This window comes from Neisseria sp. P0021.S005, from assembly GCF_051956955.1.
Genome location: NZ_JBQCWY010000003.1, coordinates 1 through 45,221, shown reverse-complemented (window position 1 = coordinate 45,221; position 45,221 = coordinate 1). Strand labels below are relative to the sequence as shown.

At 49.8% G+C, this 45,221-nt stretch carries 38 protein-coding genes and 1 pseudogene; 29 read left to right on the top strand and 10 right to left on the bottom strand.

Annotated features, from left to right (window positions below; translation table 11 throughout):
• Positions 1–192 precede the first annotated feature (192 nt).
• Complete coding sequence (locus tag ACTHUE_RS00860) at positions 193–2,475, bottom strand: TonB-dependent receptor (RefSeq protein WP_070695658.1); 2,283 nt, start codon at positions 2,473–2,475, stop codon at positions 193–195.
• Between the two features lie 233 nt (positions 2,476–2,708).
• Between ACTHUE_RS00860 and ACTHUE_RS00855 the strand changes: the two genes are divergently transcribed.
• From ACTHUE_RS00855 to ACTHUE_RS00800, 12 genes are all read left to right on the top strand, one after another.
• The gene (locus ACTHUE_RS00855; protein WP_070695659.1) at positions 2,709–4,475 is read left to right on the top strand and encodes an ABC transporter ATP-binding protein/permease; all 1,767 of its coding nucleotides are present in this window, start codon (positions 2,709–2,711) and stop codon (positions 4,473–4,475) included.
• 146 nt (positions 4,476–4,621) lie between these two features.
• Positions 4,622–5,347 carry a glycosyltransferase family 2 protein gene (locus ACTHUE_RS00850; protein ID WP_049322164.1) on the top strand — a complete coding sequence of 242 codons (726 nt, stop codon included), beginning with the start codon at positions 4,622–4,624 and terminating at the stop codon, positions 5,345–5,347.
• Between the two features lie 4 nt (positions 5,348–5,351).
• On the top strand, positions 5,352–6,281 hold the full coding sequence (locus ACTHUE_RS00845; RefSeq protein WP_070695660.1) for an LpxL/LpxP family acyltransferase: 930 nt from the start codon (positions 5,352–5,354) through the stop codon (positions 6,279–6,281).
• Positions 6,282–6,307: 26 nt separating this feature from the next.
• Positions 6,308–6,745: an acyl-CoA thioesterase gene (locus ACTHUE_RS00840; protein ID WP_070625666.1), complete on the top strand. Its 438-nt coding sequence runs from the start codon at positions 6,308–6,310 to the stop codon at positions 6,743–6,745.
• Between the two features lie 103 nt (positions 6,746–6,848).
• Positions 6,849–8,228 (top strand): MATE family efflux transporter, encoded by a 1,380-nt coding sequence (locus tag ACTHUE_RS00835; protein WP_049336801.1) that lies wholly within the window; start codon positions 6,849–6,851, stop codon positions 8,226–8,228.
• A 63-nt stretch (positions 8,229–8,291) separates the two neighbouring features.
• The gene (locus tag ACTHUE_RS00830; protein WP_004519963.1) at positions 8,292–9,065 is read left to right on the top strand and encodes an LEM-3-like GIY-YIG domain-containing protein; all 774 of its coding nucleotides are present in this window, start codon (positions 8,292–8,294) and stop codon (positions 9,063–9,065) included.
• A 46-nt stretch (positions 9,066–9,111) separates the two neighbouring features.
• The gene (gene murB / locus ACTHUE_RS00825) at positions 9,112–10,152 is read left to right on the top strand and encodes a UDP-N-acetylmuramate dehydrogenase (protein ID WP_004519964.1); all 1,041 of its coding nucleotides are present in this window, start codon (positions 9,112–9,114) and stop codon (positions 10,150–10,152) included.
• An 18-nt stretch (positions 10,153–10,170) separates the two neighbouring features.
• Complete coding sequence (locus tag ACTHUE_RS00820) at positions 10,171–10,812, top strand: TetR/AcrR family transcriptional regulator (protein ID WP_004519965.1); 642 nt, start codon at positions 10,171–10,173, stop codon at positions 10,810–10,812.
• An 89-nt stretch (positions 10,813–10,901) separates the two neighbouring features.
• A complete protein-coding gene (locus ACTHUE_RS00815; RefSeq protein WP_004519966.1) occupies positions 10,902–11,675 on the top strand; it encodes a hypothetical protein in 774 nt (257 codons plus the stop codon).
• Between the two features lie 50 nt (positions 11,676–11,725).
• Positions 11,726–12,298, top strand: coding sequence for a ubiquinone biosynthesis accessory factor UbiJ (locus tag ACTHUE_RS00810; protein WP_004519967.1), 573 nt, complete (start codon positions 11,726–11,728; stop codon positions 12,296–12,298).
• Positions 12,299–12,325: 27 nt separating this feature from the next.
• Positions 12,326–13,216 carry an NAD(+) kinase gene (locus tag ACTHUE_RS00805; protein WP_036491160.1) on the top strand — a complete coding sequence of 297 codons (891 nt, stop codon included), beginning with the start codon at positions 12,326–12,328 and terminating at the stop codon, positions 13,214–13,216.
• A gap of 26 nt (positions 13,217–13,242) precedes the next feature.
• The gene (locus ACTHUE_RS00800) at positions 13,243–13,548 is read left to right on the top strand and encodes a hypothetical protein (protein WP_003746349.1); all 306 of its coding nucleotides are present in this window, start codon (positions 13,243–13,245) and stop codon (positions 13,546–13,548) included.
• 98 nt (positions 13,549–13,646) lie between these two features.
• On the opposite strand, the gene ACTHUE_RS00795 is transcribed toward ACTHUE_RS00800, so the two are convergent.
• From ACTHUE_RS00795 to ACTHUE_RS00780, 4 genes are all read right to left on the bottom strand, one after another.
• The gene (locus ACTHUE_RS00795; RefSeq protein WP_004519969.1) at positions 13,647–14,780 is read right to left on the bottom strand and encodes an AAA family ATPase; all 1,134 of its coding nucleotides are present in this window, start codon (positions 14,778–14,780) and stop codon (positions 13,647–13,649) included.
• A 32-nt stretch (positions 14,781–14,812) separates the two neighbouring features.
• Positions 14,813–15,616: an RNA ligase family protein gene (locus ACTHUE_RS00790; protein ID WP_004519970.1), complete on the bottom strand. Its 804-nt coding sequence runs from the start codon at positions 15,614–15,616 to the stop codon at positions 14,813–14,815.
• Positions 15,617–15,675: 59 nt separating this feature from the next.
• Positions 15,676–16,977 carry a hemolysin family protein gene (locus ACTHUE_RS00785; protein WP_049336803.1) on the bottom strand — a complete coding sequence of 434 codons (1,302 nt, stop codon included), beginning with the start codon at positions 16,975–16,977 and terminating at the stop codon, positions 15,676–15,678.
• Between the two features lie 143 nt (positions 16,978–17,120).
• Positions 17,121–18,428, bottom strand: a complete 1,308-nt coding sequence (locus ACTHUE_RS00780; protein ID WP_049336804.1) for a replication-associated recombination protein A — start codon at positions 18,426–18,428, stop codon at positions 17,121–17,123.
• 151 nt (positions 18,429–18,579) lie between these two features.
• Between ACTHUE_RS00780 and ACTHUE_RS00775 the strand changes: the two genes are divergently transcribed.
• The 13 genes and pseudogenes from ACTHUE_RS00775 to ACTHUE_RS00715 all read left to right on the top strand — a co-directional run bounded on the left by ACTHUE_RS00775 (position 18,580) and on the right by ACTHUE_RS00715 (position 33,522).
• On the top strand, positions 18,580–18,954 hold the full coding sequence (locus tag ACTHUE_RS00775; protein ID WP_004519975.1) for a hypothetical protein: 375 nt from the start codon (positions 18,580–18,582) through the stop codon (positions 18,952–18,954).
• Positions 18,955–19,040: 86 nt separating this feature from the next.
• Positions 19,041–20,450, top strand: a complete 1,410-nt coding sequence (thrC, locus tag ACTHUE_RS00770; protein WP_004519976.1) for a threonine synthase — start codon at positions 19,041–19,043, stop codon at positions 20,448–20,450.
• Between the two features lie 228 nt (positions 20,451–20,678).
• Positions 20,679–22,445, top strand: a complete 1,767-nt coding sequence (msbA, locus tag ACTHUE_RS00765; protein ID WP_004519977.1) for a lipid A export permease/ATP-binding protein MsbA — start codon at positions 20,679–20,681, stop codon at positions 22,443–22,445.
• Positions 22,446–22,530: 85 nt separating this feature from the next.
• Entirely contained in the window at positions 22,531–23,307 is a 777-nt protein-coding gene (locus tag ACTHUE_RS00760; RefSeq protein WP_003746329.1) for a ferredoxin--NADP reductase, read from the top strand.
• 72 nt (positions 23,308–23,379) lie between these two features.
• Positions 23,380–24,018: pseudogene (locus ACTHUE_RS00755) on the top strand (uroporphyrinogen-III synthase); the annotation flags it as partial.
• A gap of 213 nt (positions 24,019–24,231) precedes the next feature.
• Positions 24,232–25,503 carry a uroporphyrinogen-III C-methyltransferase gene (locus ACTHUE_RS00750; protein WP_224783372.1) on the top strand — a complete coding sequence of 424 codons (1,272 nt, stop codon included), beginning with the start codon at positions 24,232–24,234 and terminating at the stop codon, positions 25,501–25,503.
• The gene (locus tag ACTHUE_RS00745; protein ID WP_070695663.1) at positions 25,500–26,723 is read left to right on the top strand and encodes a heme biosynthesis protein HemY; all 1,224 of its coding nucleotides are present in this window, start codon (positions 25,500–25,502) and stop codon (positions 26,721–26,723) included. Before ACTHUE_RS00750 ends, ACTHUE_RS00745 begins: the two co-directional genes overlap by 4 nt.
• Positions 26,724–26,858: 135 nt before the next feature.
• On the top strand, positions 26,859–27,920 hold the full coding sequence (gene hemE / locus ACTHUE_RS00740; protein WP_070504695.1) for a uroporphyrinogen decarboxylase: 1,062 nt from the start codon (positions 26,859–26,861) through the stop codon (positions 27,918–27,920).
• Positions 27,921–28,064: 144 nt separating this feature from the next.
• Positions 28,065–29,558, top strand: a complete 1,494-nt coding sequence (cls, locus tag ACTHUE_RS00735) for a cardiolipin synthase (protein WP_070504698.1) — start codon at positions 28,065–28,067, stop codon at positions 29,556–29,558.
• 311 nt (positions 29,559–29,869) lie between these two features.
• Entirely contained in the window at positions 29,870–31,966 is a 2,097-nt protein-coding gene (locus ACTHUE_RS00730; RefSeq protein ID WP_049344199.1) for a TonB-dependent receptor plug domain-containing protein, read from the top strand.
• 445 nt (positions 31,967–32,411) lie between these two features.
• Positions 32,412–32,606 (top strand): YgaP family membrane protein, encoded by a 195-nt coding sequence (locus ACTHUE_RS00725; RefSeq protein WP_003746314.1) that lies wholly within the window; start codon positions 32,412–32,414, stop codon positions 32,604–32,606.
• A gap of 12 nt (positions 32,607–32,618) precedes the next feature.
• Positions 32,619–33,140, top strand: a complete 522-nt coding sequence (locus ACTHUE_RS00720) for a rhodanese-like domain-containing protein (protein ID WP_440361124.1) — start codon at positions 32,619–32,621, stop codon at positions 33,138–33,140.
• 79 nt (positions 33,141–33,219) lie between these two features.
• Entirely contained in the window at positions 33,220–33,522 is a 303-nt protein-coding gene (locus ACTHUE_RS00715; RefSeq protein WP_049336810.1) for an ArsR/SmtB family transcription factor, read from the top strand.
• A 208-nt stretch (positions 33,523–33,730) separates the two neighbouring features.
• Here ACTHUE_RS00715 and ACTHUE_RS00710 read toward each other — a convergent pair whose 3' ends face one another.
• The 3 genes from ACTHUE_RS00710 to ACTHUE_RS00700 all read right to left on the bottom strand — a co-directional run bounded on the left by ACTHUE_RS00710 (position 33,731) and on the right by ACTHUE_RS00700 (position 38,693).
• A complete protein-coding gene (locus ACTHUE_RS00710; RefSeq protein ID WP_049336811.1) occupies positions 33,731–34,195 on the bottom strand; it encodes a hypothetical protein in 465 nt (154 codons plus the stop codon).
• A gap of 269 nt (positions 34,196–34,464) precedes the next feature.
• Positions 34,465–37,869, bottom strand: a complete 3,405-nt coding sequence (mfd, locus tag ACTHUE_RS00705; RefSeq protein ID WP_049336826.1) for a transcription-repair coupling factor — start codon at positions 37,867–37,869, stop codon at positions 34,465–34,467.
• Between the two features lie 131 nt (positions 37,870–38,000).
• Positions 38,001–38,693 carry a VIT1/CCC1 transporter family protein gene (locus ACTHUE_RS00700; protein ID WP_004519991.1) on the bottom strand — a complete coding sequence of 231 codons (693 nt, stop codon included), beginning with the start codon at positions 38,691–38,693 and terminating at the stop codon, positions 38,001–38,003.
• Between the two features lie 297 nt (positions 38,694–38,990).
• Here ACTHUE_RS00700 and ACTHUE_RS00695 point away from each other — a divergent pair, with 297 nt between their 5' ends.
• From ACTHUE_RS00695 to ACTHUE_RS00680, 4 genes are all read left to right on the top strand, one after another.
• Positions 38,991–39,137 (top strand): hypothetical protein, encoded by a 147-nt coding sequence (locus ACTHUE_RS00695; protein WP_049336812.1) that lies wholly within the window; start codon positions 38,991–38,993, stop codon positions 39,135–39,137.
• A 191-nt stretch (positions 39,138–39,328) separates the two neighbouring features.
• A complete protein-coding gene (locus ACTHUE_RS00690) occupies positions 39,329–39,529 on the top strand; it encodes a hypothetical protein (RefSeq protein WP_004519993.1) in 201 nt (66 codons plus the stop codon).
• Positions 39,530–39,618: 89 nt separating this feature from the next.
• Positions 39,619–41,016, top strand: coding sequence for an aspartate ammonia-lyase (gene aspA / locus ACTHUE_RS00685; protein WP_049336813.1), 1,398 nt, complete (start codon positions 39,619–39,621; stop codon positions 41,014–41,016).
• Positions 41,017–41,261: 245 nt separating this feature from the next.
• Positions 41,262–41,924, top strand: a complete 663-nt coding sequence (locus ACTHUE_RS00680; protein WP_070588404.1) for an NAD(P)H-dependent oxidoreductase — start codon at positions 41,262–41,264, stop codon at positions 41,922–41,924.
• 177 nt (positions 41,925–42,101) lie between these two features.
• On the opposite strand, the gene ACTHUE_RS00675 is transcribed toward ACTHUE_RS00680, so the two are convergent.
• Together ACTHUE_RS00675 and ACTHUE_RS00670 are read right to left on the bottom strand one after the other, a co-directional pair.
• Positions 42,102–44,447, bottom strand: coding sequence for a FepA family TonB-dependent siderophore receptor (locus tag ACTHUE_RS00675; protein WP_049336815.1), 2,346 nt, complete (start codon positions 44,445–44,447; stop codon positions 42,102–42,104).
• A gap of 232 nt (positions 44,448–44,679) precedes the next feature.
• Positions 44,680–44,898: a YdcH family protein gene (locus tag ACTHUE_RS00670; RefSeq protein WP_003746288.1), complete on the bottom strand. Its 219-nt coding sequence runs from the start codon at positions 44,896–44,898 to the stop codon at positions 44,680–44,682.
• Between the last annotated feature and the right edge of the window lie 323 nt (positions 44,899–45,221).

Sequence of the window (45,221 nt, the reverse complement as noted above, 5' to 3'; positions counted from 1 at the left end):
CTCGAATGATGTATTGTGAAAATGGAATATTAACCTTGTTTCGCGTGAAATCCATAAAAAACATGTAAGATTTTTCAAGCAAAAAACATAAGGCAATCAAATCAGGCCGTCTGAAAAGGGATAAAAAACAAATTTTTGCTTTTTATCATTCCTTTTCAGACGGCCTGCTATTACGGTCAAACCGAAATCAGATTAGAAATCCAATTCCGCTTTCAGCCAGTAAGTACGCGGCATACCGACGACGGCGAAGCTGCGGTCGTATTGGCCGCGCTGTACTTGCCAGTAGTTTTTGTTAAACAGGTTTTCTACCGAGCTGCTGACGGTCAAAGTATTTTTGCCCAGTTTGGTTTTGTAGCGCGCGCCTACGTCAACCAAGGTATAGGACGGGAAGGCGTATTGTTTTTGCGTGTCTTGGTAAGACTTACCAAAATACGAAACATTGCTGCTCAAGGTCAAGCCTTTGGTAAACGGGGTATCCCATTCCAAACCTGCTTTGGCAATTACGCGCGGATTGGCAACTTGTACGCCGTTAACCAGCATATCACGTGAATTTGGGTAGTCTTTCACGGTCGATTGCAGATACATCAGGCCCAAAGTCGGACGCAAAGTATTGTTGAGCAAGTTCGCGTAGGTATTGAACTCAATACCGCGGCTGCGTTCCATGCCTTGTTTGTCGCCTGCCGCGCCGCCCAAAGCTTTATACGCGGCAAAGTCTGTTTTGCCGGTGGTAGAACCGCGCCAGTAGCCCGGACGTTTGATTTGGAACGCGTTTAACGTGGTCACGAAATTGCCCCAGTTTTTACGCACACCCACTTCAAACTGACGGCTGACACGCGGTTTAGACATGGTGGTATTACCGTCATCGTCGGTTTTGATATCCGCAGGCTCCAAGTCTTCCATGTAGTTGCCGTAAACGACCAAATCAGGTTGCGGCACCCACGCGGCCATAAACATAGGACTGAAGCGTTTGGCATCGCCGCTTTGGCCTGCTTTTTTATCGGTATATTCAACCGCTTGGAAACGACCGCCCAAAGTCAGACGGTATTTGTTGTCGGCAAAGCCCAGTGTATCAGACAAGGCTAAGCTGTTGACTTTGATATTGGCATCAAGATTGGCAGAGCTTTCCCAATCGGTTGCATAGTCCGGTTGGAAAGAATCAAGTTGCTCAGCAATATCGCCGCTTGCAGAAATTTTCGCGCTGCTGCTGCCTGCTGACAAACCGCGCGTAGTGGCGCGTTGACGGATAACACGGTCAAAAGCCGTACTCCAGTTATGCGTAACCGGACCGGTTTCAAATTCGCCTCGCGCAGACAGGTTCATGCTTAAAGTGCGGAAGTATTGGTCGGTCAGACGGGCCGTACCGGTGTTGTAGTCATAGTTGCGGGCCGTTACTTTGCCGCTGGCGTTTGTGTTTTGCGCATCGGTACAAGTACTGGTGGCATTCAAACATACAGTAGGGGAAATCAGCGTACCGTAATAACGCGCTTTGTTGTAGCCGATACCGCCTGTAATCTGTGCATTGTCGAACGCATCCCATTCAAACGTCAGCATATTGGTTTGGCCGACGGTGTTTTGCCAGTTCCAAGAAGGCAGCAGGTTGGTTTTACCGTCAGGTGCATCAAACAGACGGCCTTGCAGGTTTTGAATGTCCTGCATACGCGCGCGGCCGCCGTTGGTTTTGCGTTTCGCGTAGATGGAGTCGAACGCCACGCGCACTTTTTCGCCGCGGTAGTCGGCATTTAAAGCAAATTCTTTGTTGTCTTCGCTGTAACCGTGGCGCGGGGTGTCGCCGTGGCGCAGTTTGCCGTTGGCGCGTACGCCGAATTCTTTGTTTTCGCCGAAGCGTTGGCCCAAGTCGAACGTACCTTGGGCGCGGTTGTTGCTGAACCAGCCCAAACCGATTTTGCGGTTGCCTTCGTCGGCGGCTTTTTTGGTTTCGATATTGACGGAACCGGATACCGCGCCTTCAGGGTCCATGCCGTTTACGGCGGTGGACGCGCCTTTAATCAGTTGTGCGGAGCCGGCTTGCACGCTGGCCGTACCTTGTGTGCCATACATACCGGCCAAGCCGTTGACGCTGAATTGGCGCGAGTCAAGCTGATAACCGCGGAAATACAGGCCGGTCAAGGTATTACTTTCGCCGCCAAACTGCCAAACGGAAGCGTCTTTTTTCGCTACGGCATCTACCAAAGTACGCGCTTCGGTATTATTGAGGGCTTTTTCGTCGTAATTGACCACGGTAATCGGTGCGGTAAAGGCATTGGCTTTACCCAATACACCCAAATTCACACGGTCGCGCATATCGCCGTCACTGGCAATAGAATACGAGCGTGCGGCCTTCACGCGTTTGGCGTTGGCGTGGACTTTGACTTCCTGCACTTCTGCATGGGCTTCGGGAGCAGGAGTGGCTTCATCGGCGGCGTAGGCGAATGCGCTTGCAACCACAAGCGGCATTAAGGCTAATTTGCTTTTCATAAATTCCTTCTGAGTTGAAATATTAATAATTCTTATATCGGGTAAAAAATTACAAAGTAATTTAGCTTTGTGATTATATTTGATAAGATTCCTACTTTCCACAAAAACAAATAAGAACTGTTTGTAAATACAAAAATACAACAGTTTGAAAAACTATTTTCATAGTGATCATAATTTAATAAATTTGCCGTCCTTTTCAGACGGCCTTTACGACCCTTTTAGAGAATACACCCATGCAAAAATGGCAAACCGAGCTTTATTCCTCACCGTCTTGGTTGGTGCAGACCTTGTTGATGGTCGCCGCAGCTTCGGCGGTGATTCTGTTTTTTGCACGCAACACACGCTTCGGGCGCGAGTTTAGCTATATCCTGCGCCTTTGCCTGACGCCGAAAAGTGCAGTTAAAGTATTGCTGCTGATTACGGCGATGATTACGTTGCTGTTAACCGAAGTGCGGCTGAATGTGTTGAGTACATTTATGTCCAAAGGGCTTTACGACTCGATGCAGGATTTGAACGCCTCCGCGTTTTGGATGTTTGCAGCGATGAATGCGGGCGTGGTGCTGATACGGGCGTTTAACAACGTCGTCAACGACTTTCTCGATCAAGGCTTGGCGATTAAATGGTCGGAGCGGCTCAATGAAGTTTTGACTTCGCGCTGGCTTGCCGACAAAAACTACTACCGCCTGCAAATGCGCCGCCATGCGCCGGACAATATCGACCAGCGTATCCAACAGGACGCGCAGGAATTCATCGCTTCGACCATCGAATTTGTGCGCGGCATGGTCAATTCGGTCGTTACCTCGCTGGAATTTGCCGTTGTTTTGTGGGGTTTGGCGGGCATCCTGACCGTGTTCGGCTTCGATATTCCGCACGGCATCGTTTGGTTTGTCTATATGTTTGTAATTTTGGCGACCTTTATCGCCATGTGGATAGGCAACCCTTTGATTCGTTTTAATTATGAAAACGAAAAACTCAACGGCGACTACCGTTATTCCCTTGTCCGCGTGCGCGACCATGCCGAAAGCGTCGCGTTTTACAACGGCGAAAAACACGAACACGACCAGCTTGCCGACCGCTTCAAAGCCATCATCCGCAACCGTTGGCGCATCGCGCGGCAAAGCGTCTGCTTAAGCGGCTTTAACGATATGTTCACCAACGGTATCAAGCTCTTCCCCATTATTTTGCAAGCCCCGCGCCTGTTTGCCGGACAAATCAAAATCGGCGACATCCAGCAAACCGTCCAAGCCTTCGCACGACTGCAAAACGCGCTGTCTTTCTTCCGGATGTTCTACAACAAATTCACCGCCTACCGCGCCCGATTGGAACGTCTATACGGCTTTTTGCTGAGCACGGAAGAACAACACACTGCACAACAACCCGAGCTTACTGAAGTTTCAGATGGCCTGATCTTGGAAAACGTCGCCCTATACCGCCACAACGGCGAAGTTTTATTAGACGGCATCAACATCAACCTCAAAAGCGGCAATTCCCTGTTGATACGCGGCCCGAGCGGTTGCGGTAAAACTTCATTGCTGCGCGCGCTGGCTGGGCTTTGGCCTTTCGGCAGCAGTGGTAAAGTCAGCCATCCACCGCATCAAGACATCCTCTTCCTGCCGCAACGCCCGTACACGGCGCAAGGCAGCCTGCGCGACGCGATTTGTTACCCCGACATCGACAAACAGCATCCTGAGTTAGCCGAAGCCATGAATACCTGCCGCCTAGGTTATCTCATTGATAAATTGGACAAAACCGACGACTGGCAACACAAACTCTCCCCCGGCGAACTGCAACGCGTCGCCTTCGTCCGCGCCCTGCTCTCCAAGCCCAAAATCATCCTGCTCGACGAAGCCACCGCCGCTTTGGACGAACCGACCGAAGCCATGCTCTACCGTGCTTTAAAACAAAAACTGCCCGACAGCATCATCATCAGCATCGGACACCGCAGCACGCTCAACGAGTTCCATGATTTATGCCTCGATGTCAGTCATGTACAATGCTGAATTAATGGCATATAAAAGGCCGTCTGAAACAGTGAAAAACGAAATCAAACGATTTTGTCAGTGCCGTTTCAGACGGCCTTTTCAAACGCTATGGCATGTTTATTTGTTATACTCTGCATTGTGTTAACGTCGCCTAAAGAATATTGATGAAAACCCTGGCCCTCATTCCACATTACAACCACCCGACCACCATCAGCCACGTTGCCGAAACCATGCGCAGCTTCGGTTTAAACGTTTTAATTGTGGACGACGGTTCACGCGAAGAATGCAAACCTGTATTGCAGGCTTTGGTTTCAGACGGCATCGATGTCCTTTACCGCCCCATTAACGGCGGCAAAGGCGCAGCGGTCAAAACCGGTTTGGAATACGCCGAAGAGCATGGTTATACCCACGTCTTGCAGGTTGATGCAGACGGCCAACACTGCTTAAACGATACACCCAAACTCCTTGCTGCTGCGGAACAAAATCCCGAAGCCGTTGTCTGCGGTTGGCCGCAATACGGCGACGACGCGCCCAAAGCACGGCTTTACGGACGCAAAATTACCGACTTTTGGAATATGCTGCACACTTGGTCATGCGACATCAAAGACGGCATGTGCGGCTTCCGCCTCTATCCGCTTGCACCCGCGCTATCCGTCGTCCGCGAAGAAACCGTAGGCGACCGTATGGACTTCGACACGGAAATCCTTATCCGCCTGTACTGGCGCGACGTCAAACCGGTTTGGGTTAAAACACCCGTCCAATACGCCGCCGACGGCGTGTCCCACTTCGATGCCTTTGCCGACAATGTCCGCATCAGCAAAATGCACACACGGCTGTTTTTCGGTATGTTGAAACACCGATTGGGCAAAGTTTTTGGAAAGGCCGTCTGAAACCATGACCGACCATAAACAAACCCATTGGGCGGCCCAACCCGAACGCGGCAGCCGCCTGTTTCTCGCCCTGACTACATTGATGGTGCGCCATCTGCCGGCCTTTTTAATGAGGCCGTGCATTTGGTTTGTGGTGCTGTATTTTTATGCAACCGCGCCCAAACCGCGCCGTCATGTCTTACGCTATCAAACCCGTCTTCAGACGGCCTTTCCCCATACCGTCCTGCCGAAACACAGCGTATTCAAACAATTCGTTGCATTTGGCGAAGCAGTTTGCGACCGTTTTGCCGTGTGGCAACGCAAAATCCGTTATGAAGATTTGGTAATTGAAGATCCGGACGACATCTATTCGCAAGTCAAGCGCAACGAACGCGGCCAGATTTTTGCCTGCTCACACTTGGGCAATACCGAAGTTTGCCGTGCGCTGGTGTCGCACCATAAAAATTTCAGACTCAACGTATTGGTGCACAGCAAACACGCGCAGGCATTTAACGAGGCATTGCAAAAAGCCGGCGCAGATCATATCCGTCTGATTCAGGTGACAGATTTGGACACCACCCTGATGATGGAATTAAACCACCGTATCGAAAACGGCGAATGGATTGCCATCGCGGCCGATCGCGTGCCTGTACGCGGCGAGAAAACCGCCGACATTAATTTCTTAGGCCACACTGCCCCTATGCCGCAAGGCGCATGGCTGTTGGCTTCGCTTTTAAAAACGCAGGTAAACACGCTGTTTTGCGTCAAACAAAACGGCCGCTATCATTTGAAACTGCGCCGCTTTACCGATACTTCCAGCTGGAAACGCGGCAACCGCGAGGCTGCCGTCAAAGACGCGATGCAGGGTTTTGCCGACATTCTGGCGCAAGAATGTGCGCAAAATCCGCTACAATGGTTCAATTTTTATGATTTTTGGGGCGAAGACGCCGTCTGAAACCATCACACTTACTCTTTTAAACCATGAAAAAACACATCTACTGCCAACACAGCTTTAAAACCGAAGTTCCTTTTTTTGACGTAGATGCCATGCACATCGTGTGGCACGGCAACTATGTCAAATACCTTGAAACCGCACGTTGCGCTTTTTTGTCTTCCATCGGTTATGACTACAATGAAATGGGGCGACAGGGGTACAGCTGGCCGATTGTGCAGATGAACCTCAAATACATCCGTCCTGCCCGTTTCGGCCAAAAAATCCGCGTTGATATGGATATCGTTGAAATCGAAAGCTGCCTGCGTATCGATTACACCATTTACGATGCTGAAACCAACGAAAAACTGACCCGCGCTTCGACTACCCAAGCCGCAGTATCGCTTTCAGACGGCCTGATGCAGTTTCAAACGCCGGACAGCTGGTTGGAAGCAGTAAAAAGACATCCGACTTTTAAGGCCGTCTGAAAAATTTAGCGATTAAACAACATATTGCCTGCTTATCAACTTTACCCTTTATAATTTTACGTTTCTGTTTTCAGACGGCCTTTATCCTCAAATCGCACACATTATGCTACTGAACCTCAACCGCTTTGCCTTTCCTGTTTTCTTAAAAGAAACCCGCCTGCTTACTGCCCTCGCCCTGCCTATGCTGTTGGCGCAAGTGGCGCAAGTGGGTATTGGTTTTGTCGATACGGTAATGGCTGGTGGCGCAGGTAAGGAAGATTTGGCCGCGGTGGCTTTGGGCAGCAGCGCATTTTCCACGATTTACATTACCTTTATGGGCGTGATGGCGGCGTTGAACCCGATGATTGCCCAGTTGTACGGCGCAGGTAAAACCGAAGAAGTCGGCAAAACAGGAATGCAAGGCATTTGGTTTGGCTTGTGTTTGGGCGTATTCGGCATGTTGTTGATGTGGGCGATGATTACGCCTTTCCGTCATTGGCTGACATTGAACAATTATGTCGAAGACACGATGGCGCAATATATGTTCTTTACCAGCTTGGCTATGCCGGCCGCCATGATACACCGCGCTCTGCACGCCTATGCCTCAAGCTTGAACCGTCCGCGCGTAATTATGTTGGTCAGCTTCGCGGCATTTGCGTTGAATGTACCGCTGAACTATGTGTTCGTTTACGGCAAATTCGGTATGCCTGCTTTGGGCGGCGCAGGTTGCGGCGTGGCAACGGCAGCGGTATTTTGGTTCAGCGCATTGGCTTTGTGGCTTTATATCACCAAAGAAAAATTCTTCCGTCCGTTTGGCTTGACGGCAAAAATCGGCAAACCCGATTTGGCGGCCTTTAAACAGATTTGGAAAATCGGCGCACCCATCGGCTTGTCTTATTTTCTAGAAGCCAGCGCGTTTTCGTTTATCGTCTTTTTGGTGGCGCCATTCGGCGAAGATTATGTCGCCGCGCAACAAGTCGTCATCAGCCTGTCGGGTATTTTGTATATGGTTCCGCAAAGTGTCGGCTCGGCAAGCACGGTACGCGTTGGCTTTTCGCTCGGGCGGCGCGATTTTTTGCGGGCGCGTTATATTTCAGGCGTTTCGCTGGTGTTGGGCTGGCTACTTGCCACCTGCACCGCGCTGCTCTTGGTTGTCTTTCGCTTTCAGTTGGCAGGTATGTACACCAACGATGCGGCAGTATTAGGCATTGCCGCAACCGTTTTATTTTTCGCTTCCCTATTCCAACTGGCAGATGCCACCCAATGTATCGCTTCATATGCGCTGCGCGGCTATAAAGTGACCAAAATGCCGATGTTCATCCATGCCGTGGCTTTCTGGGGCTGCGGCCTGTTGCCCGGCTACCTGCTTGCCTATCATGCCGATATGGGCATTTACGGCTTCTGGACCGCGCTGACCGTTTCGCTGACGATTGCCGCCATTGCATTGGTATGGTGCTTGGAGCTTTGCAGTAAAGAGATGGTCAAATCACATAAGGCCGTCTGAAATTTCTTTCAGACGACCTCCATTGATATTTCATTTACGGCTTATTCACTCTTAAGGAAAAAAATGTTTTCAACTTCCATTATAGAAAAACTTGCTTACTATATTTATTGCTTGATTGACCCTAGAGATGGCAATATTTTCTATGTAGGTAAAGGCGTGGGCAATCGCGTTTTCCATCATGCCCTAGGTTCATTACAAGAAACAGAAACGCCAAGTGATAAAATTGCTTTGATTAGGGAAATACATAAAAGCGGAAACCAGCCCGTGTATTACATTCTGCGGCACAACATCCAAACAGACAAACAGGCTTTTGAATATGAAGCAATGGCAATAGACCTACTCTCCCTAGTCAAGCCGAGCCAGCAGCCGCTGACTAATATTCAAGGCGGCACGCATTCTTCTGAAGTAGGATTGATGAGCTTGTCCGAATTAAAACGAAAATATGATGCGCAAGAATTGAAAACTGATAAACCTATTGTTTTAATTACGATTAATAACGAATACGAGAAACTGAAAAAAGACATCAGATCAGGGAATATTCCTGAAGCCGATAGGCATAAGGAAATTTATGAGCGCACACGGAAATATTGGAAAATCGGAAGTAGGCGTGAAAAAGCAAAATATGCAGTTGCAGTCTATCGCGGCTGGACATTGGCAGTATATGAAATTGAAAGATGGATTTCTGCCGACGATATTATTCAAGGTCGTTGGATGTTTGAAGGCAAGCCGTTACCAAAAGAGTCCAATATTTATCAAGAAATCGTGGACAAGCTGACCTATTCTTCCCAAGAAAACTATAAAGCGCCCCAAAACCCCATTACCTATCGTAATTGTTAAATAGTAAGTTTTCAGACGACCTGAATCCACAAAATCACAAATCATCATGCAACCCATCCAATACCAAACCGACCTCACCCCCTACAACACTTTCGGCCTTCGCGCCCAAGCCCAAGCCTTTATCGCACTCAAACACGCCGACGAGTTGCGCGACATCGTCCGGCTGCCCGAGTTCAACCGAAATACTGTTTTATGGCTCGGCGGCGGCAGCAATATCCTTTTGATGGAGGACTATGCCGGTCTGGTTGTGCATATGGAAAACAAGGGAATACGCGAAATTGAGCGTTCAGACGGCCTGGTTTATATCGAGGCTCAGGCTGGGGAAATTTGGCATGATTTTGTTTTGCACACGGTTGGGCTGGGTTTAAGCGGGCTGGAAAACCTCAGTCTGATTCCGGGCACGGTCGGCGCGTCTCCGGTACAAAATATCGGTGCATATGGTGTTGAAGCGAAAGATGTTATCCATAGCGTACGCTGCTTTGATTTGGATACGGAAACCTTTGTCGAGCTTTCCAATGCCGACTGTGACTTTGCCTATCGTGAAAGCCTATTCAAACAGGAAGGCAAAGGCCGTTATGTGATTGTTTCGGTTGTATTCGCGTTAAAAGAGCATTTTGTGCCGAACTTGGGCTATGGCGATTTGGCGGCAGCGGTTGCCGAACTAAGCCAAGACCGCGAGGCAACGGCTAAAGATGTTTCCGATGCAGTGTGTGCAATCCGCAACAGTAAACTGCCTAATCCTAACGTGCTTGGTAATGTCGGAAGTTTCTTTAAAAACCCTGTTGTCAGCGCTGAAAAAGCTGCCGATTTGTTGCAACAATACCCCAATATGCCACGCTATCCGCAGCCTGACGGTTCGGTCAAACTCGCGGCCGGCTGGCTGATTGACCAATGCCGTCTGAAAGGCCATCAGATCGGCGGGGCGGCTGTGCATGACAGACAGGCTTTGGTTTTGGTGAATAAAAACAATGCGTCCGCTCAAGATGTCCACCAGCTGGCACAATATGTTTGTAATACAGTATTTACTCAATTTCAGGTAGAATTACACGCAGAACCCAACTGGCTGCCGACTTCATACAGCCTATAAAACAAAGGAGTGTATTCCATGCCGCGCATTGCTAAAGTCAACACTTACACACGAATCATCAATGCCAGCCTCGCCTTGTTCAACGAAGAAGGCGAGCGCAATATTAGCACCAACCATATTGCCGCCCACTTAGGCATCAGCCCGGGCAACCTCTACTACCATTTCCGCAACAAAGACGAAATTATTGTCCAATTGTTCAAGCGTTACAGCGAAGCCCTGCTTGTCTACCTTAACGAAGCCGTATTGCCGTCTAATGTGGAAGACTCCATCAACTACATGGCCGGTATTTATGATGTGATGTGGGAATACCGTTTCCTTTTCAGCGATGTGAATACCCTGCTTGCCCGCAGTGCCGAATTATTGGGCGAGCACAATACCTTTACCCAAGCCAAAGTGTCCCCGCTGTTGGTCAACCTGCTGACCCAGCTCAACGGTCTGAACATCATCAGCGCAGACCAAACCGCCATGAACGACCTTGCCGTCAATATGTGGATGGTGACGAAATACTGGTTCGACTTCGACAGCTCCCTGCGCGGTCGAGCCAAGTTGACCGAGGATTCCAAAGTACGGGGCATCAGCCGCACACTCAGCCTGTTACGCCCCTACCTCCTGCCGGAACACCGTGCCGAATTCGACCAAAAAATCGGCAGCAACCATTAATTTTTCCATACAAAGGCCGTCTGAAAACGTGGCTTTAACCAAGTTAAAGCTATTTTCAGACGGCCTGTTAATTTTCGGATGCTTTATTTATGCACCTTCCCGATATTTCCATTCTCGGCTTAGGCTATCTCGGCCTGCCGCTGGCACAAAAATTTTATGAGCAAGGCAGTCAGGTAGCCGCCGTCAAACGCAACCTGACCTCCGACGACATCAATCTGCCAATTGAACTCGACATTATCGATTTAAACCAAAACGATATTTTTCACAGTTCGACCTTATGGCAAAACCATATCAACAAGCCGACATGGTTTTGCCTGCTTCCGCCTTCATCATTAAACCATTACGCCGATACCTTAAAAAAATGGATTCAACTTGCCGAGCAATCTAAGGTACAACACATCATCTTTACCAGCAGCACCAGCGTGTATGGCGACCAAGCACGCATATGCGATGAAAGCACGCCGCCCGATCCGCAAACCGAATCTGCCCGTCAAATCCTCGTAGTCGAGCAAGCCCTGCTTGAAAGCGCCGTCCCCCATATCGATATACTGCGACTGGGCGGGCTTTACTCTGCCGACCGTCATCCCGTTACCAAGCTGGTTCAGAAAACACGCATTCAAGGCGGCAATCAACCCGTCAATATTCTTCATAAGGATCTTGCCGTCCAAGTCCTTTTTCAAACGGCCTGCCAAGCTGACGGCAAGCGTATCCGCAATATTGTCGAACCCCGCCACCCAAGCCGGGCCGAATTTTATACTGCCGAAGCGGCCAAACTCGGGCTACCGGCTCCTGATTTCATCGTTGATGACAAAAGCAACGGCAAAATTGTAAATACCGTTTGCGCAGACGGGCTAAGCCTGTAAAATTGCGACTCAACCCATTAATCCGTTTCAGACGGCATTTAGAGTAAACCATGTCCGCCCTATTTCCCCTTATCAACCACCTGATACAGCAAAATCCAGAGCAACAGCGCGAGCTGTCTGAATTTGCAGGCAGCATCATCTGCATCAGCCTGACCGGTTTCAGACTGACCGGACGCATCAGCGAACAAGGTTTTCTTGAAACCGCAAATGAAACCGCCGACACCAACATCACATTCCACAACAGCGCCATCCAAAAAATCCTCCAAGGCGGCCAGCCCGGCGTGGGCGACATCAGCCTCGAAGGCGACTTGGTCTTGGGCATGTCCGTCCTTCCTATTTTGGGTGGACTGCGCTATTATCCGAGCGAAGATTTGGCGCGTGTATTCGGTCATGTGGCCGCAGAAAGTATCAGCTCGCGCGCCGGCGACATCGGCCGCACCATGAAAAAAATCGGCAAAAGCATTGCCGAGCAAATCAGCGACTTTTCACGCGAACCCGAATCCCCTGTTATCGACCAAGCCACGCTTGCCGCATGGTTGGAAGAAGTGGACAAACTGCGTGACGACGTTGCCCGCCTAAACGAACGCCTCGATCGCCTCGAGCGCGATATCTGGATAGATTAGACACTTAATTTCAGACGGCCTACTATCATGAAAAGCCCATTTAAAAACATCGGTATCGTTACACGTCCCAATACGCCCGAAATTCAAGATACCGTCCACACATTGGTTTCTTTTCTGCGCGAAAACGGCTTCACCATCTATCTGGATGAATTGAGCGTAGAAGAACACTGCGTCTATATCCAAGATTCCGCCTACTGCGAAACCGTAAACAAAGCCCAACTGGGCAAATATTGCGACCTCGTCATTGTGCTCGGCGGCGACGGTACCTTCCTCTCCGCTGCCCGCGAAGTTGCTCCGCGCGCCGTTCCTATCATCGGCATCAATCAAGGCCACTTAGGCTTTCTCACCCAAATCTCACGCGACACCATGGTTGAGGGTATCCGCCCCGTACTGGAAGGCAAATATCTGCCCGAAGAGCGCATCCTCATTGAAGCCAGTATCATTCGTGACGGCGAAACCATCGAACGCGCCCTAGCCCTCAACGACACCGTACTGTCTCGTGGCGGTGCAGGCCAAATGATTGAATTTGAAGTATTTATCAATCAAGAATTTGTCTATACCCAACGTTCGGACGGCCTGATTATTTCCACGCCGACAGGTTCGACCGCTTATGCACTTGCCGCCGGCGGCCCCATCATGCAAGCCGGTCTGCACGCCTTCACGCTTGTGCCTATCTGTCCGCAATCCATGACCAACCGCCCGATTGCCATCTCCGACACCAGCGTAATCGAAATCCTCATTACCAAAAGCGGCGACGCACGCGCACATTTTGACGGACAATCCCATATCGACGTGCAAAACTTCGACCGCATCATCATTCGCCGCTATCACAATCCCTTGCGCGTCCTCCATCCCACCGATTACCAATACTTCAAAACCCTGCGCCAAAAGCTGCATTGGGGCGAACAATTGATTTAAACACCACTTCAATAAATAGGCTTACCATGAAAACCATTTCCCAAACCTTAATCATCGCGCTGTGCGCCCTTTCCTCCCTCTCCGTCTCCGCACACGGCATGCACAAAAGCAAACCCTTGTCCTTTGAAGAATTGCCGAAAATCTGCCAGCAATACTTTACCCGTGCGGATGCGTGTTACCAAAAAGCAGGCGATAAAGCATCGTTCCAACGTGACAACACAAAATACCTGCGCCAAATCCTGCCTGCTGCCGACGTAGGCCAACGTGAACGCATGTGCCAAATTGCCATGGATACATTCGCTGAAAAAACAAAAGGCTTAAATTGCGAATAAAGACCTTCCCCTTAGCTCTAGTAATTTTAATTTCATAAAAAGGCCGTCTGAAACATTAGATTGTTTCAGACGGCCTACTTACAAAAACCCTTTACTTTTTAAGAAGAGACCACAAAATCTACCGTATGCGCTTCACTGTAATCAGGGATTTCCAGCTTTTCTATCATGCGGTGCAACACATCATTCGGAACAGAATGTTCGCGGTTACGGTTTTGCGATAGTAATTGCGTGTAAGGCACTTCCAAATAAATGAGATGCACACGTGCGCCGTAATCGGCAAACATCGGCAGCCATTTACTGCGCAAGTCGCGGTTGAGATTGGTCGCATTGAAGACAAATGACGTACGGGCTCGCAGGTATTCTTTTGCCTGCTCTTTACCCAAACGCACTGCTTCGGCGGTATGTTTGGAATCTGCGGGATTGAGTTTACGCTCACGGCGAATCTCATCGAGCGACAGCATAGGTAAATGGGCAAGATGTTGCCTGATGTAGCTGTCTTTGCCGCTACCTGCTATGGCGCACATGGCGTACACCTCAAAGGTCTGATCATCAAATGGCTGATAATCCGGCATTTCGCTACGGCCGTTAAGATAGAGATAGCGTCCGTAATCGCTGGCGAACGTACGTGCCTTACCCCAACAAGCATTTTCTTCACAGAGTTCACGAAACAAATCAACGCGCAGCAAAATATCCTGTTGGTCGCAACATATACGACCCAGGACATCGGCTTTAGCCAGCATGGCAAGATGTGCAGTGTTAACCTGCAAACTGGCCGCTATGACAGCTCGATCAGGATTAGGCTTGTTAATTGCCCATAAAGGCAATCCGTGCAAGCGCACAAGTTTGGCGATTGCTTCTCTTACGGCAAATGGAGCGGCAAATTCGGTATACAGTAAAGTACGGGCAGTATGCTCGCCTTTTTTTGCGTGATGCGGCGAAACGATACGCTCTTTACCGTTTTCTATTTCACGCTTGGTCGTACTGCGTTTTTCCACATCATGCAGTATGGCGGCAGCAAACAGAATATGTTGCTCCTGTTCATCAAGCGCTTGAAACTCGGGCAGTTGTAAAAGGGCTTCGCACACCATTTTGGTATGCGTAAATACATCGCCTTCAGCATGCCACTCAGGGTCTTGCAGAACATCCTTCATATCGGCAAACCAGCTGAAACGACGTTCTAAGGCTTGCCAATCAGGAAGTTGACCGGGTATGTAATCTGGGAATGTCCACATAATTGTCTTTCTTATTATTGGATAATTGGACTTCAGGCCGTCTGAAACTGCCAGCTTTGCCAATGATATTTGTCGTAATCGATAAGACGGGCAGGCTTCCAAGTTTTCGTCCAATGAACGTCGGTTTTAACGTGTTTGGCTCGCACCAATTTGAAAAGATTATCAAATTCATTGAATTGAACAGGCAGGTTGCCGTTGTTGGTGGCAAAATCAGCGGCGTTCCGGATAACGAAACCTTCACTGCATGCCGCTCCTGTTTTCGGATCGTAGCCGCCAAGCTTACCGGCAGTTTGTACGCTGTCTGTCCACGGCTCTCCCAAATTAGCGGCAAGCCATTGCGCTAAAGCAATATCTTCATTGGCGTATTTTTGAGTGGAATCTGCAAGCGGCTGGACAATTGGGATTTCTGGCACAGTCGGAAAATCAAACAGCTGCGCATAAAATTTAACCTCTTCCCATGAAAGCCAATGTCCGCCACGGCGGACGGCGAATAGATAAAAATAGCTTTCCAGTTGAGAATAGGCAATCGAATGAATGCCGTACATATTCTCGCCAAAAAGTTCGAGATCGCCCAAATCATCTTTGATTTGCTGCCATCGTTGCAGCAAAGGTTTATCCCACGGATGCTGGGTAGGTGCAGCATGACTACGGGCATAGAGGCCGTGCGCGGCAAAGCAGTTGTTTTGCCCATCTAATTTTTCGGTTAAAACCAATTTCGGCAGCGAGGCAAAATATGAAAGAAAGCCGCGCGGCATAAAGCGGTCGTCTGAAGTCGTGCCGAGGCTGATGGGCGCGTGCAGGCTGCGGGCGTATTTTTGAGGTTCAGTTGTCGTCATAATATTTTTTCCTTTTTATTCATTTTTTAATTTTCTTTTCAAGTGTTCCCAGCAACCCGTTACATTTTTCCCACCATATTTCCTTGTTTGGAAACCAAAAGCTGGTCGATTTTCAAATTTTCAGTATCGATAATTTCAAACTTATAACCGGCATAAACCAGAAAATCTGTACGTTTCGGGATTTTGCGCAGGGAATACATCATAAAGCCGGCGATGGTTTCGTAGTTTTCCGAATCGGGAAACTCTTCGATATCCAACGCACGCATGACATCGGCGAGCGGGGTCGCGCCGTCCACCAACCATGTGTCTTCGGTACGGCGGATGATTTGCGGCTCTTCTTCGGTATTGACCAGCTCGCCCATCACAATGCTCATCACATCTTTCAGCGTTACCACGCCAACCACCAGCGCGTATTCGTTCACTACGACGGCAAAGTCTTCGCCAGAAGTCTTGAAGGTTTCCAAGACATCGTAAAGCGACAGCGTATCGGGGATAAACAAGGCTTTACGCAACACGCGCTTGTCGGTCAGCCGGACATCTTTTTCTCTTAAAAATAAGGTCAGCAACGTATGCGATTCGATATAGCCGATAACGCGTTCCAAATCGCCGTCGCACACAAGGAATTTGTTGTGCGGTTTGTCCGACATCATTTCCAACACGGTATCGCTGTTGTCGTTTTTATCAAAATAGACAATGTATTCGCGCGTGCTCATGGTGGAAGTTACCTTGCGCTCTTGCATATCGAAAATGTTTTCAATCAGATAGTGTTCTTGTTCTTTCAACACACCAGCCTGCGCACCGGCATCGACGACGGCGTAAATGTCTTCCGAAGTCAGTTGTTCCTGACGGACGGTGGAAATTTTGAAGAGCTTGAATATTGCGTTTGCCAATCCGTCAAAAATCAAAATAAACGGCTTTAAGATAAAAATCAAAAACATCATCGGACGCACAATGCGTACCGCCACCGCTTCGGGATGGGTCATTGCCATACGCTTGGGCATCAGGTCGGCAATTAAAATAAAGCTGCCTGTAACCAGCGAGAATGTCAGCAAAGAGGCAACTGTGCTGCCCCAACTACCTGCGTTCTCCAATAGTTTGCCAAAATACGGACGTATTGCTGCCTCGCCGACAATACCGGCAAGAATGGCGACGGCGTTCAAACCGATTTGGACAACGGTAATAAAACTGCCCGGCTGCTGCTGCATATTGATTACGTCAAGCGCACGCGTATCGCCGCCGTCTTTCGCCATGACCTGCAATTTGATTTTGCGTGCCGAAGCCAGCGCAAGTTCGGAACAGGATACAAACGCGCTAATGACAATCAGCAGGCACAATAATAGTAAGGCTTCAAAAATATTCATGAAAAAGTGTGTGTGTATGGTATAGGTTAAAAATATTCATGAAAAAGTGTGTGTGTATGGTATAGGTTAAAAATATTCAAACAGCAAAGGCCGTCTGAAAAATTCAATTTGATCTTAGATTTGTATTATGTACATTTATTGTTTTAATCATCCAGTGCATCTTCATCCAAGGATTTCAACCATTTCAGCTTTTCGCCAATTTTGATTTCCAATCCACGAGGGACAGGTTGATAGAAATCGGGTTCATCCAAGCCGTCGGGCATATAGCTTTCGCCAGCGGCGTAGGCATTAGGTTCGTCATGGGCATAGCGGTATTCGCGTCCATAACCCAATTCTTTCATCAGTTTGGTCGGCGCATTGCGCAGATGGACAGGCACTTCGTCGCTGGCATTTTCTTTGACGAAACGGCGCATTTGGTTGTATGCCTTGTAGCCCGCGTTGGATTTCGCGGCGGCGGCGAGATACAACACGGCTTGCGCCAGTGCGAGCTCCCCTTCGGGCGAGCCTAAGCGCTCATAAGTAGCGGCGGCATCATTGGCAATCGTTAAGGCACGCGGATCGGCCAAGCCGATGTCTTCCCATGCCATGCGGACAATGCGGCGGGCAAGATAGCGCGGGTCGGTACCGCCGTCGAGCATACGGCAGAACCAATACAAGGCCGCGTTAGGATGCGAACCGCGCACGGATTTGTGCAGCGCGGAAATCTGATTGTAGAAACTCTCGCCACCCTTATCAAAACGACGGATTTGCGCACCCAAACTGTCGGCAAGAAATTCGGCGGTCAGGGTTTTCAGACGACGTGTATTAGCAGCGCGTAAAAGCTGCTCGATCAAGTTCAACAATCTGCGCGCATCGCCATCGGCGGTATTCACAAGCAATTCTTGCGCATCTGCTTCAATCGTGAAATCTTGGTATTCAGGCAAAGCCAATACTTTGGTAATCAGCTTCTTCAGGTCGTCTGAAGACAAGGATTGCAAGACATACACCTGCGCCCTGCTAAGTAAAGCCGGATTGACTTCAAATGACGGATTTTCCGTGGTGGCGCCGATAAAGGTTAATAAGCCGCTTTCGACATAAGGCAAAAATGCGTCCTGCTGCGCTTTGTTGAAGCGGTGTACCTCGTCAACAAACAAAATTGTCGCGCGCCCTTGCTGCAAGGCAATTTCAGCTTTCTCGATTGCCTCGCGTATGTCTTTCACGCCGGAAAATACGGCGGAAACCGGCAGAAACTGGGCATTGAAACTCTGCGCCAAAATCCGTGCCAGCGTGGTTTTGCCTACACCCGGCGGCCCCCATAGCAACATAGAATGCGGCTTCCCGCCTTCCACCGCCACGCGCAAAGGTTTACCTTCGCCGATTAAGTGCTGCTGCCCGATGACATCATCTAAAGAATGCGGGCGCAAGCGTTCGGCTAAAGGGGCTTCGGGTTGGCGGGCGAAAAGGTCGGACATAGCGGCTTTCGTGCTGATTGATTAAAAAGAAAACTCGCTAGCATTATACGGCAGTTTCGCAAACTCACATATCGGGCCGCATTACGGTATAATACATGCTATTTTGAGAACTCTTCGGGCGTTTCAGACGGCCTTGCTAACAGGAAACATCATGACTTCAAAAACTCTTTTGGCAGCTGTTACATCAGCTTTCTTATTGGGTGCATGCGCTACCGGCGGCGAATCTTTCGGCGGCTTGGGCAGCGGTACAGGTATCGGCAGCAGCGTAGTGAAAATGGCGGTAGACAGCCAATGCCGTACCGAATTGAACAAACGTAACGAATGGCGTGTCATTGCTTTGGCCATGAGTGCGGAAAAACAAGCCGAATGGGAAAATAAAATCTGCGGCTGCGCCAGCGAAGAAGCACCAAACCAATTGACTGCAACCGAAATGATGCAAGTCTTGAGCCCGGCAACCCGCGATCAGGCCATTGCGTCCGTTACTGCGAAAACGGTTACCGCCTGCTTCAAACGACTCTACAAATAATCGTTCAGACGGCCTTTTTTAATATCGAGGCCGTCTGAATTCGTTTTGACTTTCTATTTGAATTTTAAATACATAGAGAAGAAACTATGAAATACATCAGCACCCGCGGTGCGACCGCACGCAAGCAATTCAGCGAAGTTTTATTGATGGGTTTGGCTCCTGACGGCGGTTTGATGCTGCCTGAGCAATACCCTCAAATCGACCGTGCTACTTTAGACCAATGGCGCACACTCAGCTATCCTGAGCTGGCGTTTGAAGTTATGAGCCTGTTTGCTACCGACATCCCTGCTGATGATTTACGCGACATCATCAACCGTACCTACACCGAAGAAGTATTCGGTACCAAAGCCATCACTCCGGTGCGCACACTTTCAGACGGCATCAAAATCCAAGCCCTCTCCAACGGCCCGACTTTGGCATTCAAAGACATGGCCATGCAATTCTTGGGCAATGCGTTTGAATATGTATTGAACAAAGAAGGCAAAGAACTCAATATCTTAGGCGCCACCAGTGGCGACACCGGCTCTGCCGCCGAATATGCCCTGCGCGGTAAAAAAGGCATCAATGTCTTCATGCTGTCTCCGGAAGGCAAAATGAGCGCATTCCAACGCGCGCAAATGTTCAGCTTGCAAGATGCCAACATCCACAATATCGCCGTTGAAGGTATGTTTGACGACTGCCAAGACATCGTCAAAGCCGTACAAAACGATGCCGAATTCAAAGCCAAATACCACATCGGCACAGTCAACTCCATCAACTGGGGCCGCATTGTCGCCCAAGTCGTGTACTACTTTGCCGGTTATTTCAACGCCACTTCGAGCAATGACGAAAAAGTCAGCTTCTGCGTACCAAGCGGCAACTTCGGTAATGTCTGCGCCGGTCATATCGCCCGTCAAATGGGCCTACCCATCCACCGCTTGATTGTCGCCACTAACGAAAACGACGTATTGGACGAATTTTTCAAAACCGGTGCATACCGCCCGCGCAACAGCGAACACACCCACGTTACTTCCAGCCCGTCTATGGATATTTCCAAAGCCTCCAACTTCGAGCGTTTTGTGTTTGACCTGATGGACCGCGATGCAGACGAAATCAAAACCTTATGGGCGGAAGTAGGTTCCGGCAAAGGTTTCAATTTGGAATTTGTCTTAAACAAAGTACATCAACAATATGGCTTTGTTTCCGGCAAATCGACCCATGCCAACCGCCTTGCCACCATCAAACAGGTTTACGAGCAAGACCGTGAATTGATTGATCCGCATACAGCTGATGGTGTCAAAGTAGCGCGTGAAGTCCGCGAAGCCGGCGAAACCATCGTCTGCCTCGAAACCGCACTGGCCGCCAAATTTGAAGCCACCATCCATGAGGCTGTCGGCGAAGTTTCCATCCCTCGTCCGGCCGCATTGGAAGGCTTGGAAAACCTGCCGCAACGTGTCCGTGTTGTCCCTAATAATGCAACAGCAGTGAAAGACATCATTAAGGAAGCCCTGGCTTAACCGGCCGTCCTTGACGACTGCACAGGCCGTCTGAAAAAGTTTCAGACGGCCGCAACCGATATTTGAGAAGTGGGTAACATTATTGCCAAACCCACCACGCCGCAGTCGTTCCTAATATAAAATCAAGGTGTTAAAACAATACCAACTCCTTTTGACTTTCAATTGCAAACATTGTAATGACAGATATTTTCGTTTAGAATTGCATGTTTGCTCTAAATTTGGATTGATATGCAGACAACACAAGCCACATCCAACTGGGAGCTATACAAGCGCTTGCTTGGATATTTGAAAAGCTATTGGAAGATGTTTATCGTCTCCGTAGTGGCCATGCTGATTGTCGCCGGTACGATGCCGGCTTTCGGTTACTTGCTCAAACCTTTGATCAATGAAGGTTTTGTCGATAAAAACATGAAAAGCATGTCATGGTTGCCGCTGGCAATTGTGGCGCTGTTTTTCGTTCGCGGCCTGTTTAACTTCATCAACGAATATTGCACGACGTATCTGTCCAGCCACTTGGTGCAGCGCTTGCGCGGTGAAATGTTCAACAAAATGATGCACCTGCCGACTTCGTATTTCAGCAGCAATACCGGCGGCCGTTTGATGTCTCGTATCTTGAACGACGTCAATCAAATTACCGATGCAGGGTTTAACGTCATTACCGTGATTGCTAAAGACGGCGTGAGCGTAGTCGGCCTATTGGGCTTGCTGACTTATCTGAACTGGCGTTTGACCCTGATTACTTTTATCATCTTGCCGGTTGTTGCTGTATGTATCCAAACAGTCAGCAAACGCCTGCGCAAACTGTCTGCCAACAACCAAATTTATCTTGGCCAGCTGATGCAGGTCTTGGGCGAAAGCATTAATGGTGAACGCGTTGTAAAAATCTACGGCGGTCAAGATTATGAAAACCGCCGCTTCGACCGTATTGCCAATGATGTTCGCCGCAACCTGCTCAAACAGGTTTCCGCCAGCTCTGCCGGTACCGGCATTACGCAATTAATGGCCTCGGTTGCTCTGGCTGCGATTATTTACGCAGCCGCACGCCAAGCAGGGCTTTCCGGCTTCAGCGCAGGCGATTTTATGTCGTTTTTGTCCAGTATGATCATGATGTTTGATCCCATCAAACGCATGACCGGCGTGATGCAATCCCTTCAACGCGGTTTGGCGGCGGCTGAAAGTGTCTTCACCTTTTTGGATCAACCCGAAGAGAGCAACGAAGGCAAACAAATCCTCAGCCCAAACCCTGGCGATATCGAATTTTGCGACGTTGTACACCGCTATCCTGAAGCCGAACGCAACAGCTTGAACCACATCAACCTGCTTGTACCGCAAGGCAAAGTGACCGCATTGGTCGGCGCATCAGGCTGCGGCAAAACCACCTTGGCCAATATGTTGCCGCGCTTCCTTAATCCGGATGAAGGTAAGGTTTTGATTAGCGGCATCAACATCAATGAATATACACTCGAAAGCCTACGCAGCCGCATGGCTTTCGTCGGCCAGAACGTTGTCCTGTTTAATGGTACGATTGCTGAAAACATTGCCTATGCTCAAGCCGGTAACTTCAGCGAAGAAGAAATTATCAATGCTGCAAAAGCCGCCAATGCTTGGGAATTTATCCAAAAAATGCCGCAAAGCCTGCACACTGAAGTTGGCGAAAACGGTTTAAAACTGTCTGGCGGCCAACGTCAACGCCTCGCCATTGCGCGTGCGCTTTTGAAAAATGCACCGATTTTGATTTTGGACGAAGCCACCAGTGCATTGGATAATGAATCCGAACGTTTGGTACAAACCGCATTGGAAAACCTGATGCAAAACCGTACCACATTAGTGATTGCCCACCGACTTTCGACCATCGAAAAAGCCGACAACATCGTTGTGATGCATGAAGGCAATGTAGTCGAACAAGGCACTCATCATGAATTGATCAACGCAGGCGGACGCTATTCCGACCTGCACAGCCTCAGCGAAAAATCAGCCAAACCGGCAAGTAAGTAGCTGAACAGCATATTCCATTCTTTTTATTAACCTTGGCCGCCCCGACCTATCCTTTTCAGACGGCCTTATCCGACAGGAAATATCAATGGCAGCATTCAACACCCAGAAAGTCTTGTCCGTACACCACTGGACCGACGCTTACTTCACTTTCACCTGCACCCGTGACGAATCTTTGCGCTTTGAAAACGGCCAGTTCGTCATGGTCGGCCTGATGGTTGACGGCAAACCGCTGATGCGCGCATACAGCGTGGCTTCTGCCAACTGGGAAGAGCATCTGGAATTTTTCAGCATTAAAGTACAAGACGGCCCATTGACCAGCCGCCTGCAACACCTTAAAGTCGGTGATGATGTCCTCATCAGTAAAAAACCGACCGGTACATTGGTTGCCGGCGACCTGAATCCGGGCAAACACCTCTACCTCTTGAGCACCGGTACCGGCATCGCACCTTTCTTGAGCATTACCAAAGACCCTGAAATTTACGAGCAATTCGAAAAAATCATCTTGGTTCACGGCGTACGCTACAAAAAAGACTTGGCATACTACGACCGCTTTACCAAAGAATTACCCGAACACGAATACCTGGGCGACTTGGTTAAAGAAAAATTGATTTACTATCCGATTGTTTCACGCGAAGACTATGTACACCATGGCCGTCTGACCGATTTAATGCGCAGCGGCAAACTCTTCGAAGACATCGGCCTGCCTAAAATCAATCCGCAAGACGACCGCGCCATGTTGTGCGGCAGCCCTGCTATGTTGAAAGACACCTGCAACGTCTTGGACGAATTCGGCCTGACCGTTTCTCCGAAAACCGGTGTCCGCGGCGACTACCTGATTGAGCGCGCATTCGTCGATCAATAACGTATCCCCGGCAGCAGGCCGTCTGAAACCCTTCTTTCAGACGGCCTAAACCTTAATAATTTATCCCACATTATGCCTACTCTACTCATCATCCGTCCGTCCAACCGTCCACAGCAAGATATCCAAACCTGCCATGCAGCTGGTTGGCAGGCTCAAGTATTGAGTCCGATCGAAATAGAGGCAGACCGTTCGGCACTAAACAAACTTCCCGAACAATTTAAGCAAGCCGATGTCGTGTTTTGGGTCAGCCCCACCGCTATTGAAACCGCAGCGCCGCATCTGAACTTTTCAGACGGCCCTAAAGCACACATTACCGTCGGCCAAACCAGCCAACATACTTTGGCGCAATTCTCCCCCTATCCCGTATTCTCTCCCGAAGACGGCAACGACAGCGAAGCCGTCTTGAGAATGCCTATTTGGAAAAACCTGCCACCCAACGCCCGAGTTCTAATCATTCGAGGCCATGGAGGCCGTGATTTTTTAGCAGATAAACTGACCGAACTGGGTTTCCAAATCGACATCGCCGAAATCTATTTCAGACGGCCACACGCCATCGATTGGCAGAACTTTAAAACCGAAGACATCGCCGCCGCCTACGTCACATCCGGCGAGCTCGCGCGCGAATTTTTCCATCAGATTCCGCCGCAATTTTCCCGATTCTTCGAATCCTTGCTATACTTCACCCACCATCCGCGTATTGCCGATGCGCTTCGCATCGTCGGCGCCAAACATGTAGAAACCGTCACTTCTTTATCCGCTGCACTTTTATCCATGCCACAAAGGAGCCAAGCAGTGAACCCAGTCGAAGACAATAAAGATACCCAACAAGTTGCCAATACGGCAGCTCCGGCGCCTGAACGTTCTGAAAACACCAGGCCTTCTGAACAAATCAAACCTACCCAACCTCAGCGAGTGGAGGCGAGCATGACCGAGTCCAACAATCTCCCACAAAACAACGCCCCTGTTATCATCAAACAATCTGGCGGCAAAGCCTTGGCTGCAGGTGCAACCGTCTTGGCACTGCTTAGCTTGGGCGCGAGCGGATTCCTGTTTGTACAGGGTCAAAATGTTTTAAAAAACCAAGAGCTCGAATTCAACCAAAAAATCGACAAAGCCGCATTGGGCGAATCTGAAAACGCCAGCCTTTTAAAAGACAACCTCAACCGCCAAACCGCTATTCAGGCCGAGTTAGACCGCCTGAACAACGGTCAAAAAAACAATAGCGATCAAATCCTGCAAACGCAGAAAGCTTATCAAGAGTTACTCAAAGGTCGTATCAACTGGTTGGTCGACGAAGCCGAATCCATGTTGAACACTGCTTCGCAACAATTGATGCTGTCAGGCAACCTTCAAGGCGCGGTCAGCGTATTGGAACACATCGACAGCCGCTTAAGCCGTTTTGAACAGCCTGAGCTTATCCCCATCAAGCAAGCCATCAGCAATGATTTGGCCGCGCTGAAAAACCGTCCTTATGTCGATATTTCCGCCACTGCCTTGCGTATCGACCGTTTGGAAACCGGTATTTCAGGCCTGCCTTTGGTTTTGGACGGCGTATTGAAACCAGGTGCCGCGCCTGTCGAAGCCGCCAATTCAGGAACTTGGTGGGAAAACACATGGGAAAAATCCCTCAATGCCCTCAAAGGCTTGGTTGAAGTCCGTCATCTGGACAGCAACGACGCCATGTTGATTTCACCCGATCAAACCTACTTCATCCGTGAAAACCTGCGCCTGCGCCTTTTGGATGCGCGCATTGCCCTGTTGCAACACAACGGCGAAGTGTATCAAAGCGATTTGAACAACGTTGAAGCAACTGTAAAACAATACTTCGACAGCAAATCCCCTGCTACCCAGTCATGGTTGAAAGAGTTGGCCGAACTCAAAGCCCTTGATGTCCGCATGATCTCAGACGACAGCTTGAAAGCCAGCTTGAGCGCCGTTCGCGCTTATCAAGAAGGTTCGCGTACACAAATGACGACCGAAGAAGCTGCACAAACCCAAGCTACCGAGAAAACCGCTTCCGCTCCGGCTGCAGCTACCGAACAAGCCACAACTGCTGCACCCACTGCCGCTTCTGCACCTCAATCTCTGGAAGCACCTGCTTTGCCGTCTGAAAACAAAAAAGAACCGGCCGCTGAAGCTGCCAAACCACAAAACCAAACCAAGCCTGCTGCCAAAATTAAAGGAGAGCAAGCATGAAAACCGTCGTTTGGATTGTCATTCTGTTTGCAGCCGCCGTTGGTTTAGCGTTGGCTTCCGGCATTTATACAGGTAACGTGTATGTCGTGGTTGAGCAAACCATGCTACGTATCAATCTGCATGCCTTTGTTTTAGGCCTGCTATTGAGCGTATTCGTTTTGTATTTCCTGGTTAAATTCGTGTTCGGCCTCTTGAACCTTCCGGCGCGTATGCAACGCTTCGGCATTGCCCGCAAAGGCCGTCAGGCTTCTGCCTCTTTGAACAGCGCAGGTCTGGCATATTTTGAAGGTCGTTTTGAAAAAGCCGAACAAGAAGCTGCCAAAGTCTTGCAAAACAAAGAAGCCGGCGACAACCGCACCCTGGCTTTGATGTTGGGCGCGCACGCAGCCGACCAAATGGAAAACTTCGAATTGCGCGACCGCTACCTACACGAAATCGAACACCTGCCACAAAAACAACAGCTTTCCCGTCATCTTTTGCTGGCCGAATCTGCACTGAGCCGCCGCGATTATCCGACTGCCGCACAAAACCTTGAAGCCGCAGCAAAAATCAACGGCAACTTGAGCCGCTTGGTGCGTCTGCAATTACGTTATGCCTTTGATCACGGCGATGCTTCAGATGTCTTGGCAAAAGCGGAAAAACTGGTCAAAGCCGGCGCCATCAACGATTACGAAGCCGAACAGTATCAAAACTGGGCATATCGCCGCCTCTTGAGCGAAGTAACCGATGCAGGCCGTCTGAAAGCCTGTTTGAAACAGATTCCCGAAAGTGTGAAGTCTGGCGAATTGTGCGTCGCGATTGCCGAAAAATACGAGCGTTTGGGTTTGTATGCCGATGCAGTCAAATGGGTTAAAACCCATTATCTGCAAACCCGCCAGCCCGAGCTTTTGGAGGCATTTGTCGAATCCGTGCGTTTCCTAAGCGAGCGCGAGCAACAAAAAGCCATCGACTTAGCAGACTCTTGGTTACAGGAACAACCCGACAATGCACTGCTGTTGATGTATCTTGGCCAACTGGCCTACGGCCGAAAACTTTGGGGCAAAGCCCAGGGCTACCTCGAAGCCAGTATCGCCCTGCAACCCAGCGTATCCGCACATTTGGTCTTGGCTCGCGTGTTTGATGAAACCGATCAACCGCAAAAAGCGCAAGAACAACGCAATCTAGTTTTGGAAAGCGTGGCCGAAGAAGAACATCCGGCAGCCCTTCCTCAACCAAATTGATGTGCTGATTTCGCATTAAGCGACAATATGAAATCTACAACAAAACCAACCATTTAATCATTTCAGACAGCCTCTATACATATCTAAGGCCGTCTGAACTTTGTCCAACATACCAAATCAGAAAGCCTATTTATCATGACTGCTCTGAAAAACGACACTTTCCTCCGCGCCCTGCTCAAACAACCTGTCGAATACACTCCCATCTGGATGATGCGCCAAGCTGGACGCTATCTGCCTGAATACAAAGCCACACGCGCACGCGCAGGCAGCTTTCTCGATTTGTGCAAAAACACCGAGCTGGCAACCGAAGTTACCATCCAGCCTTTAGAACGTTTTGATCTGGACGCAGCAATTCTGTTTTCCGATATTCTGACCGTTCCCGATGCCATGGGTTTGGGCCTGTATTTTGCCGAAGGCGAAGGCCCGAAATTTGAACGCGCCTTGCAACACGAAGCCGACATTGCAAAACTGCAAGTTCCCGACATGGAAAAACTGCAATACGTCTTTGATGCCGTAACTTCCATCCGTAAAGCACTGGACGGCCGAGTTCCGCTCATCGGCTTCTCCGGCAGCCCGTTCACACTCGCCTGCTACATGGTTGAAGGCGGCAGCAGCAAAGAATTCCGCACCATTAAAACCATGATGTATTCGCGTCCTGATTTGCTGCATAAAATCCTCGACACCAATGCCCAAGCCGTTACCGCTTATCTCAACGCCCAAATCGATGCCGGCGCACAAGCCGTACAAATTTTCGACACTTGGGGCGGCGTGTTGAGCGATGCAGCGTTTAAAGAGTTTAGCCTGAAATACATCCGACAAATCGTTGCCGGACTCAAACGCGAAAGCGAAGGTCGCCGCGTGCCTGTTATCGTATTTGCCAAAGGCGGCGGCTTATGGCTGGAAAGCATGGCAGAAATCGGTGCAGATGCATTGGGCTTGGACTGGACATACAACATCGGCGAAGCACGCCGTCGCGTCGGCGAACAAGTTGCCCTGCAAGGCAACTTCGACCCGTTTGCCCTCTTCGGCACACCGGAATCTATCCGCACCGAAGTCGCACGCATCCTTGCCGACTACGGCAACGGCAGCGGCCATGTATTTAACCTCGGACACGGCATCAATCAACACGCCGACCCGGAACACGCCAAAATTTTGGTCGATACCGTACACGAACTGTCCCGTCAGTATCACCGTTAATGGAAACAACGCAAAGGCCGTCTGAAAACAAAAACACAATTATCGTGTAAATTTGTTTTCAGACGGTTTTTCTATATACTTAATATCTGAAGCTTATCAGCTGACACCTTCAAACTTAAAACACATCCACTCCCGCTACCGAATATGAATTTTTTAAAAGACATCACCTGGACCGAAATTTTCATCTTCGCCCACACCTGCGCCGCACTCGTCTGCATGCTGCGCGTGTTGTATAAACAAAAAAACATCGGCTCAACCTTCGCCTGGCTGATTATCCTATTCCTTTTCCCCGTATTCGGAACCATCGCCTACATCCTTATCGGCGAGCCTCGTCTCGGCACAGCCCGCGCCAAACGTACCGGCGAAATGAACCGCTTCTACCGCAACTTTGCCGCCACCCATCTAGCCGATATCTATCTCGACATTGCCGACCAAGTCAAATCACGTTACCACGGCATCAGTAAAGTTGCCGAAAAAGGAACGGGGCTGGGCGCAACCAAAGGCAACGCCATGAGCCTGCTCTCGACCACCGATGCAATCATCGACAGCATGCTTGCCGACATACGCGCCGCAGCCCATTCCTGCCTGTTGGCCTTTTACATTATCGAACCCAAAGGCCGCATCGAAGAAATTCTAAATGAAATCCTTGCCGCCAAAGCCAGAGGCGTAGACTGCTCCATATTGGCCGATGCCGTCGGCAGCAGGAGCTTTCTTGAAAGCGATTGGGTAGAGATACTGCGCCAAGCAGGCGTTGAAGTACATACCTCATTGCCTGTCGGCATTTGGCGTACGTTATTCACGCGCACCGACCTGCGCAACCACCGTAAAATCCTCGTTATCGACAGCAAAATCGGTTACACCGGCAGCTTCAACCTCGTCGATCCGCGCTACTTCAAACAAAACTCAGGCGTCGGCGAATGGATAGATGCCATGATGCGTTGCACAGGGCCTATGGTACTGGAGCTGTCAGCCGTCTTCTTCGCCGACCTTGCCGTCGAAACCGATAAAAACCTCCAAAACGTACAAACATACCTCAACCAAGCAAAAAACCTGCTGCCCCAAATCCTTCCCGAAAAAATGCAGCAAGGCAATATTGTTGCCCAAATCATTCCCTCCGCCCCCGAGCAAAGCAGCTTCGTCATCTACGAAACCATCATCAGCGCCATCTATGCCGCTACCAAACAAATCACAATTACCACCCCCTACTTCGTCCCTGACGAGCCGCTTCTCATGGCATTAACCGTCGCCGCCAAACGCGGCGTCAAAGTAACCCTGATACTGCCCGCCAAAGTCGATTCACTGATGGTACGCTACGCCTCACGCGCCTACTACCCTATGCTGCTGGAAGCCGGCGTCAAAATCGCCATGTTTGAAGGTGGTCTTCTACATGCCAAAACCATGACTATTGACGAAGACTACTCCCTCTTCGGTACGGTCAACATGGACATGCGCAGTTTCTTCCTCAACCTAGAAATCAGCCTCGCCATCTACGATCGCGACACCACCAAACAAATCTGCAACCTCCAACGTGACTACCTCAAAAACAGCAGCTACATTGCCATCAAATCATGGCAACAACGCTCCAAACTCCGCGGCCTCGTAGAAAATGCCGTCCGCCTGATGAGTCCTTTGCTGTAAAAAAGAAGTAGTGAGGCCGTCTGAAAGCACTGTTCAGACGGCCTTTTAAAACACCTATACACAATATTGATCATCGATAAATATTCAACTCATCCCTTTTCTTCAGTTTCAAAAAAGTAAGCCTCACTATATTTTCTCTTAAAATAGTTTTACAAAATTTAACCATAAATAAACCGATTGATATTTATAAAAATATTCAAACTACAAATCAAAATGAGACTAATATGTTCTTTTACATTTATTTGTAGTTTGATAATCATTATTAAAATAATTAGAATAAGCGGTCAATTTTTTATTCCTTGGGAAAAATCATGAATAAAACCTCTTTTCCTGTATTCCGCCTTAGTCTCATTACACTCGCACTATCAACAGGCTTCGCCCATGCCGAAAATACGCACCCCGCAGAAACTGCCGAACTGAATGAAATTAAGGTTACCGGTACCGCCGTACCGACCCGCGTTACCCGCAACCAGCTTGACCGCGAGACTTCGACCGATTTGAAACAAGTCATGAAAGACCAAATCGGTATGGATGTCGGCGGTGGCAACGGCGTGGCGCAGTTTTACAGCATCCGCGGCGTCGGCGAGGACAAAATTAATCTGGAAGTGGACGGCACCAGCCAATCCACCAAAATTTTCCACCACCAAAGCCGCTTCCAGCTTGACCCTGCTTTGGTGAAAAGCATCAACGTCGAAAAAGGCACGGGCGCGGCGAGCGCGGGCTTGGGCGCGGTCGGCGGTACCATCCGCGTGACGACGGTTGACGCGAAAGACCTGCTGACCGACGGCAAACCTTTCGGTTTCAAACTCGGCGCGGGCTTGAGCAGCAATAAAGGCTCAACCGGCAACGCGGCGGTTTACGGCTATCAAAACGGCTTCGATGCCCTGTTTGCAGGCAACTTCCTCAACAACCGCGACTACAAAGACGGCAACGGCAATGTCAACCACGGCAGTCGTCTGAAACAGCACAGCTACCTCGCCAAAATCGGCTACGACTTCAACGACGACCACGGCATCCGCCTGACCTACCGTCAGGAATACCAAAAAGGCAACCGCACCGATAAAGCCGAGTTCCAAAACGTTGACAGCTACGTCGGCGTGGACGGCACTTATCAAAAAGAGCAGACCTACAATCTGGAATACCGTGGCCGCAACGTCGGCTTCATCGACAAAATCGACGCCAATGTCTTCCAAATCAACACCGACGACACCAAACCGCCTAAAGGCGCTCCTTCTCCAAAAGCCCAAGCTTCCGGCACGGCGCAAGGCGGCGTTCCCATTGGCCAGCTTGAGTTAAGCAAAATCAAAGCAACCGGCGCGAATCTGAACCTCGCCAGCTCTTTCGGCGACGGACACATGGTGAAATACGGCGTCAACTACCGCCACGAAACCTCCGAGCCGTCCGACAAAGGCGCGTGGCTGAAGATTCTCGGCCTGTATGACCGCGACAAAGAGAAGAAATCCGAATACGGCGTGTACGCGGAAGGTATCTGGAACCTGCACCCCGTTACCCTGACCACCGGCCTGCGTTACGACCATTTCAAATACAACGCCGCCAGCAGACAAAGCGCGTCCCACGGCCAGCTCAACCCCAGCATCGGCGCGATTTGGGACATCAACGACAACTTCTCGCTCTTGGCAAACCTCAATCAGGCAAGCCGCGCGCCCCGCCTGAACGAAGCCCTGTTGGCTAACGAACGCGCAGGCGCCGCCGCCGATTTGGACAGCAACCTCAAAGCCGAAACCGCCCGCCGTGCCGAACTCGGCTTCAAATGGCGCAACGATAACTTCAACGTCAGCGGCAGCGTGTTCCACCAACGCATCAAAGACCTCATCGTCTACCGTTGGGCAAAAATCAACAACAACACCGCCTCCATCACCGAACGCGGCAAGATTTACAACGGCGGCACGCTCAAAACCTACGGCTACGAACTTGACGCATCCTACCGCTGGGGCGGTCTGACCGCGCGCGCCGGCGTGTCCTACGTCAAACCCCGTCTGAACGGCGAAATGTACTACGGCGAAAGCCCGATTCAAGCGGAAGACCACGAAAGCTCGTTCACCTTCTGGAACACCGGCCGCCAATGGCTGACCGGTCTGTCTTATCAGTTTGAAAACCCCAAACTCGAAATCGGCTGGCGCGGCCGCTACGCCCAAAGCGTGAAATACACCGACGTCGCCCGCGGACAAGGCACGATACACGGCAAGAAATCAGGCTACGGCGTACACGACATCTACGCCAACTGGCAGCCGCTGAAAAAAGACAACCTGAACGTCAACTTCGCCGTCAACAACATCGGCAACAAGCAATACCGTTCGCACAGCCAACGCTTCCCTGACGGCAACGGACGCATGCCCTTCTACGAACGCGGCCGCGAGTTTGCCTTGGGCGTGAACTATCGTTTCTGATGATACGAACGACGTTATAAAGAAACCAAAGGCCGTCTGAAATTCAGTTTTCAGACGGCCTTTTATAATTCGTAGACAATTTGATTTTAAAGTATCTCCTCTCCCTTTCTAGTTACACAACGGATTATCCAGTCTTCAAATCTTCTCCATTGGGCTTCTTTTCCAAATCGGTCATGATTTGATTCCTTCTGAAAACTGACTACCAATTCTTCCAATATAAATAAAATATTATATAGATCATCTCCAGTGCCGTCTGAAAATATAAGGCTGTATTTTTACATTTAACCATGACGTTGGAGTTTAAAAATACAATCCAAATATTCATTACACTTTTACTGTAAACCATTTGACAAAGTCATCTTTAAAGCTATAATATTTCTCATATATGATTTTTGTTATATATATTTATTGATAGACAATTCATTCTGAAACAAGGAGCAATAAAATGAAACGAAACTTGGGTACTTTGGATCGCGTAATCCGTATTGTTATCGGCGTAGCGCTGATTGCTGCAGCCGCTACCGGACAAATTGGCTGGTGGGGTTGGCTGGGCATCGTCCCTCTGGGCACAGCACTGATTGGCAACTGCGCACTGTACAGCTTATTGGGCATCAACACCTGCCGCATCAACAAAAAATAACGAAGACAAAACATGAGTACGGTCGGACAACTCCCGCGAATCACGCCTTCCGAAGCTACGGCAAAAATCCGTGAGGACGCGTTGGCAGTCGATATCCGAAGCCAAGCCGAATATCGGGGCAGGCATATTGGCGGTGCATTATCCCTTCCGCCTGAACAGCAGCGAGACAAACTGCCCGATGATACAGCCCCATGCCTGATTTTTTATTGCCTGAGCGGCAAACGTACAACACGGGCAGAAACAATATTGTCAGTGCTTGGCCAAGGTCGAGAATGCTATATTCTAGAAGGCGGCTTACAGGCATGGAAGGCTGCAGGGCTTCCTACTGTTGCCGACCGTGCCGCACCGGACATCATGCGGCAGGTGCAAACCATTGCGGGCAGTTTGATTCTGTTGGGCGTGCTGGCAGGTTGGCTGGTATCGCCTTGGTTTTATCTGATAGACGTAATGGTCGGTGCAGGCCTGTTAACGGCGGGGTTAACCGGATTCTGCGGCATGGCACGCCTGCTGGCCAAAATGCCATGGAATCATTAAGCAAAGGCCGTCTGAAAGTTGCTGCTAAGACTATTATGACTGATAATTCGACCTCCTCATTTGCCGACAAGCGTGAAAAATGACCACTGCCGACAATCAACCACCCTACGAAGAAGCCACCGCTTTTCTCAAACTACTGGCCAATCCCAACCGCCTCGCCGTATTGTGCAAACTACATGAAAGGCCGCACAATGTAACCGAGTTGGCTGAATCATCCGGACTGCCACAAGCGGCAATGTCCAGCCAATTAGCCCTACTGCGTGAAGCCGGTTTGGTATCGTTTGAAGTGAACCATCGGGAACGGCAATATTACATTGCCGACCCGAGGGTAACCAAGATGATACAGTTGCTGTATTCCTTTTTCTGCGCAGAAAAATCTTGAAATATTGCCGGAATAGGAAGGCCGTCTGAAAATTTTTCAGACGGCCTTTATTGTATTTATTTTCAGATGACCTTTTTATACTGCTTCTATATTTACACTTAAAGCTCGCGTGCGTACCGCACACACCCTGCCTACAGGTTTAATGCAGGCTATGGCTTGCTATCGTGTGCCACTTGAAATAAACAACGTAAATATGAGCGTGTGTTGTTTAATGTGGATTGTTAGGGACTAATCTGATTCCTGCTGCTTCCAATCTAATTTCAGGCCTTCCTGTCATAAAATCCCAATCTTTTGGCATGGTGGATTTGAGTTTTAAATTGAAGTCCATAAACTTTGCTTCTTCTTTCGTAATATGTGCCACCTTCCAATTTTTCTGTAATGCATGCGCCAATTCTTCTTGTGTATATTTTTGCTCCTTAATTAACTCTTCAAGCTTTTCAACTATATACGCACAAGGGACAACGTGCTCAATACGACCCTGAACCCCATCTAATAATTTTTCTGATTTCCCTAAAGAAATAAAATACTCTTGTGGGTGTAATAAAGAATCGAATATTCGGCTATGGTAACCTATTCGTACTCCTGTACTCTTTTCGTGTTCAACTAAATTTGTAATATGACGAACCAGCAATAAACAAGTTTGAAAAATTAGCTTATTTTTTTCATCTAGCATTTTATTGTCTCCAAATAATTGTTTGTCTGAATAAATTTAATCTAAATGTTAGATTGTAACCCGATATTATCGTTGAAATAACAATAAATTGCGATGACGGAGCGTTTAAGCAAGTCATAGCCTACATGAAGTCTATTTATAGTGAACGTTTGGGACGCACGCGGTTAAAAGATTTGACAAGATTAATTGCTTTTATATTCCATATCGTCTTTATAAAGGGTCGTCTGAAAGCTGAAAAATCATTTCAGACGACCTTTTTTCACTAGCCTCTACTTTGCTATCACCCTGTCTTTCAAAGTCTTCAATACGTTCTTCACCGTATTAATCCGCACTTCGATATTTTCCATCTCTGCGGTAAATCGCAGCTTATCGGCTCCGGCAAGGCGGTATTTTTTATCTTTTTGAATCAGCAGGATGATTTCGGTTGGATCGACATTGTTATTTTTACCAAAGGTTACCGTTACCGCTTCGCTGGTCGCATCAATGGCATCAATGCCTAATTCTTTTGCCGCAAGCCGTAAGTGGTGGCTTTCGATGAGGGTTTTGACGGGTTGTTCGGGCAGGCCGAAGCGGTCGACGAGTTCTTCGTGTATGGCGTTGATTTGCTGCACGGTTTCGCAGACGGCAAGGCGTTTGTAGAGGACGAGCCGTTCGTGGATGTCGGGGCAGTAGCTTTCGGGCAGCAGGGCGGGGCTGTGCAGTTTGATTTCGGTGGTGATGCCCAGCGGCGCGTCGAGGTCGGGCTGGCGGCCTTTTTTGAGGTCGCGCACGGCTTGTTTGAGCATTTCGGTATAGAGTGTGAAGCCGACCTGTATCATTTCGCCGGACTGCCCTTCGCCGAGGATTTCGCCGGCGCCGCGGATTTCCAAATCCTGCATGGCGAGGGTGAAACCTGCGCCGAGTTCGTCTGCCGCCGCGATGGCGTCGAGGCGTTTTTCTGCGTCTTTGGTGATGTATTCGGGCGTGAGCAGGTAGGCGTAGGCTTGGTGATGGCTGCGGCCGACGCGCCCGCGAAGCTGATGCAGTTGCGCCAGCCCGAATTTATCGGCGCGGTTGATGATGATGGTGTTGGCGTTGGGGATGTCGATACCGGTTTCGATGATGGTGGAACAGAGTAACACGTTGAATCTTTGCTGCAAAAAGTCGCGCATGACTTGCTCCAGCTCGCGCTCGCGCAGTTGTCCGTGCGCCACGCCGATGCGGGCTTCGGGTAGCAGGGTTTCCAGCCGCTCGCGCATGTTTTCGATGGTATCCACTTCGTTGTGCAGGAAAAACACTTGTCCTCCGCGTTTGAGTTCGCGCAACACGGCTTCGCGCACGCTGCCTTCGCTGAAGGGTTTGACAAAGGTTTTGACGGCGAGGCGGCGGCTGGGTGCGGTGGTAATCAGCGAGAAGTCGCGCAGACCTTCGAGCGCCATGCTGAGGGTGCGCGGAATTGGCGTGGCGGTCATGGTGAGGATATCGACATTGGCGCGCAGGCGTTTGAGCTGCTCTTTTTGGCGCACGCCGAAGCGGTGTTCTTCATCGATAATCACTAAACCTAAATTTTTGAATTTGATGTCGTCCTGCACCAATTTGTGCGTGCCGATAACGATATCGACCGTACCGTCCGCCATGCCTTCCAGCGCGGCTTTGGTGGCTTTGCTGTTGTTGAAACGCGAAAGGCTGGCGACTTTCACGGGGAAATCGGCGAAGCGGTCGGCGAAGTTTTGCGCGTGCTGCTCGACCAGAAGCGTGGTCGGGGCAAGTACGGCGACCTGTTTGCCGCCCATTACCGCCACAAACGCGGCGCGCAGGGCGACCTCGGTTTTGCCGAAGCCGACATCGCCGCACACGAGGCGATCCATAGGTTTCGCCTGCGTCAAATCTTTAATCACGGCGGCAATGGCGGCGGCCTGGTCTTCGGTTTCTTCATAGCCGAAACCGTCGGCAAACGCCTGATAGTCCATCTCGTTGATTTCAAACTTGTATCCCGATTGGGCAGCGCGTTGGGCGTAGAGATTGAGCAACTCGGCGGCGGTATCGCGCGCTTTTTCGGCAGCTTTGCGTTTTGCTTTGTTCCACGCGCCGCTGCCGAGCTTGTGCAAAGTAACGTTTTCATGCGCCTGACCGGAGTAGCGGCTGATTAAATGCAGCTGCGAAACAGGCACATAAAGCTGCGCTTCGCCCGCGTATTCGAGCAACATCATTTCGTTGGTTTCATCGCCCAAGTCCATTGTGACCAAGCCCATATAGCGCCCGATGCCGTGTTCTTCGTGTACAACAGGATCGCCGATATTGATTTCGGCAAGGTCGCGCAACAGGCCGTCTGAAACGGCGGCGTGTTTCTTACGATGATGTTTGCGTGAGCGGGCAACATATTGATAAAGATCGGATTCGGTAATGACCGCGATGTTTTGATCTTCTAATTTAAACCCGTAAGCCAACGGCGCCACTGTAATCATCAGCGGCTCATGTGCCGACAAAAAGCCCTGCCAGTCGGATACACTTTTGACTTTTAAGCCGTTTTGCTGCAAGAAACCGAGCATGGTTTCGCGCCGTCCCAGACTTTCGGCACACAGCAAAATCCGTCCTTCAAAGGCCGTCTGAAAATCCTTCAATGCCTGCAACGGCTCGTCGGATTGGCGGTTGACGGCAAGGTCGGGCAGGGTGTGTTCCTTGCCGGAAACATCGGGCAGCACTTGTCCGTAGTTTTTCAGATGGCCTGCAAAGACATCAGAAGAGAGATACAAATGCTGTGGAAGCAAAGGCGGATATGTTTCATCGCCCTGTGCCATGGCGTAACGCGATTTGACGTCGCTCCAAAAACGGTTTGCCTCGGCATGAACATCGCCCAAAGAGACAAACAGCGCATCTTCGCCGATATAGTCAAACAGCGTTTCCAGCTCGTTTTCAAAAAACAGCGGCAGATAATATTCCACGCCCGCGCCGAAGTGGCCGTTGCTGACGGCTTTGTACACAGCGGCATCGTTCGGATTGCCATCGACTTCCTCACGAAAGCGGCTGCGGAAAATCTTTTGCGCCTCGCTGTCGGTGGGAAACTCGTGCGCCGGTAGCAGGCGGATTTCGGAAACGGGGGAAATGGTGCGTTGCGTTTCAGTATCGAAGGTTTTAATGCTGTCGATTTCATCGTCAAACAAATCGATGCGGTACGGTATTTCGCTGCCCATCGGGAACAAATCGACTATACCGCCGCGCACGGCAAACTCGCCTGCCGCGACAACATGGGAAACATGGTTATAACCTGCATCCACCAAATCACTTTTCAGACGGCCTATATCCAAAGTCTGCCCTGTTTTCAGCCAAAACGTACGCCCTGCCAGAAACGGCACGGGTGGCAGCTTCTGCATCGCCGTGGCAACCGGTACGAACAACACATCCGCAGTGCCGCTTTTAATCTGCCACAATGCTGACAAGCGCTCCGACACCAAATCCTGATGCGGTGAAAAACGCTCGTAAGGCAGCGTTTCCCAGTCCGGCAGGAATACCGCCGTATCGTGCGGACGGAAAAACAGCCAGGCCGTCTGAAGGCGTAGCGCCTGTTCCGCATCTTGGGTCAAGACAACCTTGAGCTGCTTATGCGGCAGATAACGCGCCAAAGCCAAGGGCAGCGAGCCTTGAGACAGATTGAGCCAACGGGATTTTTCACGAGGTTTGGGAATCGGATAGGTCATGACAAAACAGTTTGTAAGTAAGTAAATACAAGCACCATAGGCCGTCTGAAAAATTTTCAGACGGCCTTTAGCGATCAAATAGATTTTCAATTTTACTGGATACAGGTTTAAAAGAATATAAGCCCTTACATTCAGACGGCCACGCCGGCCAGTTTTCCAATAAATCCGGTTATCACCAATGCCGCAACGCCCCATAGGCACACGCGCAAAACGGCGGGAACAACAGGCGCGCCACCGAGTTTGGCGGAGACATAGCCTAGTCCTGCCAGTCCGCACAAAGTGGAAACTGCCAAGGCCGGAACAATGGCGCTAGAAGCTGTCAATGCGACCAGTAACGGCAAAATCGCGCCGGCACAAAATGAAGCGGCAGAAGCCAGCGCAGCCTGCATGGGACGGGCGGAAGAAGCTTCGGTAATGCCGATTTCGTCACGCGCGTGGGCGGCGAGCGCATCGTGTTCCATCAAGGCTTTGGCCACCTCTGCGGCAAGCGCATCGGACAAACCGCGGAGGCGGTAAATTTCCGTCAGCTCTTCCAACTCCGCATCAGGATTATTTGCCAACTCAAAACGCTCTTTGTGTAAATCGGCTTTTTCCGTATCCGATTGGCTGGACACAGAAACGTACTCCCCCGCCGCCATTGATACTGCGCCCCCGATAAGCGCCGAAACGCCCGTCAACAGCAGGGTTTGGAAATCAGGCGCGGCAGCGGCTACGCCCGTCAACAGCGAGGCAGTGGAAATCAGGCCGTCATTGGCACCCAATACGCTTGCCCGAAGCCAGTTGTTGCGGTCGCTGAAATGGCGTTCGCTGTGGTGTGAATACATATATGCTCCGATAAATTGGCTGTTTCCAGATGATGATAACATTGTATTGTTTTTTGAAATCAATGTCAGTTTATCCCTTCAAATCAAGCATTCTTAAATCTTTCTGCTGCCATTTCAAACCATAAAACCAACACTCCTCTTTGGATTTTTTCAGACGGCCTTAACGCTTTTACAAGCAAATTTATTGTTCCAAGTCATGGCATTATCACAAGGCAGTTTTGTGCTGCTTGGTTTATTCGTTTAAAGATGCTATCTTTATGAATCTTTCCACTCCTCAATCCATTGAAAGGATGTATCATGGCCGAAGAAAACAAAATCAAAGTAAACGATTTGCCTGAAGATAAAAAAGAGCAAACCGAAGAAACCGAGCTGCCCGTTATCAACAACGAAGAAAAACGCGGCGGTCATGGCGAAGGCGGTTGCTGCGGCGCATGCGGCGGCTAATCTTCCCGACAAAGCCCCCAAGGCCGTCTGAAAAGTCTTACTTTTCAGACGGCCTTTTCCTTTCTAAACAATTACAGGTAAATCAATGAAAGGATGCGGGAGAAGAATTTAAACCCAACCGCGTTTGTGCTACATTCACATCTTTACAAACCACAACAATCTGCACACGCAGACACACAAGGAAGAAAAAAATGTTTTGGTATATCGTCAGCTTTTTCGCCATTATCGTTTCCCTGCTCGCCCTCTGGGTCAACGCCAGCGCGTTCGGTATGCAGGATGACGGAACGCCACAATCCGAATATGAAAAAATGTTGGGCCTGGGTGCGAAGCTGAAAGACAAAGATACGGTTGCCAAGGAACGCGAAGCAGCGCGCCTTCACCCTGACGATTAAGCCTTACCGACTGGACAATCTTGCCAAACTGGGCTAATGTTCCAAACGCATAACGCACACCAACACAACTATACGAGAAGGTAAGAGAAATGACTGTACGAATCGAACACGATTTATTGGGCGACCGCGAGATCCCTGCTGAAGTATATTGGGGCATCCATACTTTGCGCGCCATTGAAAACTTTAAAATTTCCACGCAAAAAATTTCCGACGTACCGCAATTTGTCCGCAGCATGGTCATGGTTAAAAAAGCCACCGCGCAAGCCAACGGCGCATTGGGTGCCATCAAGCCGGAAATCGCGGCCGCCATCGAAAAAGCCTGCGATGAAGTATTGGTCAAAGGCCGCTGCCTCGACCAATTCCCGTCCGACGTTTATCAAGGCGGCGCCGGTACTTCGGTCAACATGAATACCAACGAAGTCATTGCCAACCTCGCATTAGAAGTCTTGGGTCACGAAAAAGGCCACTACGACATCGTCAATCCGATGGACCATGTTAACGCCAGCCAATCCACCAACGACGCCTACCCTACCGGCTTCCGCCTTGCCGTGTATTACAGCATCGGCGAATTGCTCGACAAACTGGCCATCTTGAAAAACTCTTTTGCCGCAAAAGCCGAAGAGTTTAAAGATGTTTTGAAAATGGGCCGCACCCAGCTTCAAGATGCCGTGCCGATGACTGCCGGACAAGAGTTTCAATCTTTCCAAGTGTTGTTGGAAGAAGAAATCCTCAACCTCGACCGTACCCGCTCCCTACTGCTTGAAGTCAACCTCGGCGCCACAGCCATCGGTACCGGCGTGAATACGCCTAAAGGCTATGCGGCTTTGGTTGTTGAGAAACTCTCCGAAGTCAGCGGCCTGCCTTGCAAACTGACTGAAAACCTGATCGAAGCGACCTCCGACTGCGGCGCATATGTGATGGTACACGGCGCATTGAAACGCACAGCCGTCAAACTGTCTAAAATCTGTAACGACTTGCGCCTGCTCTCTTCCGGTCCGCGCGCTGGTTTGAAAGAAATCAACCTGCCTGAATTGCAGGCCGGTTCTTCCATTATGCCTGCCAAAGTCAATCCCGTGATTCCCGAAGTCGTCAACCAAGTCTGCTTCAAAGTCATCGGCAACGACACCACCATCACTTTCGCAGCCGAAGCAGGTCAGTTGCAGCTGAACGTTATGGAGCCGGTCATCGCCCAATGTATGTTTGAAACTATTTCCCTCTTGGGCAATGCCGCGGTCAACCTGTCCGACAAATGCGTCAAAGGCATTACGGTCAACCGCGAAATCTGCGAACACTACGTCTTCAACTCCATCGGTTTGGTCACTTATCTGAACCCATACATCGGCCACCGCAATGGCGACTTGGTCGGAAAAATCTGCGCCCAAACCGGCAAAGGCGTGCGCGAAGTCGTACTGGAGCGCGGCCTGTTGAGCGAAGAAGAGCTCAACCGCATCCTCTCTCCAGAAAACCTGATTAATCCTCATCTGTAATTAGGATTTGAAATCAAAGGCCGTCTGAAACTTTAACGTTTAAAGTTTCAGACGGCCTTTTCGTATTGATATTGATATTTATCGAATTTTTTTTGCGAAATTCAGAATTAAAAGATAGCCTGACCGTCAGGTTTGATTTAACATGGTGTTGCCCCAGCCTGTTTCCTCCTTAAGGTTATGCCGGTAATGATGCCTCAAAAGGAACCGGATATTGGAATAACATCTTCATTTATTAGGAAAACCAGATGAATCAAATTACACGCGAACAAATGCTGCAAGTATTCGAAAATCGCTGCTCCACCCGTTATTACGATCCCAACAAAAAAATCAGCCAAGAAGATTTTGCAGCGATTCTAGAATTTGCCCGCCTCTCCCCAAGCTCCGTCGGCTCCGAGCCATGGAAATTCTTGGTGATTCAAAACAAAGCCCTGTGTGAGAAAATCAAGCCTTTCAGCTGGGGGATGCAATCGCAACTGGATGACTGCAGCCATCTGGTGATTATCCTTGCCAAGAAAAATGCCCGTTACGATACCCCGTTCTTCCGCAGTGTTGCCGAACGCAGGGGCCTGCAAGGAGAGCAACTGGAAAAAGCATTGGCAAGATACAAAAGCTTCCAAGAAACCGACATTAAAATTGCCGACGACCAACGCGCACTCTTTGACTGGAGCGGCAAGCAGACCTATATTGCTTTGGCCAATATGCTTACAGGTGCAGCGGCCATCGGCATCGATTCCTGCCCAATCGAAGGCTTCAACTACGACAAAATGAACGAAGTATTGGCAGCAGAAGGCCTGTTTGATGCCAACGAATGGGGCGTATCCGTAGCGGCAACATTCGGCTATCGCGCCAAAGAAATCACTAAAAAATCACGCAAGCCGATTGATGAAATGGTGACTTGGGTCGAATAAGTAGTTTGTATTCTCAGGGCGGCAAAACCGCCCTTTTACTTTTCCAAAAAGAGAAGCAAATTCCGTAACAACAAATACTTCTAAATTTAAAATCAGAAGGCCGTCTGAAACCATGTGTCAGAAATCCTAGATTTCATTTCACACCGTTTCAGACGGCCTGATTTAATACGCTTCTACTTAAAACGATACTTTCAAACTGCCGTAGAAGGCACGGCCATGCTCGTTGTAGGTCTGCGCGCCGTTGCCGGTGCGGTACAGTTTTTTGTCGAACAGATTGCTGATGCCGCCGCGCACGGCCACGCGTTTGTTCCAGTTGTAACCGGCGTTGATGCCCCAGATGCTGTATCCGCCCAAAACGGTTTGGTTGCGGGCTGAAGCCAGGGTTTCTCCGCTGCCGCCGCTGCCGCTTTGTTCGATGTTGTTGATGGCGACCGAACGCGGTTTGGTGCGGCCGTATTGGGTGAAGGTCAGGTTGGCGTCAAAGCGTTCGTTCGGCGTCCAGGCCAGCGTGCTGTTGATAGTGAACTTCGGAATCAGCGACAGGGGGTTGCCTTTGTAGTCTTCCGATTTCTGCATGTAGGTGAAGTTGTTGCTCCATTTCAGCGTGTTGTGCAGGGGGATGACGAGGTTGCCCTCCAGGCCGGAAACAGTCGCCCTCGGTGAGTTGTCCCATTGGTAGAGGATGCCTGAGCTGGTGCTGCTGCGGGCTATGATTTCCGTGCCGGTGATGATTTTGTTGCGGTAGGCATTGTGGAAGTAGGTTGCCGAGGCCTGCCAGCCGTTTTTTTCGAATTCGATGCCGATTTCCTTATTGACGCTGGTTTCGGGTTTTAGGTTGGCATTGCCCATAAAGTAGCAGTGTGGGTCGCTGCCCAATTCCACGGGGCAGCCGTTACCGCGCGTGTACAGGATGAATTCGGGGTTGCTTTGGTACAGGTTGGGGGCTTTGTAGGCGCGCGCGATGCCGCCTTTGACCAGCCAGTTTGCGCCGATCTGCTGGGAGAAGTTGAGCGCGGGACTCCAGTTGCCGCCGCTTTTGCTGTTGTGGTCGTAGCGCAGGGACGGTATCAGTTTGGTGGACGGGGTCAGCGAAATATTGTCTTCGACATAGATTGCCTTGTTCTGCTGCGATGTTTTGCCGCCACGTATGGCGGAAACGCCCGGGAAGGTCGATGTTTGGCCTTGGTCGGTAAAGCCTTGGCGGTTGGATGAGGGATCGTCCAGTTTGCTGTCGGTAAATTCCGCACCGACGGTCAGTACGTTTTCTACGCCGAGTTTGAACGGTATGTTGGCCTCGCTGCTGAAACGCAGGTTTTTCAGACGGCTTTGGACGTATTCCGTGCCGACATAGCTGCCCTCAGGCCCGCCTGCCAAACCTTCGGGCAGGTGGCTGTTGGTGGTGCGTTCGTAGCTCAATACGTTTTTGGTGTCGCCCCAGTCCCACGCGCCGTCATGGGTCAGGGCGTAGGAGGAACGGTAGAGGCGAGCGGTTTCCTTAATGCCGCTCCGGTAAATTTCGCGCAGGGTCGAATCGGTGTCGGAAATCACCACGCCTGTGGCAGTATCTGTAATGACGGTCCGTGTATTGGCAGCATTGGAATTTTGCGAATCGCCGTTGTAGATATTGCCCTGACGGCTGTAGCTGCTGTCTAAAATCAGGGTTTGTGACGGACTGATTTTCCATTGTAGGCGGCCGGCTATGTCTTTATTCTTCACACCTTCCACCCCTGCCGCTCCATAGGTGGTGTTGGTAACAGTGCGGGTTTGTCCGGCAGGCACAACGACACGTCCGCGTTCCCGTATCGGGCCGTTTTTCGTAGTAACAGTGGTGATAGAATCGCGGTTAATGTCTGTGGAATCGGCATCGGTTTTGTTGAAATTGCCGTAGATACGGAAGCCCAATACGTCTTGGATAATCGGCCCGCCAAGGTTGAAGCCGACACGGTTGGTTGCCCCTTCCTTGCTGTCTTGCGGCTGGTTAGTGTAATAGTTCACTGATCCTTTGAATTCTTTCGGTACTTTTTTGGTGACAATGTTGACCACGCCGCCCATCGCACCCGAGCCATAACGCGTTGCCGCCGGACCGCGCAAAACGGTGATGGATTCAATTTCTTCAACCGGCACCCAGTTGCTGTCGCCGCGCGTATTGCGTTCGCCGCGCATACTGATACGCTCGGATTGGCGCGAGTTCACAGGCTTGCCGTCAATCAGAATCAATGTGTTTTCAGGGCCCATACCGCGCAAGTCGATTTGGCGTTTGTTGCCACGCTGACCCGTCGCTGTATTGCCGGTCAGGTTGACGCCCGGCATGGTGCGGACAAATTCGGAAATATCGTTGACGGCCGGACGCTTGTCAATGTCGTCTTTCGAAATACGCGATACGCCGAGCGATTGCTGCAACTGCTTCTCGGCAGTAACGTAAACGGTATCGACTTCAGCCTGCTCAACTGCTTTCTCTTCAGCTGCGTGTGAGAATGCACTAATTAACGCCAAAGGCAAAATGGCGAGTGTGAATGTTTTCATTGCATCGTTTCTCTTTAACTTTGTTTGTTAAAAATCAAAATAAAAATTATTCGAGATTTTAAATAAACTTAACAGAGTTTTCAATGCAATTAAGAGTGATTTACAATTATTCGTTAAATTAAGCCAATAAAAATAACCAAATGCCTAATAATTAAAAAGGCCGTCTAAACCGGCATGAAAGGGAATCTGAGATTTCCATCATACCGTTCAGACGGCCTTATTCAAATTTTAATTATTTGCCTGCTGCTTTTTGCAAAAGGGCATACAATTCGTCTTTGAGTTTGAGTTTGGCTTTTTTCAGCTCCTCGATTTCTTCGGCGCCGCTGGTTACCACGTTATTCACCAAACCGGTAATTTTATCGTCCAGCTCGTTGTGCTCCTCAAACAAACGGGCAAAGTGTGCATCCTCTTGTTTCAGTTTAGAAATCAGATCGCGATATTCTGGAAACATTTTGTTTTCCTCTCTTGTTAATTAAATAAAAAAGTACTGCTGCCAAAAACTAGGACGAATTAATCTTTAGCTTCATTATAACAAACACGGGCGTTTTATCCAGTCTTTTTTAAGCCGAAACTGTTTTATGTCAAAATTAATAATATCACCATTAGCCATCGTCCCAATGGAAAGAAACAGGTTTCTAGACGGTTTGCCGACTTGGGCATACAATCGGGCTTATGCGTTTACACAATGGCCGAACCACCCTATTCCGTCATATCAACGGCATGGACGGACAATTTATCCTGCTTGAAAACCATCCTTCATGGATGCCGGTCAAT

What these genes read in the sequence shown, in the direction of transcription:
- ACTHUE_RS00710 (WP_049336811.1), bottom strand. Translation starts at nt 34,195, where the DNA reads ATGCTAGATGAAAAAAATAAGCTAATTTTTCAAACTTGTTTATTGCTG.
- aspA (WP_049336813.1), top strand. Translation starts at nt 39,619, where the DNA reads ATGACTGTACGAATCGAACACGATTTATTGGGCGACCGCGAGATCCCT.
- ACTHUE_RS00690 (WP_004519993.1), top strand. Translation starts at nt 39,329, where the DNA reads ATGTTTTGGTATATCGTCAGCTTTTTCGCCATTATCGTTTCCCTGCTC.
- ACTHUE_RS00855 (WP_070695659.1), top strand. Translation starts at nt 2,709, where the DNA reads ATGCAAAAATGGCAAACCGAGCTTTATTCCTCACCGTCTTGGTTGGTG.
- ACTHUE_RS00795 (WP_004519969.1), bottom strand. Translation starts at nt 14,780, where the DNA reads ATGTGGACATTCCCAGATTACATACCCGGTCAACTTCCTGATTGGCAA.
- ACTHUE_RS00750 (WP_224783372.1), top strand. Translation starts at nt 24,232, where the DNA reads ATGACCGAGTCCAACAATCTCCCACAAAACAACGCCCCTGTTATCATC.
- ACTHUE_RS00800 (WP_003746349.1), top strand. Translation starts at nt 13,243, where the DNA reads ATGAAAACCATTTCCCAAACCTTAATCATCGCGCTGTGCGCCCTTTCC.
- ACTHUE_RS00675 (WP_049336815.1), bottom strand. Translation starts at nt 44,447, where the DNA reads ATGAAAACATTCACACTCGCCATTTTGCCTTTGGCGTTAATTAGTGCA.
- ACTHUE_RS00850 (WP_049322164.1), top strand. Translation starts at nt 4,622, where the DNA reads ATGAAAACCCTGGCCCTCATTCCACATTACAACCACCCGACCACCATC.
- ACTHUE_RS00820 (WP_004519965.1), top strand. Translation starts at nt 10,171, where the DNA reads ATGCCGCGCATTGCTAAAGTCAACACTTACACACGAATCATCAATGCC.
- ACTHUE_RS00845 (WP_070695660.1), top strand. Translation starts at nt 5,352, where the DNA reads ATGACCGACCATAAACAAACCCATTGGGCGGCCCAACCCGAACGCGGC.
- ACTHUE_RS00680 (WP_070588404.1), top strand. Translation starts at nt 41,262, where the DNA reads ATGAATCAAATTACACGCGAACAAATGCTGCAAGTATTCGAAAATCGC.
- ACTHUE_RS00830 (WP_004519963.1), top strand. Translation starts at nt 8,292, where the DNA reads ATGTTTTCAACTTCCATTATAGAAAAACTTGCTTACTATATTTATTGC.
- ACTHUE_RS00785 (WP_049336803.1), bottom strand. Translation starts at nt 16,977, where the DNA reads ATGAATATTTTTGAAGCCTTACTATTATTGTGCCTGCTGATTGTCATT.
- ACTHUE_RS00760 (WP_003746329.1), top strand. Translation starts at nt 22,531, where the DNA reads ATGGCAGCATTCAACACCCAGAAAGTCTTGTCCGTACACCACTGGACC.
- ACTHUE_RS00790 (WP_004519970.1), bottom strand. Translation starts at nt 15,616, where the DNA reads ATGACGACAACTGAACCTCAAAAATACGCCCGCAGCCTGCACGCGCCC.
- ACTHUE_RS00835 (WP_049336801.1), top strand. Translation starts at nt 6,849, where the DNA reads ATGCTACTGAACCTCAACCGCTTTGCCTTTCCTGTTTTCTTAAAAGAA.
- ACTHUE_RS00805 (WP_036491160.1), top strand. Translation starts at nt 12,326, where the DNA reads ATGAAAAGCCCATTTAAAAACATCGGTATCGTTACACGTCCCAATACG.
- ACTHUE_RS00725 (WP_003746314.1), top strand. Translation starts at nt 32,412, where the DNA reads ATGAAACGAAACTTGGGTACTTTGGATCGCGTAATCCGTATTGTTATC.
- ACTHUE_RS00730 (WP_049344199.1), top strand. Translation starts at nt 29,870, where the DNA reads ATGAATAAAACCTCTTTTCCTGTATTCCGCCTTAGTCTCATTACACTC.
- msbA (WP_004519977.1), top strand. Translation starts at nt 20,679, where the DNA reads ATGCAGACAACACAAGCCACATCCAACTGGGAGCTATACAAGCGCTTG.
- ACTHUE_RS00720 (WP_440361124.1), top strand. Translation starts at nt 32,619, where the DNA reads ATGAGTACGGTCGGACAACTCCCGCGAATCACGCCTTCCGAAGCTACG.
- ACTHUE_RS00780 (WP_049336804.1), bottom strand. Translation starts at nt 18,428, where the DNA reads ATGTCCGACCTTTTCGCCCGCCAACCCGAAGCCCCTTTAGCCGAACGC.
- ACTHUE_RS00860 (WP_070695658.1), bottom strand. Translation starts at nt 2,475, where the DNA reads ATGAAAAGCAAATTAGCCTTAATGCCGCTTGTGGTTGCAAGCGCATTC.
- ACTHUE_RS00775 (WP_004519975.1), top strand. Translation starts at nt 18,580, where the DNA reads ATGACTTCAAAAACTCTTTTGGCAGCTGTTACATCAGCTTTCTTATTG.
- murB (WP_004519964.1), top strand. Translation starts at nt 9,112, where the DNA reads ATGCAACCCATCCAATACCAAACCGACCTCACCCCCTACAACACTTTC.
- ACTHUE_RS00695 (WP_049336812.1), top strand. Translation starts at nt 38,991, where the DNA reads ATGGCCGAAGAAAACAAAATCAAAGTAAACGATTTGCCTGAAGATAAA.
- ACTHUE_RS00670 (WP_003746288.1), bottom strand. Translation starts at nt 44,898, where the DNA reads ATGTTTCCAGAATATCGCGATCTGATTTCTAAACTGAAACAAGAGGAT.
- hemE (WP_070504695.1), top strand. Translation starts at nt 26,859, where the DNA reads ATGACTGCTCTGAAAAACGACACTTTCCTCCGCGCCCTGCTCAAACAA.
- ACTHUE_RS00810 (WP_004519967.1), top strand. Translation starts at nt 11,726, where the DNA reads ATGTCCGCCCTATTTCCCCTTATCAACCACCTGATACAGCAAAATCCA.
- cls (WP_070504698.1), top strand. Translation starts at nt 28,065, where the DNA reads ATGAATTTTTTAAAAGACATCACCTGGACCGAAATTTTCATCTTCGCC.
- mfd (WP_049336826.1), bottom strand. Translation starts at nt 37,869, where the DNA reads ATGACCTATCCGATTCCCAAACCTCGTGAAAAATCCCGTTGGCTCAAT.
- ACTHUE_RS00815 (WP_004519966.1), top strand. Translation starts at nt 10,902, where the DNA reads ATGCACCTTCCCGATATTTCCATTCTCGGCTTAGGCTATCTCGGCCTG.
- ACTHUE_RS00700 (WP_004519991.1), bottom strand. Translation starts at nt 38,693, where the DNA reads ATGTATTCACACCACAGCGAACGCCATTTCAGCGACCGCAACAACTGG.
- ACTHUE_RS00745 (WP_070695663.1), top strand. Translation starts at nt 25,500, where the DNA reads ATGAAAACCGTCGTTTGGATTGTCATTCTGTTTGCAGCCGCCGTTGGT.
- ACTHUE_RS00840 (WP_070625666.1), top strand. Translation starts at nt 6,308, where the DNA reads ATGAAAAAACACATCTACTGCCAACACAGCTTTAAAACCGAAGTTCCT.
- ACTHUE_RS00715 (WP_049336810.1), top strand. Translation starts at nt 33,220, where the DNA reads ATGACCACTGCCGACAATCAACCACCCTACGAAGAAGCCACCGCTTTT.
- thrC (WP_004519976.1), top strand. Translation starts at nt 19,041, where the DNA reads ATGAAATACATCAGCACCCGCGGTGCGACCGCACGCAAGCAATTCAGC.